This window comes from Pseudomonas sp. GL_093 (genome assembly GCF_057837605.1).
The window spans coordinates 3,433,136-3,490,806 of sequence record NZ_CM174448.1 but is presented as its reverse complement, the minus strand read 5'-3'; the positions used below and the strand labels follow the sequence as shown (position 1 = coordinate 3,490,806).

Annotated in this window: 39 protein-coding genes and 1 pseudogene (2 of these 40 running past the window's edge); 12 read left to right on the top strand and 28 right to left on the bottom strand. The window is 59.2% G+C overall.

Features of this window, described 5'->3' with window-relative positions; genetic code table 11:
* On the top strand, window positions 1-808 hold the 3' portion of the coding sequence (locus tag AC3IUE_RS16075; RefSeq protein ID WP_489268703.1) for a MalY/PatB family protein. 347 nt of this gene lie to the left of the window's left edge; only the last 808 of its 1,155 coding nucleotides appear in the window; the start codon falls outside the window, past its left edge; the stop codon is at window positions 806-808.
* A gap of 286 nt (window positions 809-1,094) precedes the next feature.
* Window positions 1,095-1,571, top strand: coding sequence for a PA2171 family ribosome-binding persister protein (locus AC3IUE_RS16070; RefSeq protein ID WP_461998423.1), 477 nt, complete (start codon window positions 1,095-1,097; stop codon window positions 1,569-1,571).
* A gap of 376 nt (window positions 1,572-1,947) precedes the next feature.
* Here the strand turns inward: AC3IUE_RS16070 and AC3IUE_RS16065 are convergent, their stop codons facing one another.
* From AC3IUE_RS16065 to AC3IUE_RS16050, 4 genes are all read right to left on the bottom strand, one after another.
* On the bottom strand, window positions 1,948-3,870 hold the full coding sequence (locus AC3IUE_RS16065; protein WP_489268700.1) for a hybrid sensor histidine kinase/response regulator: 1,923 nt from the start codon (window positions 3,868-3,870) through the stop codon (window positions 1,948-1,950).
* An 87-nt stretch (window positions 3,871-3,957) separates the two neighbouring features.
* Entirely contained in the window at window positions 3,958-4,866 is a 909-nt protein-coding gene (locus AC3IUE_RS16060; RefSeq protein WP_489268698.1) for a zeta toxin family protein, read from the bottom strand.
* Between the two features lie 127 nt (window positions 4,867-4,993).
* Complete coding sequence (locus AC3IUE_RS16055; RefSeq protein WP_489268696.1) at window positions 4,994-7,273, bottom strand: ATP-dependent DNA helicase; 2,280 nt, start codon at window positions 7,271-7,273, stop codon at window positions 4,994-4,996.
* Window positions 7,270-8,937: a VRR-NUC domain-containing protein gene (locus AC3IUE_RS16050; protein WP_489268694.1), complete on the bottom strand. Its 1,668-nt coding sequence runs from the start codon at window positions 8,935-8,937 to the stop codon at window positions 7,270-7,272. The genes AC3IUE_RS16055 and AC3IUE_RS16050 overlap by 4 nt, the downstream gene beginning before the upstream one ends.
* Before the next feature lie 208 nt (window positions 8,938-9,145).
* Here AC3IUE_RS16050 and AC3IUE_RS16045 point away from each other — a divergent pair, with 208 nt between their 5' ends.
* Window positions 9,146-9,370 carry a YgdI/YgdR family lipoprotein gene (locus AC3IUE_RS16045; protein WP_461998419.1) on the top strand — a complete coding sequence of 75 codons (225 nt, stop codon included), beginning with the start codon at window positions 9,146-9,148 and terminating at the stop codon, window positions 9,368-9,370.
* 122 nt (window positions 9,371-9,492) lie between these two features.
* Here AC3IUE_RS16045 and AC3IUE_RS16040 read toward each other — a convergent pair whose 3' ends face one another.
* The 15 genes and pseudogenes from AC3IUE_RS16040 to AC3IUE_RS15970 form a co-directional block, all read right to left on the bottom strand.
* Window positions 9,493-11,346, bottom strand: a complete 1,854-nt coding sequence (locus tag AC3IUE_RS16040; protein WP_489268692.1) for a polyurethane esterase — start codon at window positions 11,344-11,346, stop codon at window positions 9,493-9,495.
* Window positions 11,347-11,441: 95 nt separating this feature from the next.
* Entirely contained in the window at window positions 11,442-13,130 is a 1,689-nt protein-coding gene (locus AC3IUE_RS16035) for a polyurethane esterase (RefSeq protein WP_489268690.1), read from the bottom strand.
* A gap of 23 nt (window positions 13,131-13,153) precedes the next feature.
* Window positions 13,154-16,201, bottom strand: coding sequence for an autotransporter domain-containing protein (locus AC3IUE_RS16030; RefSeq protein WP_489268688.1), 3,048 nt, complete (start codon window positions 16,199-16,201; stop codon window positions 13,154-13,156).
* Window positions 16,202-16,423: 222 nt separating this feature from the next.
* Window positions 16,424-18,001, bottom strand: coding sequence for an autotransporter outer membrane beta-barrel domain-containing protein (locus AC3IUE_RS16025; protein WP_489268861.1), 1,578 nt, complete (start codon window positions 17,999-18,001; stop codon window positions 16,424-16,426).
* Between the two features lie 375 nt (window positions 18,002-18,376).
* Window positions 18,377-19,221 (bottom strand): annotated as a pseudogene (locus AC3IUE_RS16020) (S8 family peptidase); the annotation flags it as partial.
* Window positions 19,222-19,595: 374 nt separating this feature from the next.
* Entirely contained in the window at window positions 19,596-20,957 is a 1,362-nt protein-coding gene (locus tag AC3IUE_RS16015; RefSeq protein WP_489268686.1) for a TolC family outer membrane protein, read from the bottom strand.
* A gap of 2 nt (window positions 20,958-20,959) precedes the next feature.
* On the bottom strand, window positions 20,960-22,294 hold the full coding sequence (locus AC3IUE_RS16010; protein ID WP_489268684.1) for an HlyD family type I secretion periplasmic adaptor subunit: 1,335 nt from the start codon (window positions 22,292-22,294) through the stop codon (window positions 20,960-20,962).
* Window positions 22,291-24,066 carry a type I secretion system permease/ATPase gene (locus AC3IUE_RS16005; RefSeq protein ID WP_461998412.1) on the bottom strand — a complete coding sequence of 592 codons (1,776 nt, stop codon included), beginning with the start codon at window positions 24,064-24,066 and terminating at the stop codon, window positions 22,291-22,293. The genes AC3IUE_RS16010 and AC3IUE_RS16005 overlap by 4 nt, the downstream gene beginning before the upstream one ends.
* Window positions 24,067-24,253: 187 nt before the next feature.
* Window positions 24,254-24,679, bottom strand: coding sequence for an AprI/Inh family metalloprotease inhibitor (locus AC3IUE_RS16000; RefSeq protein WP_489268682.1), 426 nt, complete (start codon window positions 24,677-24,679; stop codon window positions 24,254-24,256).
* 67 nt (window positions 24,680-24,746) lie between these two features.
* Complete coding sequence (locus AC3IUE_RS15995) at window positions 24,747-26,204, bottom strand: serralysin family metalloprotease (RefSeq protein ID WP_489268680.1); 1,458 nt, start codon at window positions 26,202-26,204, stop codon at window positions 24,747-24,749.
* Between the two features lie 478 nt (window positions 26,205-26,682).
* On the bottom strand, window positions 26,683-27,141 hold the full coding sequence (locus tag AC3IUE_RS15990; protein WP_489268678.1) for an REP-associated tyrosine transposase: 459 nt from the start codon (window positions 27,139-27,141) through the stop codon (window positions 26,683-26,685).
* 92 nt (window positions 27,142-27,233) lie between these two features.
* Entirely contained in the window at window positions 27,234-28,319 is a 1,086-nt protein-coding gene (locus AC3IUE_RS15985) for a polyamine ABC transporter substrate-binding protein (protein ID WP_489268676.1), read from the bottom strand.
* Window positions 28,320-28,366: 47 nt separating this feature from the next.
* On the bottom strand, window positions 28,367-28,708 hold the full coding sequence (locus tag AC3IUE_RS15980) for a cupin domain-containing protein (RefSeq protein ID WP_056743722.1): 342 nt from the start codon (window positions 28,706-28,708) through the stop codon (window positions 28,367-28,369).
* 43 nt (window positions 28,709-28,751) lie between these two features.
* Window positions 28,752-30,155, bottom strand: coding sequence for an NAD(P)/FAD-dependent oxidoreductase (locus AC3IUE_RS15975; RefSeq protein ID WP_489268674.1), 1,404 nt, complete (start codon window positions 30,153-30,155; stop codon window positions 28,752-28,754).
* A 50-nt stretch (window positions 30,156-30,205) separates the two neighbouring features.
* Entirely contained in the window at window positions 30,206-31,021 is an 816-nt protein-coding gene (locus AC3IUE_RS15970) for a helix-turn-helix transcriptional regulator (RefSeq protein ID WP_056743726.1), read from the bottom strand.
* Between the two features lie 263 nt (window positions 31,022-31,284).
* Between AC3IUE_RS15970 and AC3IUE_RS15965 the strand changes: the two genes are divergently transcribed.
* Entirely contained in the window at window positions 31,285-31,557 is a 273-nt protein-coding gene (locus tag AC3IUE_RS15965) for a DUF1652 domain-containing protein (RefSeq protein ID WP_046048374.1), read from the top strand.
* A gap of 66 nt (window positions 31,558-31,623) precedes the next feature.
* On the opposite strand, the gene AC3IUE_RS15960 is transcribed toward AC3IUE_RS15965, so the two are convergent.
* Entirely contained in the window at window positions 31,624-34,098 is a 2,475-nt protein-coding gene (locus AC3IUE_RS15960; RefSeq protein WP_489268672.1) for a UvrD-helicase domain-containing protein, read from the bottom strand.
* Between the two features lie 268 nt (window positions 34,099-34,366).
* Here AC3IUE_RS15960 and AC3IUE_RS15955 point away from each other — a divergent pair, with 268 nt between their 5' ends.
* On the top strand, window positions 34,367-35,062 hold the full coding sequence (locus AC3IUE_RS15955; protein ID WP_056743751.1) for a pirin family protein: 696 nt from the start codon (window positions 34,367-34,369) through the stop codon (window positions 35,060-35,062).
* 61 nt (window positions 35,063-35,123) lie between these two features.
* Here the strand turns inward: AC3IUE_RS15955 and pgm are convergent, their stop codons facing one another.
* The 4 genes from pgm to AC3IUE_RS15935 form a co-directional block, all read right to left on the bottom strand.
* On the bottom strand, window positions 35,124-36,770 hold the full coding sequence (gene pgm / locus AC3IUE_RS15950; protein ID WP_056743729.1) for a phosphoglucomutase (alpha-D-glucose-1,6-bisphosphate-dependent): 1,647 nt from the start codon (window positions 36,768-36,770) through the stop codon (window positions 35,124-35,126).
* 111 nt (window positions 36,771-36,881) lie between these two features.
* Window positions 36,882-38,282: an aminotransferase-like domain-containing protein gene (locus AC3IUE_RS15945; protein ID WP_489268669.1), complete on the bottom strand. Its 1,401-nt coding sequence runs from the start codon at window positions 38,280-38,282 to the stop codon at window positions 36,882-36,884.
* 67 nt (window positions 38,283-38,349) lie between these two features.
* Entirely contained in the window at window positions 38,350-39,840 is a 1,491-nt protein-coding gene (locus tag AC3IUE_RS15940) for a hypothetical protein (RefSeq protein WP_489268667.1), read from the bottom strand.
* Window positions 39,841-40,416: 576 nt separating this feature from the next.
* Complete coding sequence (locus AC3IUE_RS15935) at window positions 40,417-41,439, bottom strand: zinc-dependent alcohol dehydrogenase family protein (protein WP_056743735.1); 1,023 nt, start codon at window positions 41,437-41,439, stop codon at window positions 40,417-40,419.
* Between the two features lie 268 nt (window positions 41,440-41,707).
* On the opposite strand from AC3IUE_RS15935, the gene AC3IUE_RS15930 reads away from it, so the two are divergent.
* The 4 genes from AC3IUE_RS15930 (at window position 41,708) to AC3IUE_RS15915 (ending at window position 48,803) form a co-directional block, all read left to right on the top strand.
* Window positions 41,708-42,625, top strand: coding sequence for a LysR family transcriptional regulator (locus AC3IUE_RS15930; protein ID WP_008156370.1), 918 nt, complete (start codon window positions 41,708-41,710; stop codon window positions 42,623-42,625).
* A 311-nt stretch (window positions 42,626-42,936) separates the two neighbouring features.
* A complete protein-coding gene (gene mexE, locus AC3IUE_RS15925) occupies window positions 42,937-44,190 on the top strand; it encodes a multidrug efflux RND transporter periplasmic adaptor subunit MexE (RefSeq protein WP_033054979.1) in 1,254 nt (417 codons plus the stop codon).
* A gap of 12 nt (window positions 44,191-44,202) precedes the next feature.
* On the top strand, window positions 44,203-47,385 hold the full coding sequence (locus AC3IUE_RS15920; RefSeq protein ID WP_489268664.1) for an efflux RND transporter permease subunit: 3,183 nt from the start codon (window positions 44,203-44,205) through the stop codon (window positions 47,383-47,385).
* Window positions 47,382-48,803: an efflux transporter outer membrane subunit gene (locus tag AC3IUE_RS15915; protein WP_489268662.1), complete on the top strand. Its 1,422-nt coding sequence runs from the start codon at window positions 47,382-47,384 to the stop codon at window positions 48,801-48,803. Before AC3IUE_RS15920 ends, AC3IUE_RS15915 begins: the two co-directional genes overlap by 4 nt.
* 201 nt (window positions 48,804-49,004) lie before the next feature.
* Here AC3IUE_RS15915 and AC3IUE_RS15910 read toward each other — a convergent pair whose 3' ends face one another.
* Genes AC3IUE_RS15910 through AC3IUE_RS15900 form a run of 3 tightly spaced genes read right to left on the bottom strand, consistent with a single transcriptional unit; the run spans window position 49,005 to window position 52,312 of the window.
* Complete coding sequence (locus tag AC3IUE_RS15910; RefSeq protein ID WP_489268660.1) at window positions 49,005-49,970, bottom strand: HlyD family secretion protein; 966 nt, start codon at window positions 49,968-49,970, stop codon at window positions 49,005-49,007.
* Window positions 49,971-49,974: 4 nt separating this feature from the next.
* Window positions 49,975-50,175 carry a DUF1656 domain-containing protein gene (locus tag AC3IUE_RS15905; RefSeq protein ID WP_046048365.1) on the bottom strand — a complete coding sequence of 67 codons (201 nt, stop codon included), beginning with the start codon at window positions 50,173-50,175 and terminating at the stop codon, window positions 49,975-49,977.
* Window positions 50,165-52,312: an FUSC family protein gene (locus AC3IUE_RS15900; protein ID WP_489268658.1), complete on the bottom strand. Its 2,148-nt coding sequence runs from the start codon at window positions 52,310-52,312 to the stop codon at window positions 50,165-50,167. The genes AC3IUE_RS15905 and AC3IUE_RS15900 overlap by 11 nt, the downstream gene beginning before the upstream one ends.
* A gap of 204 nt (window positions 52,313-52,516) precedes the next feature.
* Between AC3IUE_RS15900 and AC3IUE_RS15895 the strand changes: the two genes are divergently transcribed.
* The 3 genes from AC3IUE_RS15895 (at window position 52,517) to AC3IUE_RS15885 (ending at window position 56,858) form a co-directional block, all read left to right on the top strand.
* Window positions 52,517-53,572, top strand: coding sequence for a HEAT repeat domain-containing protein (locus AC3IUE_RS15895; protein ID WP_056743743.1), 1,056 nt, complete (start codon window positions 52,517-52,519; stop codon window positions 53,570-53,572).
* A gap of 116 nt (window positions 53,573-53,688) precedes the next feature.
* Window positions 53,689-55,191, top strand: a complete 1,503-nt coding sequence (locus AC3IUE_RS15890) for an ATPase domain-containing protein (RefSeq protein WP_489268656.1) — start codon at window positions 53,689-53,691, stop codon at window positions 55,189-55,191.
* Between the two features lie 14 nt (window positions 55,192-55,205).
* Complete coding sequence (locus AC3IUE_RS15885; RefSeq protein ID WP_489268859.1) at window positions 55,206-56,858, top strand: ATP-binding protein; 1,653 nt, start codon at window positions 55,206-55,208, stop codon at window positions 56,856-56,858.
* Window positions 56,859-57,278: 420 nt separating this feature from the next.
* Here the strand turns inward: AC3IUE_RS15885 and AC3IUE_RS15880 are convergent, their stop codons facing one another.
* Window positions 57,279-57,671, bottom strand: partial view of an IS110 family RNA-guided transposase gene (locus AC3IUE_RS15880; protein ID WP_489268654.1) — the final stretch only. 630 nt of this gene lie beyond the right edge of the window; the window shows 393 of its 1,023 coding nt (coding positions 631-1,023); the start codon falls outside the window, past its right edge; the stop codon is at window positions 57,279-57,281.

The following is a 57,671-nucleotide window of genomic DNA, read 5'->3' as shown; positions in this document are numbered from 1 at the left end:
CCCGCCGCTGCGTCATGCGCCGGGTCACTGGGGATTGAACAAGGTTGAACTCGAATTCGACGCGTTGGCGGACGGCACTTACGCCACGCCACTCGATGCCCTGAATCAGGCGCTGACCGGTGGCGGTGCGCTGCTGCTGAGCAACCCGCACAACCCGGTGGGCAAAGTCTTCCCGCGGGAAGAACTGCAAGCGGTCACCGACATCTGCCTGGAGCACGATGCTTGGATCATCTCTGACGAGATCCATGCCGAGCTGTGTTTCGACGGGCGCGTGCACATTCCGACGGCTTCCCTGAGCCCGGAAATCGCCAAGCGCACCATCACGCTGATGTCGGCGAGCAAGGCCTACAACATCGCCGGTCTGAAAACATCGTTCATGATTATTCAGGACTCGGCTTTGCGTGCAAAGGTCAACCACGCCCGCTGCGGCATGGTCGACAGCGTCAACCCGTTGGGCATGGAAGCGACGCGCGTCGCCTACAGCGAAGGCGGCCCTTGGCTGGCCGGGTTGAAGGCGTATCTGCAAAGCAATCGGGATTATCTGGTGGACGCGGTCAACACCCGACTGCCGGGTGTGACCATGAATATCCCGCAAGGCACGTATCTGGCGTGGCTCGATTGCTCGGCGCTGGGACTGGATAACCCTCAGCAGTTCTTCCTTGAGCAAGCCAAGGTCGGGTTGAGCGCGGGTCTGGATTTCGGCGATGACAGCAAACAGTTCGTGCGCCTGAATTTCGGCTGCCCACGGGCATTGCTGGAAGAAGGCATCGCGCGGATGGAGCGCAGTTTGCTCAATCGCAACGCCTGACACGCTCCAGCAACCCGAACCCATATCCTGAACTTGAAAAGCCCGGCGCAATCGCCGGGCTTTTTATTGCCTGGAACATCAATGCTCCACTGCGAACTGCATGAGTCAATTTCCAGACTCATGCAGGCTGCATGACCTCAGTTCGCCATCAATCACTTCAACTTATTGTTTTATAAACAAGTTATCGCTCCAGCAAAGCGGCACGACAAATGCTCCAGGACAATGAGCGACTTTCGGCCTTTAGACCGTTCGCGCTCACCCCCTGACTCGTTGGAGAGACTCAACCATGAACGCCATAGACTTGTTGAAAGCCGACCATGAACGCGTAAAAGGCATCCTGACCCAATTAAGCGAATCCACCGAGCGTGGTGTTAAAAAGCGCGGCGAGTTGCTGGCCAAACTGGAAATGGAGATCGCCATCCATACCCGTCTCGAAGAAGAAGTCTTGTACCCGGCGTACAAGAAAGCCGGGGGCAAGGAGCAGGACGTCATGTATTACGAAGCCAAGGAAGAACATCGCACCGTTGATTCCCTGGTGCTGCCAGACCTGAAAGTCACCGACCCGTCCACCCCGGAATTCGCCGGTCGCGTGAAAGTGGTCAAGGAACTGCTGGAACACCACATCGAAGAAGAGGAAACCGAGATGTTCCCTCAGGCCAAGAAGCTGTTGGGCAAAGCCACACTGGAAGAGCTGGGGGTGCAAATGGAAAGTTTGAAAGCCCAGTACAAGAAAGAAATGAGCGCAGCCAATCTGGCGGCTTGATGCACGGATAGGACAACAAAAAGCCCGGCATATGCCTAATGCCGATCAGTTAAGGAACAACACAATCCGTAGCAGCTGGCGAAGCCTGCGTTCGGCTGCGCAGCAGTCGTGAAGTCAGACGATGCGGTGTTTCAGGAAGACCGCGAACTCAGGTTTTACGACTGCTGCGCAGCCGAACGCAGGCTTCGCCAGCTGCTACGGATCGCGTTTTGGCTTAACTGATCGGCATTAGGCATATGCCGGGCCTTTTTGGTTGTTCGGTTCACGGGACACGTTCAGCTGGAATGACAATACACGGGGTCTGCGATGCTTGTCACGGTGCTGGCGGCGTGGTTGATCGGTTCGCAAAGCCCCAGGCGCAGGGTCTCGGGCTTAGTCATTTCATGGTCGTGGCGATGATTTCCACCAGGTTGATTTGGGTAAAGGGTTTGGACAAGCGCGGAAGTCTGGTGGCGAAACCTTCCAGGCGCTCGGCGTAACCAGTGGCAAGAATGATCGGCAGGCTCGGCTTAATGATCCGGATGGCCTGCGCCAGTTGCGCGCCATTCATCTGTGGCATGGCCATGTCGGTGATGACCAGATCAATCGCCTGTTCGCTGTCGAACATGGCCAGCGCCTGTGCACCGGACACTGCACTGATCACTCGATGCCCCAGGTCCTCGAGCAACAGGCAGGTACTGGTCAATACCAGACTGTCGTCGTCCACCACCAACACACACAGTCGGGGCACGGGCGGTGCGGCGTGCTCCTCGGCAACAGGTTTGGCGACTGAACCAGCGGCGGCGACGGGTATCCACAGTTCGGCGGTTGTACCTTTGTCCTTCAGGCTCTTGAGAACGAATCGGCCGCCCAATTGCTCGATAAAACCATGAACCATCGACAGCCCCAGGCCAGTACCTTTGCCAACGCCCTTTGTGGTGAAAAAAGGGTCCGTTGCCGATGCCAGCGTCGCGTCATCCATACCCTCACCGGTGTCGGTAACACTCAGGCAGACATAACGACCGGGCGCCAGGGAAAGCTGCTCCTTGTCCAGAACAGCATCTGTCTGGGCACTGATAACGATTTTTCCGCCATGGGGCATTGCATCGCGAGCGTTGGTCACCAGGTTCAGGACCGCCAGTTCGAGCTGATTGACGTCGGCCATGACCGGTTCAAGTTCTGCCGAAAAGCGCGTTTCGAGCACCACGGAAGGCCCGAGGGAGCTGCGCAACAGTCCGGTAATCCCATGCACCAGCTTCGGAATCTCGACAGGTTCGGACTTGAGCTCCTGGCGTCTGGCAAACGCCAGCATGCGCTGAGTCAGGGTTACGCCACGCAACGCACCTTGAGTGGCGTTGTCCACCAATCGGGTAATTCTCGAATCGTCCCCGACGCGTTTGCGGATGATCTCCAGATTGCCAAGGATGACGGTCAGCAAGTTGTTGAAGTCGTGGGCAATGCCACCACTGAGTTGACCGATGACCTGCAGCTTCTGCGCCTGAAACAGCGCTTCGCGGGTTTGCTCAAGGGCCTGCTGGGCTTGTGTGACTTCGGTGATATCACGGGTGATCTTGGCAAAGCCGAGTAACGTTCCGGTGTCGCCCCAAATCGGGTCCACCACGACATGTGCCAGGAACCGCGTACCGTCCTTGCGCACACGCCAGCCTTTGTTTTCGAATCTCCCCTCACGTACTGCAATGTCCAGGGTCCGTTGTGGTTCGCCGGCCTCGCGATCTTCCGGGGTGTAAAACATCGAAAAATGCTGGCCGATGACTTCTTCGGGCAAGTAGCCCTTGATGCGCTGAGCCCCAAGGTTCCAGTTGGTCATGCGGCCATCCGGGGTGAGCATGTAGATGGCGTAATCAGTGACGCTTTGAACCAGCAGGCGGAACTGCTGCTCGCTTTGCTTGAGGACTTCTTCGGCCATTTTGCGGTCGGTCAGGTCGCGGGTAATCTTGGCAAACCCTAGCAACTTACCCGACGGGTCGAGAATCGGATCAATGACGACGTGGCACCAGAAATGCGTGCCGTCCTTGCGAACCCGCCAGCCTTCCCCCTCGAAACGCCCCTCCCTGATCGCCGTGTCCAGCGCTCGCTGGGGCAAACCGACACGGCGATCCTCTTCGGTATAGAACCGCGAAAAATGCTGACCGAGAATCTCGGCCTCTTCATACCCCTTGAAACGCCTGGCGCCAGCGTTCCAGCTGGTGATGATGCCTTCGGGATCAATCATGTAGATCGCGTAGTCAATCACAGCATCGATCAACAGGCGAAAACGACTGTCGTCGATGGCGTTGGCTTTGGTCCGATCCTCGTTCATTGATCCCTCTTGGTATGACCGTTTTTTTGGAGTATGCGACAAACCACGCATTTGGAAAGTCGGAAAAACGGTACTCGTCGCCCAGCGTTACCGATTCACGTATTGGACAATGTAGGCGTACAGATCGTTGTAGACGAAATTCGGAACATGCCGAGCATGAGTCGTCGTCTTGAGCAGTGCCAGATGACACTCTTTGACGACTTCATCGCGATCACTCACCGCGAAGACACGGTTGTCGATGATGCTCGAATAGACGCTGTACGCAAAATCCACTTTGGATGTGGTTGTGCTGACGGAACCGTTGGCAGCTTTGGAGTAAGTATTCTGGGCAATCAAGGTTCGCTCGTTCAACACGCCGAACCCGCGTTCGTACAAACTGACTTGCGAGCCGCTGACCGCCTTTGCAGCCGTCTCGAAGGCCAGGATGATCGCAGGCGCATAACGCATGCTGGCATCCAGCGTCGATATCGTGACAAACCGTTCCATTTCCTGGTCTTCAAGGCTTTTGAACGCTCGTTTAATGCTCGACACATGAGCAAACTCTTGAGTGCAGCCCACGATGTGATTTTCGAACTGATAACCGGCGGCGGTCGCCGACGGCGGGAAGGCCGCGAAATCGAGGCTATCGAACGCACACTCCATGATGATGTTGAATTTACCGGTGAAGGCCTGTGTAAAGATCTTCGTACTGACTTCACGAACAAATGCCTCGGTATGCTCGTACGCATGCAAGCCCCCGAGCTTGATCATCTCTGCATATTGGGGGTGTTTCTTGCGGTAGTCAGGCAGGTACAGGCGAACATAGTTGTCGTAGCGTTTTGAAGGCAGCAGGTTCTTTTCCAGCAGATAGGTTTTGCCTGACCCTTGCAGCCCGGCAACGACCAGAATTTTTGGGGTTGCCTCGGCCTTGATGCCGCTGAACAGCGTTGCTTTTATCTCATTGAATGCTGCGGTGACCTGCTCAGGGGTGTATGTGTATTTCGGTGCTACTGACATATCTTGATTTCCTTATCAAAGATTCAGCTTGAAAGTGATGACTGGCTCTTTGAATAAAGACCGCATTCGCTGATTGTTCAAATGGGCCTTTCTTTCAAGATATGTCGATGTTTTTAAAGTAAAAATCCTACTCGATAGCGTGCAAAATCCTCGGAGCAATCGACCACCAACGCGGCAGTAACTGCTTGACCTTGGTGTCGCCAAACCGGTCATCGATCAACATCACCACCCCTTGATCCTGCTGGGTGCGGATCACCCTCCCCGCCGCCTGTACCACTTTCTGTACGCCGGGAAACAGGTAGGTGTAGTCATAACCGGCGCCGAAAATCACTGCCATGCGCTGTTTCAACTGCTCGTTGACCGGGTTGAGTTGAGCCAGGCCGAGGGTGGCGATAAACGCTCCGATCAGTCGCGCGCCCGGCAAGTCGATGCCTTCGCCAAAAGCCCCGCCCAACACTGCAAAACCGACGCCCTGGCTCTCGGCGGTGAACTGATCGAGAAAGTCCTGTCGCTGCCCTTCCCCCATGCCTCGGGACTGCGACCATAGGTTGATGTGTGGATGTTTCTCGGCCAGCAACTGCGCCACTTGCTGCAAATAATCAAAGCTGCTGAAAAACGCCAGGTAGTTGCCGGGACGTTGGCTGAACTGCCGGGCGATCAGCTCGACGATCGGTGCAAGGGATGACTGGCGATGGACGAACCGCGTAGAGATCTGGCTGACGATGTGCACTTGCAGCTGATCGGCGTGAAATGGCGATTCAACGTCTATCCACACCGTGTTCGCCGGCGTACCCAGCAGATCGGCATAGTAGTGGCGAGGGCTCAGGGTCGCGGAAAACAGCACGGTGCTGCGTGCAGCCGTCAAGCGTGGGCGGATGAAGCCGGCGGGCACCACGTTGCGCAGGCACAGCTGCGACAGGTTGCGTTGGCGGTCGAGGTCGCGTTTGCTGATGTCGAACAGGAACTGTTCATCGAAGAGTTCGGCCACCCGGCAAAATTGCAGCATGTCGAAATAGCAGTTCTGTAACGCGCCCTCCAGGCCTTGCGGATGATCGTTCAGGTAATCGCCGATGCTTGCGCTGCACGACGACAACGCCTGGAGCAGTTTTTCCGGGGCTTTGTCATAGGCCTGATAGGCGCCGAGTTGCAGGTTATGCAGGGCATTCCACTCACGGTTGACCCGTTGCAAAGGTTTTTTCAACGCCTCGGGCGCGGTTTTTCGTACGCCGTTGAGGGTCGATTGGTCGAGGCTGGCGCTGTACATCTGCCGGCCGCGCTCCACCAGGTTGTGTGCTTCGTCCACCAGCACCGCGACGTTCCAGTTATTAGCCTGGGCCAGCCCGAACAGCAGCGCGCTGAAATCGAAATAGTAGTTGTAATCGGCGACCACCACGTCTGCCCAGTGGGCCATTTCCTGGCTCAGGTAGTAGGGACAGACGTCGTGTTGCAGGGCGACCTCGCGCAAAGCGTTCTGGTTCAGCAGGGACAATTTGCTGGCCGCCTGGCGAGCGGCGGGCAAGCGATCATAAAACCCCCGGGCCAGCGGGCAGGATTCGCCGTGACAGGCTTTGTCCGGATGCTCGCAGGCCTTGTCCCGGGCGATCATTTCGAGCACCCGCAAGGGTGGCGCGTCGGCGCTGTCGAGGATCACCTGCGCGGCGTCCAGTGCCAGTTTGCGCCCCGGGGTTTTCGCCGTGAGGAAGAACACCTTGTCCAGTTGCTGCGGCGCCAGGGCCTTGAGCATCGGGAACAGCGTGCCGACCGTCTTGCCGATCCCCGTGGGCGCCTGGGCCATCAAGCAACGACCGGTGCTGACGGCCTTGAACACCGATTCCGCCAGATGACGCTGCCCCGGTCGAAAGTCGGCGTGGGGAAACGCCAGTTGTTGCGCCGCCCGATTACGCCCTTCGCGATGAGCCATTTCCTGTTCGGCCCAATGCAGGAACAAGGCGCAATGTTGTTCGAAGAACAGCCGCAGTTGCGCGGCGCTGAACGCTTCGACCAGGCAGGTTTCCTTTTCGCTGACGATGTCGAAATACACCAGGGCCAGATTGATCTGCGCCAGCTCCAGTTTCTGACACATCAACCAACCGTAAATCTTCGCCTGCGCCCAGTGCAGCTGACGGTGGTTGGCCGGTTGCTTGCTCAAGTCGCCGCGATAGGTTTTGACTTCTTCCAGGCAGTTTTGCGCGGGATCGTAGCCGTCGGCCCGGCCCTTTACCTTTAACGTTTGATACTGGCCTTCAAGCGCGACTTCACTCTGGTAGCCCTCGCTACGCCGGGACGCCACCGTACGGTGCCCGACAATCCCTTCCAGCGCCGTCGGTGAAGGCGTAAAACGCAGGTCGAGGTCACCCACCTTGGCGGTGAATTCACACAGCGCCCGCACCGCGATGCTGTAACTCAAGCGCCCTGCTCCGCCCATTGCACGTAGCAGACAGCAATCGGCATCTGGTGCTCATGACAGAACTCGAGCCAGCGCAATTGGTTGTCTTGCAGGCGATCACCGGGCCCTTTGACTTCGATCATCCGGTAGGTTTTGTCCTGCGGCCAAAACTGGATCAGGTCCGGCATGCCGGCGCGATTGGCCTTGATGTCCAACAGCAGTCGATTGAACCAGTGCTTGAGGTGTTCGGCCGGCAAGCAATCGAGTGCCTGATCGAGCAATTCTTCGCTCAGCACACCCCAGAACACGAAGGGCGACTGCACGCCCCACTTGCTGGCATAGCGTTCGCGAATCGTCTGGCGGTAACGCCCGTCATCGAGTTCAGCCAGGCAGCCCTGGAACAGCTCCGCGCGGCGTTCGTGAAAGTCCTCATTGAGCAGATCCACAGGCCCACGCTGGAACGGGTGGAAAAACGCCCCCGGCAACGGCGCAAAAATCGCCGGCCAGCACAGCAGACCGAACAGCGAGTTGATCAGGCTGTTTTCGACGTAATGCACCGGTGCCGAATCTTCCGCCAAATGCGCCTGAACGTAATATTCCACCGACAGCGCCGGGTCGGTTCTGGGCAGTTGCAGGTCCAGGCGCAGCATTTCCCGTGGGGACGAGCGCTTTATCACCGGTCCGCCCAACTTGCGCCGCAGCCTGGGCAGCACACGCAGCAACTGTTGCTGTTCGGCGACACTTTCCGGCGATTGCTCCACTGCGACGGCCAGGTCCATGGCCAGCTGATATTCACCGCAGCGCTCCAATACGCGAATCAACCGCAGGCGCGCGCCGGGATAGGCACACTCGCGGTAGATCGTCAGTGCGTTAGAGAAATCCGCCAGGCGCTCGCAGTGTTGACCGATCTGGAACAACAGTTTGCCGCGACGTCGTTGCAGCCAGGGATTGCTCAGCGCCAGCCCTTTGATCTGCTCGACAATGCCTTCCACGGCTTCGCCGGCCTCAAAATGCTGCTGACACTCATAAAGAAAGAGGCAGGCGTCCACGTCGTCACGGCTGCGCAGGCCTCGGGAGTCGGCACAGAACTCGACCTTTTCATAGGTAAAGATGCCCAGGTCAGCCAGTACGAACTCGGACCAGTCCTGGTAAAGATTGCCAAAAAACATCAAGCGCAGCCGGTCGCACAGGCCCATGATGGTCAGGCTGAACAATCGATCATCCAGCGACGGGCACCACTGGCCGAAACTTTGGGCCTGGGGAAACTGTTCGCTCAGTGCGGGCAGCCAATCGGTCTTTTTTCCCTTGGGTTGATCGATGGTGGCGCCAAAACACTGGAGAATTTCCGCCTTGAGCAGCACCTCGAACAGCGCTTCGATCGACAGCGGCGATTGCTCATCGATCCAGCCCAGCGCCAGCAGTGGGCCGGCGGCAATGGCGATGTCGCCGATTTCGACGTAATGCAGCTTGCTCGCCCGGAAGTGATTCCCCTTGCGCATCACCATCCTGACCAGCAGCGCCCTGGGTTCACGGGGCAACCGCTTGAACTCGCGGATGAAGTGCTGCTCTTCGACACTCAACACATCGGCATAGCGATGCTCAAGCCAATCAAGCACTTGCATGAAGTTGTTCAAGTAGTAGAACGGATCGTCGAGAGGGTTTGCAGTCACAGGAAAAAAGGCCATGGCGAGCGAGTACTGGTTATGCGTACAGATACCAGCTACGCCCTGCCCCGTGCAAACGGAAAAGGATAAGCGGCGGCGTTAATCGGTAATTTTTTGGGTGTTTCTGAACTTTCTGTCGATCCATCGCACCTAACCGCGTTAGAGGCGCAGTGACGATTGATTTCGTTCGTGGCAGTCGCGCTGTTTTTTTGAAGGTTGAGAGGTGGTTATGAATATCAAGACTCTGGGCTTCCCCCTGGCGGTAGCGGCCTTTCTGGCCCTGGCCGGTTGCTCGACGCCAACGGTTGTAACGCTGCAGAACGGCACCCAGTATTTGACCAAGGACATGCCGAAAACCAAGACCAAGGACGGCTTCTTTGAATTCGAAGATATTTCCGGGGCGAAAGTGAAGGTCAAGGCTGATGAAGTGACCACGATTCGACGGGAAGACTAAATACCGAGTCATCGTTCATCGTCGGAACGCCGCCCGGAGCCGGCTCGCTCCCACATTAGACCGAGTTCCAATGTGGGAGCGAGCCTGCTCGCGAAGAGTCCCTCACAGACGGCGCATCACCCTCAGGCGATAACAACCCCTCCACTGGACAAGCTATCCAGCCCAACCCCAACCAACGTCACCGAATCCCCGCCAAACGTCAGCACCGTGTCGTGCCCTACTGCCGTGGCATGCGCCCGATAGTCATCGTTCGGCATCACCCCCTGAACCCCGAGAAACACCAGTTTGTCGCTGGCCTGGTAACCAACCACCCGGTCCTGACCAAACGCGCCGCTAAACAGGAACGTATCGATCCCGCCCCCCGACTCCAGTAAGTCATTGCCTGCCCCGCCGACAAACACATCGTTGCCCTTGCCGCCGAGCAAATGGTCGTTGCCGTCCAGCCCCAACAACCAATCACCACCGGTGTGAGCCGTGAGCGTATCGGCCCCGGCGCCGCCCTTCACTGTTGACGCGTACTGAGTCAGGTTGCTGCCCGCCTTAAGGCCTTCGGCCGTGACGCTGTGGGTCACGTCATCCTTGAACAGCCCCCACAGAAACCCTGGCTCCTTGGTCACAATGCTACCGATGTCGCGGGTCATGCTGATGCCGCCATTGGCGTCGCGGATGTACAGGTTTCCGGCGCCGTCATTGGCGAAGTCGAAGTTTTTCACCGACTGCTGCACGTCCAGCACGTTGTTGCCCTTGCCGCCCAACAGGATGTTGTAACCACCGCCGTCGCGGAAGGTGTCGTTGCCATCGCGGCCTTCCAGGTAGTCATTGCCCTTGCCACCCTGAATCAGGTCATCGCCGTCACTGCCGATGATGAACGTGCTGCCCTTGTGGGTTTCAGCGTTGCGATTCAGATCCTGAACCCAAGTGTTGGCGCGCGCCGGGTCCGACAGGTTGGCAACGATGATCGTCGAGTCTTTGCTGGTGAGGTCGTAGAACTTCGACTCGATCACCCGGTTCATGCCGTCGCCATAGGCGGTGGGCAAGTGCGAGATCCAGGTCGGGATGTTGAGGATGGAAAACGGCAGCACATTCCACGCGGTCGAGGCGTAGTGGTCGTTGAAGCTGACGATGTTATCGGTCGCCGAGACCTTGGCGGCATCGTGCACGCCCACCGACGACAGGTTAAAGGATGAACCATCGAGGGCGCGGTACACCGGGTCGTTCTCGTAACCGACGTTCAGCACTTTATCGGTGCTGCTTTGGGTCGGCGAGGCGTAGGCGATGTAGTTGGAATCCTGGTAGAACCCGGACCACTTGTCCGTGCTCAAGTCCGCCAGGCTGTTGACCGCCAGCCCGCCGAGGCTGTGACCGCTGACCAGCACGTCCTTGCCCGACAGGCCATTGGCCCGGGCAAAGGCCGCCACGTCGCCAAGCAGGTCGCCGAAGGCTTCGCCGACGTAGTTTTTCGCATAATCCTTGGGCCCCAGCGCCGCCAGCAGATCATTGATCACATCGCCGATGGAGTCGCTGATCTGGCTTTCTCGTGGGCCGCTGGTGCCGCGAAAGGCGATACCGATTTCGCTGAGATGACCCTGCGCGTCGTACTTGCCGAGGATTTCCACCTGAGCGCTGGTGTACCCGGTTTTCTCGCCGAAGAACGTTCCACGTGCATCGACCTTGCCGTCATAGCCCAGTTGCGTGGCGGTGATGGGCGTCCAGCCGGCTTTCTGCACCGCGTCCAGCGCGGCTTTTTCCGAATCGGGGTTCCATGGGATTCCGGGAATGACGCCCTGGGAGTCGGTGCCGCCGATTAGCGCGGTCACCAGTGTCGCCGGCAAGCCAAGGCCGAAGCCGTTGTGCTGATAACCGGTGGCAAAGCCGTTATCCAGGTTGTGATAGGAATACAGCGTGATCGCCATCGCGTCGGTAAATAACGCTTTGGAATCGGCTGTACCGAAGTTTTTGTAGTCGTACACACCCATTGGTATTGCCTCTCTCTTTGTTGGAATTGTTAGAGATAGCTCACAACCAGGACGCCCGATCACGAGGCGCCCCGGAGCATTTAGTGCATGCAGCCTCAGGCAAACGTAATGCCTGAAGCCGACAGGTTATCCAGTCCCACTCCCACCAGGGTCACGGCAAAGTCGCCAATCTTCAGCACCGTGTCATGGCCCGACTGCGAAGCGTGTTGCGTGTAGTCATAACCCTGCCCCGCGCCCTGAACGCCCATGAACAGCAGTTTGTCGTTGCTCTGGTAGCCATTGACCACGTCGAAACCGAAGGCGCCGCTGAACAGAAAGGTGTTGTTGCCACCCGAGGCCTGCATCACGTCATTGCCCGCGCCACCGACAAACGTCACCTGGCTTTTGTCGCTGCGCAGCAGGTCGTCGCCGGCATTGCCGAACAACCAGTCGCCGTCGACAGTGGCCGCCAGTGTGTTGCCGTAGGCGTCACCGTTAAGCGAGTGGTTGTAGTGGGTCAGTTCGCTGCCGTTGAGCAAACCGTTGGCGGTCACGCTGTAAGTCACCTCCTTGCTCCCCCACCATGAGCCCGACTCCTGACTGACCAACGCGCCGATGTCGCGGGTCATGCTGATGCCGCCATAGGCATCCCGCACGTACAGCGTGCCGTCGCCGTCGTTGGCAACGCTGAAGTTCTGCAACGGCTTCTGCAATTCGAAGGTGTTGCTGCCCTTGCCGCCCAGCAGGAGGTTGTAGCCACCGTCATCGCGGAACCGGTCATTGCCATCGCGGCCTTCGATGAAGTCATTGCCGGCACCGCCCTTGAGCAGGTCATTGCTGTCGGTGCCGATGATGAATATGCTGCCGGTGTGAGGTTCGCCGCTACGACCGAGGTCCTCGACCCAGGTCTTGCCCCGGGACGCTTCCGCCAGGTTGGACACGATCAGCGTCGAGTCCTTGTCGGTGAGGTTGTAGAAACGCGAGTCGATCACCCGGTTCAACCCGTCGGCATACCCCAGCGAGCCGTGAGCCGACCAGTTCAGCGGGTTGAGGATGCTGAACGGCACCAGGTTCTGCGCGGTGGACGCGTACTGGTCATTGAAGTTGACGATGTTGTTGGTCGCCGAATCCTGATGACCGTCGTGCTTGCCCAGGGAGCCGCTGCTGAATGTCGTGCCGTCGAGTACCCGAAACACCGGATCGTTCTCGTAACCGATGTTCAGCACGTTGTTGCCGGTAGCGCTCTGGGTCGGCGAGGCGAAGGCAACGTAGTTGGCCTCCTTGAAGAAACCGCCCCAGTTGTCGCCGCTCAGTTCGGCGAGGCTGTTGACCCCTAATCCGCCGAGACTGTGACCGCTGACCAGAACATCCCTGGCGTTCAGGCCATGGCCGATCGCAAACGCGGCGACGTCCTTGAGCAAATTGTCGAAGGCGTTTTTCGCATAGTTCGTAGCGTAATCCACCGGGCCGACAGCCGCCAGCAGGTTGTTTTTCATGTCGCCGAAGGTGTCGCTATAACCCAGACCACCAGTGCCTCGGAAGGCAATGCCGATACCGATCAGCTTGCCCGCCGCGTCGTATTTGCCGAGTACTTCGGCTTCGGCGCTGGTGAAGCCGTCCTTCTCGCCACAGAAGGTGCCTTGTGCGCCGACCTTGCCTTGATAACCCAGCTGTGTAGCGCCAATCGGCGCCCAACCGGTCGCAGGCAGTGGCTGCCCCGTCGGGGTGTACGCGTACAACGTCAGGGCGATGGCGTCGCTGTACAACGCCTTGCCGTCAGCATTTTTGTAATCAAACAGTCCCATAGGTTTGCTTCCTTTGCGTCAAATCAGAACTGCCAGTCGAGCGTCAGACCAACACCGTGGTCTTTCTCGCGGGAGCCGAGCAGTCCGTTGTAATCCAGGCTCAATCGAACGTCCTGCGCCACCGCCAAACCGGCCCGCGCACCAATGACGGCGGCGTTACGATCCAGGGAAACGCTCTGCACGCTGAACGCGGTGTTGCCGTTGGCGAAGGCCAGATGATCTTCGGAACGGGTGTTGCTCAGGTTGTGCTGCCAGCCCAGCGTGCCGGACAGTTCCAGCTGCTGCTTGTCCGACAGGGCAATCGCTTTGCTCGCCCGCAGGCCGAGGGTCGAGAGCACGGCGTCGCGGTTGTCTTCGCCGCCCTTGAGCGCTGCGGCATCACCTTTCTCGGTGAAGCTGTCGCTGTTCAGGTGCACGTAAGCCAGGTTGGCGAACGGTTCCAGTGCCAGCGGTTGCAGGTCCAGGCGATACGCCGCTTCGGTAAACAGTTGTGCGGTTGTCGCATCGCGTTTGGATTTCTGTTTGCCGCTGACGTCGCCGAATTGCAGATCACGCTTCACGTCGATGCGATGCCAGCTGTAGGCGCCGCCGACGCTCAGACGCAGCGCATCGATTTCATGGCCCAGATAGGCGCCCAAGTGGTAGCTATCGACGGAGGCTGACGAATGCGTGCCATCGCCCATGCTCAACGAACTGTCGCTGTAACCGGTTACGAAACCCAGCCGCGTATCTTCAGTGATCAGCCCGTCGACACCGGCCAGCAAGCCGCCGATGGAGCTGTTGGAACTGGCGTTGTCATGCCCGCCATCGCTCTTGCCCCAGGCGCCGAGGACTTTGACCCAGGCGTTGCTGCGGTCATCGGTCGGTGCCGCGGCGTCAAACAGATCACGTTCACGCAGGCGTTCGCCGACGGCATCGCGCAGGTAACGGCTGTCGTTGATCAGCAGCGTGCCGATTGCCGGGTGAATCTCACCAGACAGTTGCTGGAAGGCTTGTTGCGCGACGGCGGCAGTCGGCGAAAGCAGCAAGGTTTCATAGAGCGGATTACCGGCGCCCAGTTGCTCGGCGGCCGCGGCGACGGCGCGTTGGTTCGGGGTTTGGCCGACGCTGGCGAAGGACGCTGCGTTGCGCTCTACCGCCAATTGGATGCCATTGGCCGAGTAGCCGAGTGTGCCTCCGATGAACAGATAATCCGGGAGCACGGCGCCGAAACGCCCTTCGATCCCGCCGGCCGCTTGCAGAATGTTGTACTGATGGCCGAGCAAGGATTTCACTTCGCTGGTGGTCAGCAAGGTCGGGCTGTTTTCCAGGGACAGGCTGACGGTAGCGCCGTCGATCACGGCTTTACCGCCCGCCACGATCTGATCGCTGCTGGTCGGCGATAACTCCACGGCGTAGGTCGAACCAGGCTCGAAGGTGACGTCGCCCGCCACTTGCAAGGTGCCGATGGAATTGCCTGGCGCTACGGTGCCACCGCTTTTCGCGGTCAATGCGCCGATGCGGCCATTACCGCCGAGGATCCCGCTGTCGTTGACGGTGACCGCCGAGAGCAGCGAGCCGTTGATGGCCAAGCGGCCCTGATTGACCAGGGTCGGGCCGGCGTAGGTGTTGGCGCCGGTCAGCACCAGCGTGCCGATGCCCTGTTTGGTCAGGCCACCATGGCCGGAAATGTCGTTGCGCCACGTGTCGAGGCCGCAGTGCACGTCATTGCACACGCGTTGAGTCGGTTTGCCCGCGTCGATGATCGCGCCGATCCCTGGCAAGTCCGCCACAAACTGACTGGAACCATAGGCACCCTGAATGCGGAACTCCTCGGGAATGTCCTGCTCGGTGACAAACATCGCCGGGCCATCGATGCCTTTGCGCAGGTTGATCATGCCCCAGCCGTACAGCGAATCGACACCTGGCGCACCGAGGTCGGTGGCCGTGGTGCGCAACACGCTGGCGACCTGGGCGCCGGTCATGTACGGGAAGCGTTCCATCAGCACGGCCATGGAACCGGCGACATGCGGCGCCGCCATCGACGTGCCGTTGTAGTTGGTGTAGCCGGTGGTCAGGTTGTCGGCGTTGGTACCGCTGATGATCGAGCTGTAGATCTTGCTGCCCGGTGCGGACACGCAAAAGCTGGCGGTGTAGCCGCAGCGCGATGAGAAGGTGCTGATGTTGTAGAGGTCCGGGCTGTTGAGGTCCGGGTTTTTCTGCAACGCCGCCACGGTCACCCAGTTCGGCGCGATGTCCGGGACGAAATAGCCCAGGCCTGCAATGGCATCCGGGTTGTTGAGGTTGTAGTCGTTGCCGGCCGCGAAGATCGTCACGATACCGCTGCGGGCCGCCGCGATGGCGCCATCGTAGGCTCCGCCCGGTTTGGTCCCGAGTAACGGACGGATCTCGTTGAACTGCAATTGCGCGTCCTGCACGGTGAAATGCGGGTAGGCGGGGTTGCGTCCGCCGAGGTCGAAGCGATCGGTGATGCCGATGCCCCAACTGTTGTTGATGATCCGCGCGCCGCTTGCGATCAAGGCATCCCAACCGGCCTTGTAGACCGCGCCGTCGTTGCCGCGAATGATGCCGTCTTCCGGGCCCGGATCTCCGTTGTCCGCACTGATGATCTGTGCGCCGAACGCCACGCCATGCATCGGGCCACCATCGCGACTGCCGGCAGCGATCCCGCCAACGTGGGTGCCGTGGGCACCCAGCTTGCCGTCGTAACCGATCGAGGGCGAACCGTCGTAGCGAAACGCATCGCCGGCTTTGACCGGGATGTACGGGTCGGTGTATTCGCGGATGCCGCTGGTGACCAGAGTGATCACTTTGTTCGGGCCGGAAAACTCCGGATGCGCGGCGTAGACCGGTTGATCGAAGATCCCCAGCTTCACGCCTTTACCGGTGTAACCGGCGGCGTAGGCCTCTTGTGCGTTGACCGCTCCCAGCCCCCAATCGGCATTGAATTCAGTGCTGCGCCAACTGTTGGGATCGCCCGCTCTACCGTTTTCCACGTAAGGCGCCGCTTGCGCGGTACCGAGGGTGGCCAATGCGCAGAGCATGGCAAGGTTGTTGTGCTTGTTATTCATCCAGCTACCGTCCTTAGTTGTGTTGCAAAAATCCCTGTGCCTTCAAAAGCACCTATTTCTATTTGTGAAGCACGCCCCCTGTAGCAGCTGGCGCAGCCTGCGTCCGGCTGCGAAGCAGTCGCAAAATCAGACTCTGCGGTCCGTCAGATACGCCGTGCATGCAGGGTTTACGACTGCTGCGCAGCCGAACGCAGGCTGCGCCAGCTGCTACAAGGGTTCGGGTTAAAACTGCCAATTGAGGCTGAGCCCTACGCCATGGCTTTTCTCGCGGCTGGCCAATTGGCCGGTGTAATCGAGGTTCAAGCGGATGTCCCGGCTCAGGGCCAGGCTGGCATGGGCGCCCACCAGCGCCGCATCACGCACCATTGGCGAACTCTCCACGGAAAACGCTGTGCTGCCGCCGGCAAACGCCAAGTGTTCGTCGGAATCGGTATGGCTCAGGTTGTGCTGCCAGCCGAGGCTGCCGCTCAGGTCCAGTTTCTGCTGGCCGGACAGGTTCACGGTTTTCAATGCGCGCACGCCCAATGTGCTGAGCACCGCGTCACGCGTGTCACCACTGCTTTTCAGCGCGGCGGCGTCACCTTTCTCGGTGAAACCTTCGGTGTCGAGATGCACGTAAGCCAGGTTCGCGAAAGGTTCGAGCGCCAGCGGTTGCAGGTTCAGGCGATAAGCCGCTTCACCGAACACTTGGGTGGTCCCGGCATCAACCTTGGCTTTCTGTTTGGCACTGACGTCGCCGTATTGCAGGTCACGTTTGACGTCGGCGCGATGCCAGCTGTAGGCACCGCCGGCACTCAGGCGCCAGGTACCCAACTCGCGGCCGGCATAAGCACCCAGGTGATAGCTGTCGACCTTGGCCGATGAGTGAGTGCCGGAGCCCATGCTCACCGAGCTGTCGCTATAGCCGGTGACCAGACCGATCCGGGTTTGCTCATCGAGCGCCCCGTCGACACCGGCGAGCAAGCCGCCAATCGAGGTGGTGTAACCGGCGGTGTCATGGCGCTCATCAGTCTTGCCCCAGGCGCCCAGCGCCTTGATCCAGCCATTGCTTTGAGTGCCTTGGGCGTCAATCAGCCGCTCGCCAACCGCATCACGCAGGTAGCGGCTGTCGTTGATCAGTACCGAACCCAGCGCCGGATAGATTTCCCCCGACAACTGCTGAAACGCCTGTTGGGCGGACGTCGCGGTGGGCGACAGCAGCAGGCTTTCGTAAACCGGATTGCCCGCCCCTAGCCCTTCAACGGCGGAGGCTACGGAGCGCTGATTCGGCGTTTGGCCGACGCTGGCGAAGGTTGTGTCGTTACGCTCGACACTCAGTTGAATACCGGTGGCGGCGTAATCGAGGCTGCCGCCGATGTATAGATAATTGGGCAGCACCGCGCCGAACTGACCTTGAATACCGCCGGCCGCTTGCAGGATGTTGTACTGATGACCGAGCAGGCTTTGCACTTGTTGAGTGCTGAGCAAGGTCGGGCTGTTTTCCAGTGACAGGCTGACGGTCGCGCCGCTGACCGTGGCCGTGCCGCCCGCGACGATCCGGTCGCTCTCGGTCGGCGACAGCTCCACCGCGTAGGTCGAACCCGGCGCAAACGTGACGTCGCCGCTGACCTGCAAGGTGCCAATGGAATTGCCGGGCGCAACCGTAGCGCCGCGGTTGGCGGTCAGTGCGCCGACGCGCCCCGATCCGCCCAGCGTGCCGCTGTCATTGACGGTCACTTGCGATGCCAGCGAACCGTTGACCGACAGCAGACCGCCATTCACCGTAGTCGGCCCGCGATAAGTGCTGTCGCCGGTCAGCATCAGGTGCCCGGCACCGGACTTGATCAGGCTGCCTTCGTAGACCCGAGTGGAGGCTGCAAGATCCCGGGCCGTGCCCACCGCATAGTCGGTCTGATCCTGCTGGCTGGCACCAACCGGTACACCGTTCTCCCAACCTTTGGTCAGCAGTGTCTGTTGCCAGGCACTGTGTTCCGCCGCGTCTTCGCTCTGACGCTGAATCAGCGCCTTGTCGGTGATGTCGTTGCTCCAGACATCGCTCTGCCCTGCCCCCAGATTGGCGTCGAAACGTCCGAGTAATTGCCCCGGCCCGTGCATCGCCCGTTCGAGGTTGGCCACGCCCCAGCCGACGCGGGTATTCGGAGCGTCGGTGATCGAACCGTCGAGTTGGGTGGCGGTGGTCAGCAGGGTTTCCAGCGCCTGCTGGTTGTTCATGTACGGATAGCGTTCCATCACCAGCGCCAAGGCACCGGTGGCATGCGGCGCGGACATGGAGGTGCCGGACTTGATCGCATAGCCTGCGCCGGGAATGGTGCTGTCGATCTTCGCGCCGGGGGTGGTGATGCACCAATACTTGGCGATCCCGCACTGGTTGTATTTCTGCTGGTTACTTTGATCCAGCCCCGCACCGCCAGCCAGTGGCCTTCCAGGTCCGGCTCAAAATACGGCAAGGCAGAACGCACGCTGGCGTTGGGGTAACCGCTGTTACCGGCGCTGAACACGTTGATCACGCCGCGTCTGGAAACGTCCGCCGCCTCATCGAGCCAGGTGCCTTTGTTCCAGTGCTGGGCGTAGGCGGCATGCAGATCGTCGAGGGTCCGATAGCTGACGTCCGGTGGCTGGCTGCCCCAGCTGTTGTTGATCGCTCTCACACCGGCATCCGCCAAGGCGTTATAGACCGCTTTGAAGTAGCGTGGATCAGGATTGGGGCCGAACAGGAAGCTGTCGTTCTTGTTGGTGTTGCCGACGTAGACCTGCGCGTTGTAGGCCACGCCGTGCATGCCGGTGCCATCGCGGGAAGCGCCGATGGTGCCAGCGACGTGCGTGCCGTGGGAGTCGTTGTTGGCGTTGAGAGTGCCGTCGACATTGAACTGGGCGCCGTCAACGTAACGGCCGCTGGCGGTCACCGCGTGGTAACGGTCGGTGGCGAATTCGGGATGGGCAGCATCGAAGCCTGAATCGAGCTCGCCGATTTTCACGCCTTTGCCCGTGATGCCGGCGGCATAGGCTTGATCGGCTTGCATACGGGCGAGTCCCCAGTCGCGCTGGAACTCCGCCGAGCGCCAACTGGCGGCATCACCGGGCACGCCGGCTTCCAGGTAAGCGGCTTGCACCGAGACGGGCATTGCTGACACCAGGAGTAATAGCGTGCCGACCGACATCGGCTTGATCTGTACGTCCGTGTTCATGACTTCTCGCTTTTTTGGCGTTTTTAGAATTCTGGTTACCTATAACGGGCAGCAACGCATCTCCCTGTAGCAGCTGGCGCTGCCTGCGTTCGGCTGCGTAGCAGTCGTAAACCCTGCATGCACGGCGTATCTGACGGACCGCAGAGTCTGATTTTGCGACTGCTTCGCAGCCGAACGCAGGCTTCGCCAGCTGCTACAGGTTCAACTCATTAACTCCTCGGGCCTTGGCTGAACGCCTCGTCAACCTTGGCCAAATCCTGCTCATTCAACGTCCCGGCGTAGTAATGCAACTTGGTCCAGGCCATCAAGTAGTCGTAGCGTGCCTGCGCCAGATCGCGGCGGGTGGTAAATAGTTGTTGTTCGGCGTTCAACGCATCGAGGTTGACGCGCTCACCGCCCAAAATGCTTTGCTTGGTCGAGACCACCAGCGCTTCGGCGGACGTCAGGGCCTTCTGATAAGCCCGCAATTTGTTCACACCGGACAGGCAGGCGCTGAACTGCCGACGCAGCTGGATCAGGGTTTCCCGGGTCTTGCCGTCCAGTTCGTACTCGGCCTGCTCCATGGTGCGGCTGGCCTGACGGGTCGATGCGGACACCCCACCGCCGGCGTACAGCGGCACGCTGACTTCAATCCCGATGGTGTTGGTGTCGTAGCGCTGGTTGTAGGTGTTGCCGCTTTCCGACTCGTTCTGGCGCACCGAGGCGTAGGCGCTGACTTTGGGCAGGTGTCCGGCGCGGTTGCGTTCAACCTCGTAACGCGCCACTTCCACGGCCTGACGTTGGGAGGCCAGGTTCGGGTTGTTGGCCACGGCCATCTCGTGCCAGGTGTCGTAATTGGCCGGCTGCAGGGTGAACGTCTGGAAACTCTGATCCAGCGGCGCCAAATCCCCGATGTTGATCGCCGGCACGCCAATCAGCGCGCCCAGCTCTCGTAACGACGCGTCCTGCTCATCGCGGGCTTCGATTTCCTCGGCCGTGGCCAGTTCATAGCGGGACTCGGCCTCAAGGATGTCGGTGCGTGTGCCCTCGCCCTGGCGGAACATGTGTTCGTTCTGCTGGAACTGTTGCTCGAAAGCCTTTTTCTTGGCCTGCGCGATGTCGATCTGATCCTGAGCGAACAACGCCTGGGTGTAATTCTCCAACACCCGAACCAGCAATTCCTGGCTCTTGCCGCGAAAGGCTTCGTCGGCAAACAGCGATTGCGCCACGCCTTTGCGGTACGACGCGTAAGCCTCGTAGTCGAGCAGCGGTTGTTGCAGGGTCAGGGTCGAGCCGTAACTGCTGTAGTTGCGGTCATCGGTGCGGTTCTGCCCGCGCTCATTGAGGGCGGTGGCCTTGGAGGAGTTGCGCCCCTTGTTGTAGTTGTAACCGATCCTGGGCAACAGCCCGGCGCGGCCGATGGCGCGGTTTTCAAGGCCGGCATCGCGTTCCTTGATGGCGCCGAGAAACACCGGATCATTGCGCAATGCTTGTTCGTAGACCTCGAATGGCCCCATCGCCAACACACTGTTGCAGGTCAGCAACGCCAGGGTCGCTGCGAGCATGGAAAGCTTATTCATACAGCGGAACATCCTTATTCCTCAGTCAACGCGGAACCTGCCCGGTCGAGCAGCGGCTTGAACAAATAGTTGAGGAGTGAACGTTCACCGGTGCGCACGAACATTTCCGCCGGCATGCCAGGCTTGATCACCAGACCGTTGAGTTTTTCCATGGCCTGATCGCTGACGCTGCTGCGCAGTACGTAATACGGCGCACCGGTTTTCTCGTCGATCATCTGGTCGGCGGAGATCAGGCTGACTTCGCCGGGCACCCGCGGTGTGCGGCTCTGGTTGAACGCCGTGAACAGAATGTCCACCGGCAAGTGCGTGCCAACCTTGTCGACCAGGTTGACCGGCAGGTGCCCTTCCACCTCCAGACTCGTCCCCTGAGGCACGATCTCCAGCAGGGTCTCGCCCTGACGCACCACCGCGCCCTCGGTGTGAACCCCGAGGTTGACCGCAATGCCATCGGCGGTGGCGATGATTTCGCTGTGCTGCAGATCGAACCCGGCGGAGGTCAGTTGCTCTTCCAGCGTTACGCTCTTCAATTGCGCGTCGGCCAGCTGAGTACGGACTTCTTTCTGGTATTCCTCGATGTGCTGTTGCAGTTTCAGCCGCGATTCGAGGATGCCCTGCTCCACACGGCCGCTGTCGCCGCTGTTTTCTGCCAATTGTTGCTGAACCTGCGACAGCTGACGCTGGTACTCCATCAACCGATTGCGCGGGATGTAGCCGTTATCCGCCAGGGGCTGAAGGTTGCTCAGCTGTTGTTGCAGAGAGCTGGCCTGGGCAGTCAGGTCCGTGCGGGCGCGGCGCATGCCAGCCAGTTGCGCGCTGGCGCCTTCGATGCTAGCGCGCAAGGCAGCCTGCTCGCGGGAAAACGCTTCACGGCGGCTGCTGAACAACTGCCGTTGACCTTCCAGCACCAAGGCCAGACGCGGGTCAGGATTGTTGCTCAGTTCAGCGGGGAAACTCACCTGCTTGAGGTTGTCCCGTTCACTCTGCCACCGCGCCAGACTGGCCCAGGCCATGCGGTATTGCGCTTGCAGCGATTGCACATCCGCGGCGACTTGCGTCTGGTCGAGCTGGAACAATGGCTGGCCCTGCTTCACCACTTGGCCCTCGCGCACCAGAATCTGGCTGACCACCCCACTGCTCATCGATTGCACGGCTTTGCGCTTGCCCGACACCACGACCGTGCCTTGCACGGGAATGCCTTGGTCGAGAGGCGCGAGACTGGCCCAGGTGAAGAAACTGCCGGCGCCGACGATCGCCAGAATCCAGCCCATGCGGACGAAGAAACGCGCGTCGCGCTCTGGGCGTTCTGCGATGTAGTCGTGTTCCATGGTGGCTTCGCTGATGTTGCTCATACGCCCGAATTCCTTGTCGAGGGCTGATACTGACGGCTCATGCTGAGTCCACCCGGTGCTTGCGCGGCTTTTTCCCGTTGCTGTTCGTGGGCGCCGGAAAGTGCCTTGAGCACGTCCTGGCTTGCACCGAAGGCTTGCAAACGCCCTTCGTTGAGCACCAGCAGCTTGTCGGCCTGGGCCAGTGCCGAGGAGCGATGGGTCACCAGAATCACACTGGTGCCTTGGGCTTTCATTTGCGCAATGGCGCTGGCCAATGCCGCTTCGCCCACGGTGTCGAGGTTGGAATTGGGTTCATCCAGCACCACCAGGCGCGGGTTGCCATACAACGCACGCGCCAAGGCCACACGCTGCTTCTGGCCCCCGGACAAGCCGCTACCGTCCTCGCCGAGCACGGTGTCGTAGCCTTGCGGCATGCGCAGAATCAGTTCGTGAACACCGGCCTGTTGCGCGGCCTCAACGACTTTTTGCGGGTCCGCCTCGCTGAACCGGGCGATGTTTTCGGCGATGCTGCCGCTGAACAATTCGATGTCCTGAGGCAGGTAGCCGATGTAGGGGCCGAGATCGTCGCGGTTCCAGCGATGAATGTCCGCACCGTCGAGCCGCACCGTACCGCCCAGCGTCGGCCAGACGCCAACGAGCACCCGGGCCAATGTCGATTTGCCAGAGCCGGAGGCGCCGAGCACGCCCAGCACTTCCCCGGCACCGAGGCTGAAATTGACCAGATGCAGCGTGGCGGCCCGTTGCCCCGGCGGCGCGGCGCTGACCTGTTCGAACGCGATCTGGCCTTTCGGCGCTGGCAGCGCCATGGCCTCGTCACTCGGTGGAAAGGCTTGCAGCAACGAATCAAGACGACGATAAGCGAGCTTGGCGCCGCTCCACTGCTTCCACACGGCGATCAACTGATCGATGGGGCTCAGGACGCGGCCCATCAGAATGGAGCCGGCGATCATCATCCCGGCCGTCATATCACCCTTGATCACCAGCAAGGCGCCAAGCCCCAGGACCAGCGATTGCAGGCACAGGCGCAGGGTTTTGCTCAGGGAGCTGATAACGGCACCGGTGTCGCTGGCCTGATTCTGCAGACCGAGAAAACGCGAGTGCACCTGGAACCAGCGTTTACGCAACGCCCCGAGCATACCCATGGCCTGAATGGTTTCGGCGTTGTGCAGGTGACTGGTGGCCAGTTGGCTGGATTTCTGGGAAAACCCTGCGGCTTCGCCCAAGGGCTTTTTGGTCATTGTCTCGTTGAGGCAAGCAAGGCCAATCAGCACCACCGCGCCCACGGTCGCAAACACGCCGAGCCAGACATTGAACAGGTAGATCACAAACAGATAAACCGGAAACCACGGCGCATCGAAGAAGGCAAACAGCGCAGGACCGGTGACGAATTGGCGAATTTGCGTCAGGTCCCCCAAAGCTTGCCCGGCGTTGCCCTCGCCCTTGAACAGGTTGCGCTCGAATGCGGCCTGATAGACCCGAAGGTTGAAGCGGCGCTCCAGTTGGCTGCCGATGCGGATGACGATGAAGCTGCGCACGATCTCAAGCAGACCGATGAAGGCAAAGAATCCGACGACCATCAACGACAGCATCGCCAAGGTGGTTTCATTTTGCGAAGACAGCACGCGGTCGTAGACCTGAAGCATGTAAATCGACGGGACCAGCATCAGCACGTTAATTAACGCGGTAAAACAACCGACGCTGATCAGAATGCTCTTATAGTCGCCCAGCGCTTTGAATAAGGGTGCGGTGGCCGGGCTCTTTGCCATCTTCATGGATTATTCCTGAGGTGTTATTCCTCGCCCTAGCTGGCGAAGTTTCCATTAACTGTCCGCGCAGGGGCGGATATAGGCTTTGCAGTAGCGCTTACAAACTAATAACAACTTTTCGTGGGCGGCAGAGCGCCTCGACTAGTTGTGTTGTGCTTATGTCGGCAATGACGAACGTTATAGTCGAACCGTGTTATTGCACCTGGCGCACAAGTGTTATGACCAGATCGGATTTCAATGTGGCTTTATACGATCCGTCGCGTTGGCGGCTGAGAAATAGAATCTTCGAACCTTCTTTGCCGGTGATCGCCAGCCCATCCGGCTCAGGGAACCAGCCAATCGCAGATTCGCCACCCAGCCAGGCGCTGAGACAATCGGCGCCCTCACCCAGCGTCTGTTTCGGTTGAAAGTCGATGACGCAGACGTTTGACGGTTTGTCCTGCAACGCCTGGGACTCTGGCGAGTCATCTTTGGCGATCAGGGTCGCCTGCCATTTGCCGGCCAGTTCCGAGGGGTCTGCTAATTTCAGGCTGCTCGCCATGGCTACATCTCCAAAAATCATCATGAACGTCGCCAATAGCCACGCGGTTGTTCTGTCGGTGAAGCCGTTATGGATCATAAGGCGCTTTACTCATTTCAAGGGGCAGAGAGCAGCGCGTCTGCGCCGCCCTCCTTTTCACCTCACATTACGCAGCGATGTCGGAGTAAGCCGCCTGGCCTACGGTGCTGACCAGGAAATCAGCCACGCCATGCCCGGAGAAGTCCACCGACAACAGGCTGTTGCCGCCCGAAGAGGTCAACACCGCATCGCCTGCCGCACCGGTGAACGAGTTCACGAAATGCAGGCCTGCGCCGTTGGTGATACCGGTCAGGTCGATCTTGTCCAGACCGCTGACAAAATCGAGGATCTGGTCGACAGCACCGGGTTTGGAATCGCTGCTGGCGGCGAACACAAAAGTGTCCGAACCGGCGCCACCCCAGAGTTTGTCCGCGCCGCCCGCGCCGAAGAGGATGTCGTTGCCGGCACCGCCCTTCAGTTCGTTGGACACGCTGTTGCCGATCAGCAGGTCGTTACCCGAACCGCCGATAGCGTTCTCGACGGTGACACCCTTGGCGATGGAAACGTTACCCACCAGGCCGCCAACGTCGGAGAACGAGGCCTCATTGAGGTTGATCTTCTGGTTTTGGGTAAAACCGGAGAAGTCCAGCGTGTCCTTGCCGCCCGCATCCCATACCGAAAACACAACCTTGTCCGACGACGAAGTCGCACTCAGGAAGTCGCGCCCAGCGTTGGAGTTGAAACCGTAAGTGGTGTCGCTGGTACGGGTGCTGGTGTTGGCACCGTAGAGCTTTTGGATGGCCGCGATATCGTCCATCAGCGGACCGGATGAATAGGCTTCGACGCCGCCCTTGCTGAAGTTCTGGCTGGTATTGCTTTCACTCCAGTAGCTCATGACGCTGTAACCGCGGGTGTCTTGCCCATAGGAAGCGTCGTTGTAGGTCGGAGCGCCCTCGCCGGCGTTGTAGTCGCCGGGATGGGCAAGGCCCAAGGTGTGACCGATTTCGTGAGTCAGGGTTTGCCGGCCGTAATTGTTCAGGTCCGGCGTCTTGTTTGGCGTGTAGCTGCTGTTGGTCAGGTACCAGGAAGTACCGTCGTAACCCGCGCCGGTGCCAGGCAGATAGGCGAAGGCCGCTGCGCCATCCTGACCGCCGCTGTAGTTGCCGAAGGTCATGTGACCGTCGCCGCCCGTGGCCTTATCGGTGAACGTGACATTGGCCACATCGGCCCAGGATTGCATGGCAAGCACAGCCTGGCCTTTCTGCTGAGCGCTGAACTGGCTGAACCCGGTGATCCCGTGTTTGTTCATGGTGCTCGACGACGCCGAGGTCAGGAACGTGTAGGTGAGTTCGATTTTGCCGCTGCCGTCCTTGTCCTGGTAGGCAGCGCCATCGCGCAGCAACTGGGTCGCTGCCTGGTCGACGGAGAAGGAGGGTTTGCCATTGACCATGAGGTTACCGCCCCGATCATACTGATGGCTGAAGCTATTGATCTGGTTGAACGCAGAACTGGATGCAGCCAATGCGTGCAGCGGCTGGAACGCCTGTTCGGCGGTATCAATAGCGTTGTCTTTTACTTTCGACATAAACACACTTCCTTGTTTAGCTATGGAACAGTTTTTTGTCAGACAGCGACAATCTCTGGCGAGATCGTCCTATCACTCGCCCAATGAAGGCGAAAGAAAACTGACACAATTTGAAATCAACCGTCTACATTTTTTTTGACGTCAAATTGAGTTGTTCCTGCAAGTACCCGGAAACAATGCCTGCGCTGTCTAAATATTGTTTGTTAGATGGCGGTTTGCGCAAATTGTCTGACAATTCGTTATTTAATTATTAAATAGAGGTAAGTTTGTTTTTTGTCGATGGGGTCTCACTTTGCGTGAGTTATTAATATGAGTGCCGGCGCATTGATATCAGTTGGAGATTTGTTGGGTTTTGGATTTTTACGACTGCTGCGCAGCCGAACGCAGCCTTCGGCAGCTGCTACAGGTTCCGTGTACGCCGCAATCCTTGTAGCAGCTGGCGCAGCCTGCGTTCGGCTGCGCAGCAGTCGTCAGAGACTCACAACCAACACGCATCCCACAGTGGATAATCATGAACGCGCGTCACCAGTTCTGCTCGTATTGGGTTGGTTACGACATACCGGGCAAGCGCCTTCACATCCTCCTCCCGCCGAACCGCACGATCGTGGTAACCCTTCTGCCACAACCGCCCTCGCCGCCCTAACGCCTGATTGACCGCCAAGCTACTCCGGGATTTGATTCGGCACATCAGCTCCGCCAACGTTCTATCGTGCAGTTGCACCAAACAGTGCATATGATCCGGCATCACAACCCACGTCAAAAAATCCGCCCAACCCTCCTCCTGCGCCTGACGCAACTCCTGAACGACCAACCTCCCCAGTAGCCAATCAACAAAAAACGGCTGCCGTTGGTCAACGACAGCCGTTAGCAGATAAATACGTCCGGATTCAGAGAAACGACCAACGCGTAGCTGACCCGCATTTATACAAACAGGCATTCCATTGCCTCCTGATCCATCGAAAGGAGGCCTGGAATCTACAGCGTGTCAGTCAACCCGATGGGCAGCCAATGACTACAAGATATGAACCCTCAACTCCCGGTACGAATCTTGTTCCACACCCGAGTACGGACCCGGTCGATGTTCAGCGGCATCGCCTCCAGCGCAAACAATTTCCCCATCATGTCCGGGCTCGGGTAGACCTTGGTGTCATTCTTGATCGCCGGGTCGATCAGGCTGTCGGCCTGCTCGTTACCGTTGGCGTAGTGCACGTAGTTGCTGATGCTGGCCATGACGTCCGGGCGCAACAGGTAGTTCATGAAGGCGTAGCCGGCCTTTTCGTCCGGGGCGTCTACCGGCATGGCGACCATGTCGAACCAGATGGCGGCGCCTTCCTTGGGAATCGAATAGCCGATGTCGATGCCGTTCTTGGCTTCTTTCGCGCGGTTTTCCGCTTGCAGAATGTCACCGGAGAAGCCGACCGCCACGCAGATGTCGCCGTTGGCCAGGTCGCTGGTGTACTTGGACGAGTGGAAATAGCTGACATACGGGCGGACTTTCATCAGCAGCGCTTCAGCCTTTTTGTAGTCTTCCGGGTTCTTGCTGTGATGCGGCAGGCCCAGGTAGTTCAGTGCCGCCGGCAACAGTTCGGGGCCGTTGTCGAGGATGGCCACGCCGCACTTCTGCAGCTTTTGCATGTTTTCGGGTTTGAAAATCAGATCCCAGGAGTCCACTGGCGCGTTATCGCCCAACACGGCCTTGACCTTGGCGATGTTGTAACCGATGCCGGTGCTGCCCCAGAGGTACGGGAAGCCGTGTTCGTTGCCCGGATCGTTGGTTTGCAAGGCCTTGAGCAACGCTGGGTTGAGGTTTTTCCAGTTCGGCAGTTGGCTCTTGTCGAGTTTCTTCAGCGCCACGCCTTGAATCTGCCGCGCCATGAAGTGGTTGGACGGAAACACCACGTCGTAACCGGATTTGCCAGTCATCAATTTGCCGTCGAGGGTTTCATTGCTGTCGAAGACGTCGTAACTGAACGCGATGCCGGTTTCTTTCTGGAAGTTTTTGGTCGTGTCCGGGGCGATGTATTCCGACCAGTTGTAGATCTTGACGGTCTCGGCCGCGTGGCCGAGGGTCGCGAAGAGCGCAAGGGGAGCCAGAGTCAGTGTCTTTCGGATCATGAGTCGATTCCTGATGGGTTTATTGTTGTTGGCAGGCAATCAGAGGATCAAAAAATCAAAACGTAGGTCTTGCGCACGGTTTCCTGGATATCCCAGATGCCGAGGCTGTTGGCTGGCAACATCAGTGCATCGCCGGCTTCTATGTGCAGGGTTTCACCGTCATCCGGGGTAAACGTGCAGCGCCCCTGGATGAAGTGACAGAACTCTTGGGCGACGATCTGCCGCCGCCAGCGGCCGGGCGTGCATTCCCAGACGCCGGTTTCGACGCCATCGTCGCGTTCAACGCTGGTGGTCGAGGCCACCGCCACGGGCATGCCCAGCGGCACGGCGACCGGATTCGACTCTTCCAGCTTCAGGGTTGCGGTGTTCTTGAATTGCGTGATGCTCATGGGAGTACCTGTCGATTGAGCCTATAGATGAAGAGCGCGCCGTTTACTGCATGAAACCTTCCATGAAGCCGGCAATACCAGTGGCCAGTTTGCGACGCCAGGGTGCGGTGGCCGGGTTGGCCAGGGTCTGGTCTTCATGGACGAAGCTGCGGATGATCGCGTTGTAGCCGAGCCAACGGCAGGGCTCCGGCTCCCAAGCCCTGAGCGCGTCGAGCCCGCCATGGATGACCCACGGCTGGCGAACCAGCTCGGTGTCGCGCCGCAGAATCAGGTCGGCCAGGGTCCGGCCGCCCAGGTTGCTGGCACCGACGCCCTCCCCGCCATAACCACCCGACAAGGCGATGCCACTGGCCTGATCGCACAGCATGTGCGGCTTGAAACGCCGGGACATCCCCAGATTGCCGCCCCAGGCATGGGTAATCCGCACGTTCTTGAGCTGCGGGAAGAGTTCACCAAACAGATAACGTCGCAGCTCCACTTCGCTGGTGGTCAGGTCGAAGTCGTGGCGCAACTTGGCCGCGAACTGATAACCGCCCCGCGCGCCGAACACCAACCGGTTGTCAGCCGTGCGCTGACCGTAAGTGACCTGGCGACTGTTTTCGCTGAAGGCCTGACCGCGACTCAGGCCGATTTCATCCCACGTGGCAGCGGATAACGGCTCGGTGGCCACGATCAAGCTTTGCACCGGCAGCTGATAACGCCCCAAGGGTGGCAAGGTGACCGAGTAACCTTCGACCGCCGGCACGACCCAACGGCTGCGAACCGAGGCTTGCGCCGTGCGCAGGCCACCCGATTGCCATTGGGTGACCGGGCTGTTCTCGTAAATCCTGACGCCCATTTTCTCCACCGTCCGAGCCAGGCCTCGCACCAACTTTGCCGGGTGAATGGTCGCGACGTGCGGTGCATAGATACCGCCATAAGGTTTGGCGACTCTGATCTGTTGCGCCAACTGCTCGGGGCTGAGCCAGCGGTAATCGCTTTCGGTCAATCCCTGGCTATAGAGCGTGTCGAGGTAGTGCCGAAGGCTGGCTTCCTGTTCCGGATAACGGGCAGCGCAATACAGCGCCCCGCCTTTGCGGTAATCGCAGTCGATGCCTTCACGTTCAAGGACCATCCCGACTTCATCTGGAATGCCGTGCAGCAAATCGAAAGAAGCCCGGCGCTGTTCGGGTGGCAAGTCGGCGAGCAAGCGGTCTTCGCCCAGCACATTGCCCATCAGCCAGCCACCGTTACGCCCCGAGGCGCCAAAACCGGCGGTTTGCGCTTCAACGATGGCAATGCTCAGGTCGGGCGCCAGGCGCTTGAGGTAGTACGCGGTCCAGAGCCCGGTGTATCCCGCGCCAATGATGGCGACGTCGACGTCCAGATCCTGTTCCAGCGCCGGACGCGCCAATAATGGCTCGTCGAGTTGATCCATCCACAAACTGATAGTGCGCCACGCCGACATGCAAGACTCCGCCACTCAAACTTCGATGACGTCGATCCTAGTGCGTGGACTTAGAGGCTGTCTTGCGCGCGTGCACGCAGAGAAATTTGTTTTACGTAGGCCTTGGGCGACTGGCCGGTGTGCTGACGGAAGCAGCTATAAAACGACGACAGCGAATTGAACCCGGCGGCAAACGCCAGTTCGTCGATACGCAGTGGCGGCGTGGCGTTATCCAGTGCCGCGAGCAAATGCTGCAGCCGCGCCTGGTTGACGTATCGGTAGAAGCTCTGGCCAAGCACCTGATTCAGCAGATAGGAAATCTGATTGCGGCTATACCCGCACTCCTTCGCCACCCGTTGCAGGTCGAGTTCGGGATCGAGGTAAGGTTGTTGGCGCTGAAAATACTGCTGCAAGTCTTCAGCCATGAAGCTCAGCTGGCGTGCAGACAGCCCGAGTCGACTGACCGCCGGACGTTGGCTGCTGGCGGCTTTGCTGACGGGCTGCTCATGCACCAGCGAGGCATATTCGTTGACCCGCCAGATCAGTCCGTCACATACGGTAATTGCCTCGCTGGCCCGGAACGACACCAGGCCTTCACCGCCGCGCAGGGTGATGCGGTACTGAATGAACGCCGTGTTGCCGTCCAGACGAATACGGTCCGAGTGCTCCAGGGCTTCATCGGGATCGCGGGGCATGCTGCTGCGCACGTATTCACGTAATTCGGACAGCCCCATCACACGGTTCTGGAAAAAATCGCTGTACTGAATCTCTGGGTGATAGAGCGCCATCACCCCGTCCAGGTCCCGGTGTTTCCAGCGCAAGTGATAACGCATCACCGTGTCGCCCGTGGCCTGGGTTTGCAGCGGACCATCATCATCGGCGTGCATAAAGGACTCGGCGAAAAAAAGCCGAGCTTGCCGAAATTCCGTCTCGGCTTCAATGACCAACCAGTGGTTGCCAACTGCCGAATACCGACCGTTCCCATGACCTGCATCAAAAAAACTGAACCAATCGCTAAACGGCCTGAAAAATCCACATTGTTTTCACATTTGGCTGCTACTTTTAAAGGCAGTCACAGGTTGAGCCATTGAAGGCTCTTCCCTCCTAACATGAGCTAAAGGAAGCGCTCGATGAATGAGGCGGGCTGCATATGAATAAAGGGTTCAGTAAAGTCACCTTTCCAAACGCCTGCCAGCTGATGCGCTGGCATTTTCATCCCATGGGTTTCGAGGCGAGCATGGATGCGCCGGGCAGCATGATTGCCCGTCTATTTGACCGTGCCAGTGGCGAGACCATGATCGCCATCGCCGGTATTCCTTGCGCGACGGTAATGAACGCTGCAGATGTAGAACGAATAATCGAAGCGGTGGAAGACGAGCTTGAGGCTTTCATTCCGTCCGCCGCCCTCAGGAGCTATGCCTGAAGGCTGAACTTTCAACAACAAGCCCACGTTAAGTGGGCTTTTTTGTGCGCGACGATCTTTGGCGGTTCACGCCGATGTCTTGCCCTGTCGGTGATCGGCAAAGAACGCCTTGCCCTTGCCGATCCGATCGGAAGCTTTAGGCAGGTTGGCCGCCTGGGTGTCTTGCCCATCGACATACCAGTAGCAATGACTCACTGCCCGAGTGATGCCGACGTAAGCCAGCCGCAGGATCTCGTCTTTCTGTGCGCTGTCGTACGCTTCGCTGTCGCCAGCCTTGCCCAGACCGGCCATGCGGTAGACCTGGTTCTTGTACGGTGAACTGGTCAGGTGCTGACAATCACCCAGCAGGAACACGGCGTCAGCCTGGAGTCCCTTTGCGCTGTGATACGTCAGTTGTTTGAGCCGTCGTGCTTCGTACGGCAAGCTAGAATCCACATTAACTACAGACTGAATATGCTCTTCTATCAATAGCTTATCGCTGCTTTTTCGATAAAGCATCAAGATTGAATCGCCCTTTCTGTAGTGTTCCATCAGGCGCTTGGCCATGCCTTGATCGTCGCGATCGAGAACGTTAACCGGCAACAACGCCTTTGGCTCGCCACTGGCCTTGGCCTTCTTGCCTGCGATCGCCGGCGCCGCACGAACGATGTGTTCGGCCGCATCGATGATGTGCTGATGGCTGCGGTAGTTATCGCTCAGCATCACCTTGGTCGTGCTCGGCGAAGGGAATTCCTTGTTGAATTCCATGAAGTACGTCGGTGAACTGCCCCGCCAGCCATAGATGGACTGCCAGTCATCGCCGACACAAAGCAACGACGAACGCTGTGCACCGCGCCCCACGTGCATGGCCGGGCCGCGACTGCGGATTTCCGTCAGGCTCGCGCGGATCCAGGAAACGATCTGCGGCGATACGTCCTGAAATTCGTCGATCATCAAGTGCGACATCGGCCTGAGCAGCTCATCACTCAGCAGCTTCAGGTTTTCCGGCGAATGTTCGCTGAACAAGGCGAACATCCGGTTGTAGGTCATCACCGGTGGTTTCTGATCGAGTAGGTGATCTTCCAGCGCTCGCCAGTACAGGCTCAAGGCCTCGAAGAAAAACCGGTCGGGGTCGTCCTTGGCAAAACTCATCTGGCCCACGGCAGTGGGTACATCCAGGCCGAGGTTCTCGATAAACCCCGCCGCAGCGACAAAACAGTCCAGTAACGGCGCAGAGCTGAGCTCGCCCTTGACCTTGTAATCGAAGCCCGGCCCGGCACTGGCATCGCCTCCAAGGGACGCCAACACACGCTTTGAAGACTCGTAACTATCCATCCATATCAATGGCTTACGACAGAAAGCTTGAAACAGGGTTCGCTTTACCGCCCATTCCGCGCGCACGCTCAATTTGGCATTGGGGCGGCTGACCTGCGGGTTTTCCCGGGGATCGAACCCCAACACCACCCAAGCGTCCAGGCTCGGAATATAGCCATGACAATGAAACGTTGAGCCGTTGATATCGAACGTCTGGCGCTTCGGCTCGATGCCTTTGATTGGCCAGGCACCCGCGCGAAACCACAAATCTTCGATAGCGTCGCAGAGCTCTTCATCACGCTTGGCGGCCAGTTCGGTCACGGCCATGCGCTTTTGCACGTCCGGGTGATCGCGCTCCAGCTCTTTTAGCTGCAGCGCGTGACGGGACAATGGCTTGATCAATTCGCGAAAGCGCTCATTGCACGTGTGCAGGCTGTGATAGCAAGCGTTGAGTTGCTGGCGCTGGGCGTCGTTGATGCGCAGGTCGAAAGGATTGCTGTCGACCTCCTCATCGCCGCTTTGCGCACGGTGACTGAGGTTTTCGAAGGCTTGCAGCCGCTCGAAGCCCGGCAGGCTGCGAACCATTGGCAGGATTCGCGAATGGAAGGTGCGCACCAGATCACGCGCCTCTTTGAAACTGAGCGACCGGCCCCAGAGTGCAAACAGCTCGATCAGTTTGTTGATGAAGTCTTTGCGCGATTCACGGGTAAAGGTCACTACTGTCATCGAACCCAGCTCGAACCCCAGATAATGGGTCAGCAGCAAAATACGCAACACCAACGTGGTCGACTTGCCCGCACCCGCGCCGGCAATCACCGAGGTCGAGGGTGTGTCGCTGAAGATCATTTTCCACTGCGCGGCACTGGGCTGGGCGTGCGGTGGCAGCAGTCGAGCGACATCCGTCTTCATGCGCTTCTTCAACTCAGCGCTCAACGGCAGACGCCAATCGTCGAACAGATTGTCGTCAACGTTGGGCGGCCGGTGTTCGGTCGAGCGCGAGTCGCGGATCAACAATACCTGTCGGCCTTCCTCCAACCCTTCAAGTTTGCCTTCCTTATAGCCGTAATCCACCCCGGCACTGTGCCCACTGCGAAAGCCGTCCGCCTGGCCGTGCAGCCAGGATGCACGGTGTTGTGCGCGCAGACGCGTCAGGCCGTGACCAAAGAACCGGGCGGCCAGACGCTTGAGCAGCGGCATCTCGGCCAGGGGACGAAGTTCAGGAGGAAGATCGGGGGTGTGTTGCGGCACGCGGGCTGACTCCAGGGTGTGAGGCTGTTGGGGGCTATGGTGTCTGCATTTGCCCTTCAGTTCTAGTGAAATGCTTACAGGTCATTGGCTTATGCGATGAAGTGAAGGTTGGGTGAGAATCTTTCGAGGTGAATTGATATCAGTTTATTCGATTGTATTGAGGCATTTTTTACGCTTTTTATCGATTGATGCTTGATAGATGATGCTCGCCATCAACCACCGGTTCTCAGGCGCTCTGCCCCATGACGAACCTTTTCAGGAGACGATCATGCTTGAACTCAGACCCTTCAAATCCCTGGGCGGCGCCAACCATGGCTGGTTGGATGCTCATCACCACTTTTCGTTCGCCGAATACCATGACCCAAAACGCATGAACTGGGGCAACCTGCGGGTGTGGAACGACGACGTGATTGCCTCTGGCACCGGTTTCCCGAAACATCCGCACCGAGACATGGAAATCATCACTTACGTCCGTGAAGGCGCAATCACTCACGAAGACAACCTGGGCAACAAGGGTCGCACCGAAGCGGGCGACGTTCAGGTCATGAGCGCCGGCACCGGGATCGCCCACAGTGAATACAACCTGGAAGCGACCGAAACCAGGATCTTCCAGATCTGGATCATCCCGAACGAATCCGGTTTGGCACCGTCCTGGGGCGCCAAGCCCTTTCCGAAAGGTCAGCGCGAAGGTTTCGTGACACTGGCAAGCGGCAAGGCCGGCGACGATCAAAGCCTGCGGATTCGAGCCGATGCGCGATTGGTGGCCGCGAACCTGAAGGCCGGTGAGTCCGCCGAGTATCGCCTGGACAATGGCCGTCGCGCCTATCTGGTACCGGCCACCGGCGTCATTGAAGTCAATGGCTTGCGTGCACAAGCTCGAGACGGTATTGCCGTTGCCGATGAGCAGGTGTTGCGGGTGACCGCCATCGAAGACAGTGAAATCGTTCTGGTGGACCTGGCTTAATCGTCAAACGCAGAGCAAAAAAAGGGGCGACCGTCATGGCCGCCCCTTTTTACATTCTGGATTACTTCGCAGAGATCGCGCCGTCCACCAGTGTTTGCGCTTCAGCCACCAATTGCTTGAGGTGTTCATCACTGACGAAGCTTTCAGCGTAGATCTTGTAGATGTCTTCAGTGCCCGACGGACGCGCCGCGAACCAGCCGTTCTCGGTCATGACTTTCAGGCCACCGATCGCCTGATCGTTACCTGGCGCATGGCTGAGGATGCTCTGGATCGCTTCGCCCGCCAATTGGGTCGAGGTGACCTGGTCCGGCGACAATTTGCTCAGCAGTGCCTTCTGCTCAGGGTTGGCCTTGGCATCGACGCGCACCGAGAACGGTTCGCCCAGCTCGTCGGTCAAGGCGCGATAGGCCTGACTTGGGTCGCGACCAGTGCGGGCGGTCATTTCTGCCGCCAGCAGTGCCGGGATCAAGCCGTCCTTGTCGGTGCACCAGACGCTGCCATCCTTGCGCAGGAACGAAGCACCGGCACTTTCTTCGCCGCCAAAGCCCAGAGAGCCGTCGAACAGGCCGTCAGCAAACCACTTGAAGCCGACCGGCACTTCGTACAGACGACGACCGAGACGTTTTGCAACGCGATCGATCAAGCCGCTGCTGACCACGGTTTTACCCACGGCCGCATCGGCGCGCCATTGCGGACGGTTCTGGAACAGGTAGTCGATCGTTACGGCGAGGTAGTTGTTCGGCGCGAGCAAACCACCGGACGGGGTCACGATGCCATGGCGATCGTGGTCCGGGTCGCACGCGAATGCTACGTCGAAGCGCTCTTTCAGACCGATAAGGCCCTGCATGGCGTGAGTGGACGATGGGTCCATGCGGATCTGACCATCCCAGTCGACCGTCATGAAGCGGAAGGTCGGATCGACCTGTTTGTTGACCACTTCCAGATCCAGACGGTAATGCTCGGCAATCGCCGACCAGTAGCGCACCCCGGCTCCGCCCAGCGGATCGACACCCAGACGCAGCTTGGCATCACGGATGGCATCGAAGTCGATCACGTTGATCAGGTCGGCGACGTAGGTATTGAGGTAATCGTGACGATGGGTCGTGCTGGCCTTCAGCGCCTGCTCGTAGCTGATGCGCTTGACGCCAGCGAGCTTGTTGCTCAGCAGTTCGTTGGCCTTGGCTTCGATCCACTTGGTGATGTGGGTATCGGCCGGGCCACCGTTGGTAGGGTTGTATTTGTAGCCACCGCTCTGCGGCGGATTGTGCGACGGCGTGATGACGATGCCGTCCGCCAGGCCCGACGTACGCCCGCGGTTGTAGCAAAGAATGGCGTGGGAAATGGCCGGTGTCGGGGTGTATTCGTCACCTTCGGCGATCATTACTGTCACGCCGTTGGCGGCCAGCACTTCAAGGGCGCTGGCGCCGGCCGGGGTGGACAGCGCGTGGGTGTCGATGCCGACGAACAGCGGGCCGTTGATGCCTTGGGCTTCGCGGTACAGGCAGATCGCCTGGCTGATCGCCAGAACGTGCCATTCGTTGAAACTCAAGTCGAACGAGCTGCCTCGGTGCCCGGACGTGCCAAAAGCTACGCGCTGGGTCGAAATGGCGGCATCGGGCTGGCCGGTGTAATAGGCCGTCACCAGTCGCGGGATGTCGACCAACAGTTCTACCGGTGCCGGTTTGCCCGCAAAAGGACTGAGTGTCATGCAAAACCTCTGAAGTCGAGTGGTTCAGGAATAGGAACGCAGTTTACTGGCAGTTTGACCGCAACGCGATGGGATCGATCCACGAGTGCCAAGGAGGGTGTGCAGCCCCGCTCAATCGATCGACTCAAGACGTAATGCATCCCCTAACAAGCCCATTGCCGCGGCAAGGTCGTGGTCACCGCCGAAGGTGTGACTCAGGCGCAAGTGTTGCGCGTGCAAGCCCTGCAGACTGAACAGCTCTCCCGGTGCGATTACCACCTGGTGCTTGAGCAGGCGCTGAAACACTCGACGTACATCGACCTGGCGCAACGAACGAACCCAGATGGTTGCACCGCCCTGGGGTTCGACAAAGTGCAAGGCATCGCCCAGACGCTCCTGCAACAGCTGCGTCATCTGCACCTTGCGGTCCTTGAGCATGCGCCGTAATACCTGAAGGTGCTGATCGACACGTCCGTTGCCGTACAAGCGCGCGATGGCTTTCTGGCGAATCGGTGACAAGCGGAACGAACGCAGCAGAAAGTACCGTTGCAGTTCAGCACTGAAATGCCGCGACAGCAGATAGCCGTATGGCGCCTCCGGTCCGATGATTTTCTCGAACGTGGAAAACACGATCAGCCGATCGGGGTCCAGCAAGTCGCGAAACCGCTGGCCGGCCGGTTCGAATCCGAGCTCGCCGTAGCAATCGTTTTCCAACACCCAACTGCCATGTCGCTCCAGCAACTGCGCGACGACTTGTCGGTTGTCGTCGGGTGCCAGGCTGCCTCGCGGCATGTTCAGCCCGGATGAAACCATCACCAGCCGCACCGGCTCGGTCTCCAGCAGCTCCTTGAGCCATTCGACGTCCAGGCCACCGCTGGATTGCACCGCCAGCTCGATCACTCGCACCTGTGCAGCCTGGAGCAACCGCAGAATCGCCCAGTCGCACGGCGACTCGACCAACACCGTGGCGTCCTTGAGATTCAACACAGCGATCAGTATTTCCAGCACGCCACGCAGGTCGGCGCCAATATAGACATCGTCGGCATGCCAGCAGCGCAGCGGCGAGGAGGTGTAGCGCGCTGCCAGGGCAATGCGCAACTCCAGCTCGCCGCAAGGTTGCGATGTCGGTTGCGGCTGACGCGGATACTGGCGCAGCAGTTCTCGTTCCAGCAGTAACAACGGACTGTCGAGGGGTTGCAACAACGCCGGTTCATCGGCGCTCAAGACCAGCATTCCGGGACGTCTGGCGTTGACATAAACGGTTTCGAGCAAGTCGTTGCCACTGCTGAGCGTGCTGATGGAGGACACCGGTAACGCGTAATAGCCGGACTTGGCCACCGAATAAACGCGCCCCTCCTTCTCCAGCAGCGAATAAGCGTACTGAATGGTCGAGATCGACACGCTCAGACGCTCCGCCAACTGTCGCAACGAAGGCAGGCGGACTCGCGTGTCACTGACCGGTTCGTTGATCAGGTTAGTCAGATATCGGTACACCGCCTGATACGCGAAGTCAGTTTCTCGTGGCCCTTTCATGGGCGAGGGCCGAATGCCGTGTGAACGTCATCATGCATCGTCAAGAAATCTGTCAAGCCACGCACTTTCAGCGCCCCGCTGACCATTCATCCGCCACCGCCGTGTCGTCGTCATAGTCGGATGCTTCGGCTTGCAAACCCGCGCCGCCGAGAACCGGGGCGCCTGCCCTACCCTCATCCGCAAACACCGGACCCATGCGGTAAAGCTTGCCGATCAAGCTGACAGGCAACCCGCTGACGTCGGTCATCCATTGCAGAACCTGCTCCGGCACCGGATTGCCCTGCATTGCCCGGTGCAAATCAGGCATCGCCACGAGCATGCCGGGGTGGCACTGGCGCAGAAAACGCTCAAGCGCCGCGCCATTCTCGACGAAAGGTGAAAAGAGCAGGCACACCAGTTGAGCCTCGCTCAGGCCAAGGTTTTTTTGAGCCTCGGCCGCTGCCAGCACGCGCTGCTCGGCCAACGTCGCCGGATTGCCGAACGCCTCCACCGCTTGTTCGCACAACCGCTCCGCCAGTTGTTTGCGCCGCATCATCACCAAGGCCCGTTGCAGGTATTCGGCGACACCCGTCTCGTAGCCGCGGTCGTGCACGAAGCACGATTGCAAACCCCGCATGTGTGCAGAGATAGAAAGGCTGACGTACTCGTTGTCGCTGAGCTGAGCCGCCAGTTCGTCAGGTTGAAAACCGAGAAACTCTGTGAGTAGCGGCCAACGCTCTTCCAGGTTGCTGACCAGCATGTCGTGAATGTCGATGTACGTGGTGCGACGACAGGCCTCAAATCGTTCGGCCGGACGCCACGCAACCTGGTCATGCTCAGCATAAAAAGCGCGGTAGCAGTCGCAACCCAGTTCATCGAGCAGCGCGAAAAGCCCCTCGTAGCCGGTTTCGTGGTGGTTTGAGGTCTTGAGCCCGGCCTTGGCGGCAGCACGTTTCAACCCGTCGAGAAACTGCTTCTGCTGACGAGGTGAGTCGCTGCTGATCAATGCATCGACACCGCTGTCCCAGCGAGCTATTTGCCCATAGAACTCGCCGGTGGCCAGATACCCGTCGTCCCACAGATCAAGCGGCCCGTTCCAGGCGCGACGATGGCCAACCATCAAGAGATTGAGCCGATTCGACTCACGGCCGCCTTCGGAAATCGGCGTCAGGTGGTTGAACGGCAGGACTTCCCGGTTATCAACCATCAACACTTCGACCCGAGGATCGTCGTAGAGGAACAAGGCGCTGTAGCTGCGATGGATGTTTTCCAGGGCCGCAGGGCTTGCGTCGTTCAAACGCAAGGATGCCACTCGCAACTGGAATGTCGCGGGTGCCCGGCCGGCGATACTCAGTTGTGCCGCGCGCAGCAGCGCCAGGGTGTAGCAACTGTCGCGGGACCCGGACTGAATCGCCAAGACCTTGTAGTCGCCAATACGCTCCATGCCCCCGGCGGCCACCACCAATCGCTGAATCATCAGCTGCAATGCCGTGCGTTCGGCGCGCGAGAAGAAACTCAGCAATCGCTGCAGCACTTGCTGATAGACATAGTTCATCGCTTGGTCATGGATATTGGTCATCTTTATTTACCTGATGCTTGTAAGTTCGATATCGCGCCAACAACGACACGCATTGCGCAATGGGTTGCTTGCCACGATTGAAGTACTGGACGCTATTGCCAAATGCTAGCACTTAAGCTTTTAGTAATTATTTGAAATAACTAGAAGTCTCCCCTGCTCCCGCCAGAGGCAGGTGGTCGCCAACCCCCGTAGAGCCGGCCTCTTGCGACTGCGAGCGACATCCTAGGAAATGTCCGACAGCGTCCCACAGACAATTAGCACAAGAAATAGAGAAAGAAGTCACCCATGTTTTTTTGGCAACTGTGCAACGACGAACTATTGGTCGGATATGTATTAACAGTGTGTATTGAAAAGTATCAACCTGATACCCAGCCATGACTCATTCCTTGAGATGAAAGTAATCATTCAATTATCAAGGCTTATATGATGATTAGAAGATACAGATTGAGAGCAAAAACCAGTTCAGTTGCTGAACTGACCCATTGATGGGGCAATGGGACGTCTCATTTTGGCAGGTGCTGAAAACAGAAGAGTCCGTGGGCACGGACTCTTGCAGAGGGGGCTTATTTGAAGGGCTTATGCAGGTTCAACCTGGAGGGCGACCCGTTCGCGGCATGGGCATTCGTCCATGTAGCGGTGTGCTTCGACAAACTCGGCAAACGGGAAGACTCGAGTCTTGAGCGGCAGCAGCACGCGGTCGGCGGTCATCTGGTTGATGTCGCGCAAGGCGCGTTGCAGCGCGACCTGGTCCTGGATGATGCCCAGTTCAGGCTTGCCGGTGAAGTTGCCGATGCAGTGCACAAAGAACTGAATGTTCTTCTGGAACGCTGCGCAGGCCGGGAACGGCGTCTGGTTGCCACCTTGCAGGCCGTAAAGCACCAGGCTGCCGCGAGGTGCAAGCACATCGCCAAGCAACGACATCTGTGGACCGCCGAGACCGTCGAACACAACGTCCACGCCACGGTTGTCGGTGATCTTGTTGATCTGCATCAGCAGATCCTGTTCTTCGGTGACGATGACTTTCTCGGCACCCAGGGACAGCAGGTTCTCACGCTCTTCCGCTGTCTTGGTCGCGGCAATGACCCGGATACCCAGCGCCTTGCCCAGTTGTACAAAGGACGGACCGGCACAGTGACTGGCGTCGGTCACCAGGGCGAATTGACCGGGTTTGACCCGTGCCAGATCGACATAAGCGAAGTAAGCGATCAGCAGCGGCGTGTAATGCACACTAGCTTCGATCGGGCTGAGCACGTCCGGGTAACGGGTAAGTGCCGAGCGCGGCAGAACGATCTGTTCGCCGTAGACCGGATAATCGTTGGGGCTTTCAGCCGGGAAGCTGGCGACCTTGTCGCCGACTGCCAGATCATCGACGCCCTCGCCGACCGCCGTCACGACACCGGACATTTCATGGCCAAGGCCTGAAGGCAGACGAGCGTGGGACGAGGCCAGGTTCTGGCGCCAGAGAATGTCGTACCAGCTGATGCCAATCGCCTCGACGCGCACCTGCACTTCACCCGGAGCAGGAAGTGCTGCCGCATGCTCTTCGCATTTGAGCACCTCGGCTGGACCAAACTTGTGAAAACGGATCGTGCGGGACATCGCAAACCTCGTCAAAGTAACCTCTAATGCCATGAACTCTATCCGGGCTTTCTACCCAAGACTATCAGTGGCTATTAATAGTCGACATGCCTGTCATTGATTCCGCAGCGCCGGCGACATCGTCAAATGCCGTGAAAACCGAAGCATCCTTTTCAGGAAAACTGAATTACTCGGTGCAGAGTAGCAGCCTTTCCCCTTAATATTCACGCCGGCCATTGTTCTCATATGGCCGCTCTCGTCAAGCTTGATGACTCTGCCAGGACTCCAGATGAATCGTAATGACCTGCGTCGTGTCGACCTGAACCTGTTGATCGTTTTCGAAACATTGATGCACGAACGCAGCGTGACCCGCGCTGCGGAGAAATTGTTCCTCGGCCAGCCGGCCATCAGTGCGGCCCTCTCGCGCCTGCGCGGGCTGTTCGATGATCCGTTGTTCGTGCGTACCGGCCGCAGCATGGAACCGTCTGCCCGGGCGGTAGAAATCTTCGCCCTGCTCTCGCCTGCACTGGATTCGATTTCCACTGCGGTCAGTCGTGCGGCGGAATTCGACCCGGCGACCAGCACCGCGGTGTTTCGCATCGGTCTGTCAGACGATGTCGAGTTCGCGTTGCTGCCGATGCTGCTCAAGCGCCTGCGCGCCGAATCACCGGGGATCGTGCTGGTGGTGCGTCGGGCCAACTACATCCTGATGCCGAGCCTGCTGGCCTCGGGCGAAATTTCCATCGGCGTCAGCTACACCGCCGACCTGCCGGCCAACGCCAAGCGCAAAGTACTGCGTCGCAGCATGCCGAAGCTGTTGCGGGCCGACACGGTGCCGGGGCCGTTGAGCCTGGATGATTTCTGTGCACGGCCTCATGCGCTGGTGTCGTTCGCGGGCGACCTGAGCGGCTTTATAGATGAAGAACTGGAAAAGCTCGGGCGCAAACGACATGTGGTGCTCGCGGTGCCGCAGTTCAACGGACTCAGCACACTCATCAGCGGGACCGATATCGTCGCGACCGTGCCCGATTACACGGCTGAAGCGTTGACGGCGGCCGGTGGTGTGCGGGCTGAAGACCCGCCGTTGCCGGTGCGCAGTTTTGAATTGCACATGGCCTGGCGTGGGTCGCAGGATAATGATCCGGGCGAGCGTTGGTTAAGGTCGCGGATTCAGATGTTTTTTGGTGATCCGGATAGCCTTGCTTGATCCTGATTTAGCATGCGGGCTTCTGGCCCTATCGCGAGCAAGCTCGCTCCCACATTGGAATGCATTACCCTGTGGGAGCGAGCTTGCTCGCGATAGGCCGCAACGCGGTCTCAAGCTGAACCTTTGCATTCTCCGCAACACTGAATTGTCATCAATCCAATTGATAGCCGCCTAACGAAAGGTGCACGCTAGAGAGCTTGCATCGGACTTATATCATTCCGAATGATAGTTACCTTTGCCTCATTCGATTCGTGCGATACAACCTCGCCGAGCATCATCCGTCCATTCTCAATACATTGGCGGATGCATCCATGGAACAATCACTCAAACATTTACGCTTCCCGTTGGCCCTGTTGGCCGTACTGGTGATGAGCGCCTGCGGCAAGACTCCGGACACGGCCGCCACTATGCCCGCAGCCAAGGTCAGCGTGGCCAAGGTACTGGAACAACCGGTCAATGAATGGGACGAATTCACCGGGCGTCTCGAAGCGCCGGAAACCGTAGAAATTCGTCCACGGGTCTCTGGCCAGATCGATGAAGTGGCCTTCACTGAAGGCGCTTTGGTCAAGAAAGGCGATCTGTTGTTCCAGATCGACCCGCGTCCATTCCAGGCCGAGGTTCGCCGCCTTGAAGCCCTGGTTGCCCAATCCCGCGCCAACGCCACCCGCAGCGAAAACGAATCCCAGCGCGGCGAACGTCTGCGCACCAGCAACGCGATCTCCGCCGAGCTGGCCGACTCGCGCACCAGCGCGGCTCAAGAAGCCCGCGCCGCCGTCGGAGCCCTCCAGGCACAACTGGACCTGGCCAAACTGAACCTGAGCTTCACCCGTGTCACCGCGCCGATCAGTGGTCGCGTCAGCCGTGCGGAGATCACCGCCGGCAACCTGGTGACCGCCGATACCACCGCGCTGACCAGTGTGGTGTCCACCGACAAGGTCTACGCCTACTTCGACGCTGACGAGCGTGTGTTCCTCAAATACACCCAGCTCGCTCGCCAGGGCAAACGCGGTGCTACCACGCCGGTTTACCTCGGCCTCTCCAACGAAGACGGCAACCCGCACCAGGGCGTGATGAACTTCGTCGACAACCAGGTCAACCCGAAAACCGGCACCATCCGCGGTCGTGCCGTGTTCGACAACAGCGACGGCGCCTACACCCCAGGCCTGTATGCACGCTTGAAACTGGTCGGCAGCGGCACCTACTCCGCCGTGCTGATCAACGACGAAGCGGTCGGTACCGATCTGGGTAAAAAGTTCGTGCTGGTGATGGATGCCGACAACAAAACGGTTTACCGCTCGGTCGAGCTCGGTCCGAAGATCGAAGGTTTGCGCATCGTGCGCAGCGGCCTGAGCAAGGACGACACCGTCATCGTCAAGGGTCTGCAACGGGTTCGCCCTGGTTCGCCGGTCACGCCAGAAGTGATCCCGATGGCCAGTGAACAAACCCTCGCGGCACTCGCACAACAACGACAAGCGCTGGAAGCCAGCAACCTGCCCCAAGTCGCACCTGCCAAGGTCGCGCCGGGTTCGGTTGTGAAACTGGCTGCTGCGACACCACGCGGTTAAGGGATCACTACGATGAATTTTTCCCAATTCTTCATTTCACGGCCGATCTTTGCAGCGGTACTGTCACTGCTGATCCTGATCGCCGGCGCCATCTCGCTGTTCCAGTTGCCGATCAGTGAATACCCGGAAGTGGTTCCGCCGACCGTTGTGGTCCGCGCCAACTTCCCGGGTGCCAACCCAAAAGTCATCGGTGAAACCGTGGCTGCTCCACTGGAGCAAGCCATCACCGGCGTCGAGAACATGCTGTACATGTCCTCGCAGTCCACCGCTGACGGCAAGATCACGCTGACCATTACCTTTGCGCTGGGCACTGACCTGGACAACGCACAGGTGCAGGTGCAGAACCGTGTGACCCGGACCGAGCCGAAACTTCCAGAAGAAGTGACGCGCATCGGTATCACCGTGGACAAGGCTTCGCCCGACCTGACCATGGTTGTGCACTTGACCTCGCCGGACAAACGCTACGACATGCTCTACCTGTCCAACTACGCCTTGCTCAACATCAAGGATGAGCTGGCGCGTCTGGGCGGTGTCGGTGACGTGCAGCTGTTCGGCATGGGCGATTACTCGCTGCGGGTCTGGCTCGATCCGAACAAAACCGCTTCGCGTAACCTGACCGCCACTGACGTCGTGACCGCGATTCGTGAACAGAACCGTCAGGTGGCTGCCGGTGCACTGGGTGCGCCACCCGCGCCGAATGCCACCGCCTTCCAGTTGTCAGTCAACACCCAAGGTCGTCTGGTTTCTGAAGAAGAGTTCGAGAACATCATCATTCGCTCCGGCGAAAACGGTGAAATCACTCGCCTGAAAGACATCGCTCGCATTGAGTTGGGTTCCAGCCAATACGCTTTGCGTTCGCTGCTGAACAACCAGCCGGCGGTGGCGATCCCGATCTTCCAGCGCCCTGGTTCCAACGCGATCCAGATCTCCAACGAAGTGCGCGACAAGATGGCGGAGCTGAAGAAGAGCTTCCCGGAAGGCATGGACTTCAGCATCGTCTATGACCCGACGATCTTCGTTCGCGGCTCCATCGAGGCGGTAGTTCACACCCTCTTCGAAGCACTGATCCTCGTTGTTCTGGTGGTGATCCTGTTCCTGCAAACCTGGCGCGCCTCGATCATTCCGTTGGTGGCGGTGCCGGTTTCGCTGATCGGTACGTTTGCCGTGATGCACCTGTTCGGCTTCTCGCTGAACGCCCTGTCATTGTTCGGATTGGTACTGGCCATCGGTATCGTGGTGGACGACGCCATCGTGGTGGTGGAGAACGTCGAGCGAAACATTGGACTGGGATTGACGCCGGTCGAAGCAACCAAACGCGCGATGCGTGAAGTGACCGGCCCGATCATCGCGACGGCACTGGTGTTGTGTGCGGTGTTTATCCCGGCCGCGTTCATCTCCGGCTTGACCGGGCAGTTCTATAAACAGTTTGCCTTGACCATCGCGATCTCGACTGTGATCTCGGCGTTCAACTCGCTGACCCTGTCGCCTGCACTGGCTGCGGTGTTGCTCAAAAGCCACGACGCGCCGAAAGACCGTTTCTCCAAGGTCCTCGACAAGATCTTTGGTGGCTGGCTGTTCCGTCCGTTCAACCGCTTCTTCGACAAGGCCAGCCATGGTTATGTCGGCACTGTAGGCCGGGTTATTCGTAGCAGCGGCATTGCCCTGCTGTTGTACGCAGGCCTGATGGTGTTGACCTTCTTCGGTTTCTCCAGCACTCCGACCGGTTTCGTACCCGGCCAGGACAAGCAATACCTGGTGGCCTTCGCGCAACTGCCGGACGCCTCGAGCCTGGACCGTACCGAAGACGTGATCAAACGCATGTCCGACCTGGCCCTGAAACAGCCTGGCGTGGAAAGTGCGGTGGCCTTCCCTGGCCTGTCGATCAACGGTTTCACCAACAGCCCTAACGCCGGCATCGTGTTTGTGACGCTCAAACCGTTCGACGAGCGTAAAGACCCGAGCATGTCCGCCGGTGCGATTGCCGGTGCGTTGAACGGCCAGTACGCCGGGATTCAAGAAGCCTACATGGCGATCTTCCCGCCGCCGCCGGTACAAGGCCTGGGCACCATCGGTGGTTTCCGCCTGCAGATCGAAGACCGGGGCAACCTGGGCTATGACGAGCTGTACAAAGAAACCATGAACATCATCACCAAGAGCCATAACGTGCCGGAACTGGCCGCTCTGTTCACTAGCTACACCGTGAACGTGCCGCAAGTCGATGCGGCTATCGACCGGGAAAAAGCCAAGACCCACGGCGTGGCCGTCAGCGACATCTTCGACACCCTGCAGATCTACCTGGGTTCGCTGTATGCCAACGACTTCAACCGCTTCGGCCGTACCTACCAGGTCAACGTTCAGGCTGAACAGCAGTTCCGTCTCGAACCGGACCAGATCGGTCAGCTGAAAGTGCGTAACAACAAAGGCGAGATGATCCCGCTGGCGACCTTCATCAAAGTCAGCGACACCTCGGGCCCGGACCGTGTGATGCACTACAACGGCTTCATCACCGCGGAAATCAACGGTGCGGCAGCCCCCGGCTACAGCTCCGGCCAGGCCGAAAAAGCCATCGAGAAACTGCTCAAGGAAGAACTTCCGAACGGCATGACCTATGAATGGACCGACCTGACCTACCAGCAGATTCTGTCCGGTAACACCGCGCTGTTCGTGTTCCCGCTCTGCGTACTGCTGGCGTTCCTGGTACTCGCAGCTCAATACGAAAGCTGGAGCCTGCCACTGGCGGTGATCCTGATCGTACCGATGACTTTGCTGTCGGCCATCACCGGTGTGATTGCTTCCGGAGGCGACAACAACATCTTCACCCAGATCGGCTTGATCGTACTGGTGGGGCTTGCCTGTAAGAACGCGATCCTGATCGTCGAGTTCGCCAAGGACAAACAGCAGGACGAAGGCCTCAGCCCGCTCGCCGCGGTACTGGAAGCTTGCCGTCTGCGTCTGCGCCCGATCCTGATGACTTCCTTCGCGTTCATCATGGGTGTTGTGCCTCTGGTGTTCTCCAGCGGTGCCGGTGCCGAAATGCGTCATGCCATGGGCGTGGCGGTGTTCTCCGGGATGCTCGGGGTGACCTTCTTCGGTCTGTTGCTGACGCCAGTGTTCTACGTATTGATTCGTAACTTTGTGGAGCGCGGTGAAAAGCGCAAAGCGGCCAAGGCCCTGAAACTGGAGGCGCAACAATGAGCCTGAAAGCCTTCCTGCCGAGTCTTCTGGTGCTGGCCCTGAGTGCCTGTGCAGTCGGCCCGGACTACAAGACCCCAGCCACTGAGCCGGCCAACATCACGACCGCCACCGATGGCAGCGCCGGTCAGAAGAACTTCGACCGCTCGCGCTTCGAAGGCATCTGGTGGCAGCAGTTCGAAGATCCGACCCTCAACCAGTTGGTGACTCAATCGCTGCAAGGCAACCGTGATTTGCGCGTAGCCTTCGCTCGCTGGAAAGCGGCGCGGGCAATTCGCGATGACGTCAGCAATGACGCCATGCCGACCATCACCAGTCGCGCCAGCAGTGACCTGGGCAAGGGTCAGATTCCCGGCCAGACCACCAAACGGGTCAATAGCGAACGCTACGACCTGGGCCTGGACATGGCGTGGGAGATCGACCTGTTTGGCCGTATCCAGCGCAACCTGGAATCTGCCGACGCCGAACAGCAAGCGCTCGAAGCCGATCTGTACCAACTGCAAGTCTCGATGATTGCCGAACTGGTGGATGCCTACGGTCAACTGCGCGGTGCGCAGCTGCGGGAAAAGATCGCCCTGGCCAACCTGAACAACCAGCAGGAGTCGCGCAAGATCACCGTCAGCCTGCGTGATGCCGGTGTCGGCGATCAGCTCGATGTGGAGCGTGCCGATGCACGCCTGGCGTCCGTCGAAGCCAGCGTGCCGCAATTGCAGGCTGAACAGGTTCGGGAGAAAAACCGCATCGCCACTCTGTTGGGTGAGCGGCCGGACAAGCTGACCGTCGACCTGAGTCCCAAAGACTTGCCGGCGATCGCCAAGGCCCTGCCGATCGGTGATCCGGGTGAACTGCTGCAACGTCGCCCGGACATTCTCAGCGCCGAGCGCAAACTGGCTTCCGCCACTGCCCGTATCGGCGTGGCCAAGGCTGATTTGTTCCCACGGGTCAGTCTCAGCGGCTTCCTTGGCTTCACCGCCGGGCGCGGTTCGCAAATCGGTTCCTCGGCGGCTAACGCCTGGGCGCTGGGCCCGAGCATTACCTGGGCTGCGTTCGACCTTGGCAGCGTGCGCGCCCGTTTACGGGGCGCCGATGCTGATGCCGAAGGCGCCCTGGCGACCTACGAGCAGCAAGTCCTGTTGGCGTTGGAAGAATCGGAAAACGCCTTTAGCGACTACGGCAAACGTCAACAACGCTTGATCTCGCTGATTCGTCAGAGCGAATCCAGTCGTGCGGCGGCCGACCTCGCCGAAATTCGCTACCGCGAAGGCACGGCGGACTTCCTCGTCCTGCTCGACGCCCAGCGTGAGCGCCTGGCGGCTGAAGACACTCAGGCCCAGGCCGAAGTCGAACTGTATCGCGGCATTGTCGCGATTTACAAAGCCCTGGGCGGTGGCTGGCAACCAGAGACGGTCGCCAGCAAGTAAAGTTTTAACGAGCTCCTTTGGTTGGTCGCAACCAACCAATTCCTTTGCCCTGCGCCTCATTCGGTCGCGGGGCTTTTTTTTGCCGATCCCGATTCAACACATATCCCTGTGGGAGCGAGCTTGCTCGCGATGGCGGCGTGTCAGTCGACATCAATGTTGAATGTCAGTCCGTCATCGCGAGCAAGCTCGGCTCCCACAAAGTTAGTGTGTTGTGTTGCTATCGCGGGTTTCCATGATGGTTACGGTGGCCGTGGTCCCGGCACGCAGTCGGTTTTTGGCCGCGTAATCGGCGTCGATCTGTATCCGCACCGGCACCCGCTGCGCCAGTTTGACCCAGGTGTAACTGGGGTTGATGTTGGCCAGCAGGCGACCGCCGGGCAGGTTCTCCCGGTCGGAAATGGCGAAGGCAATGCTTTGCACAGTGCCGCCAAAAGTTTCGCCGCTCATCAATTCGATCCTGACCCGGTCGCCCTCCTCGATTCGCGGCAACTTTGTTTCTTCAAAATAGCCACTGACATAAAACGAATCGCTGTCCACCAGCGCCAACAGCGCGCCACCGGCCGCGGCATAGTCACCCTGACGGGTCAGCAGGTTGGTGACGTAACCACTGACGGGCGCTTCGACCCGCGTGCGCTGCAAATCCAGTTCGGCTTGGGTCAATGCGGCGATGGCCAATTGCACGTTGGCCTGGGCCAAACCGAGGTTGGCCTGGTTGCGCAACAACTCGGCCTGCGCCACCGCCACTTCCGTGCTGGATTTCTCCCATTCTTCGCCAGAAATCGCAAACCGCTGCTTGAGCGTGCGACGTCGGCGCTCTTCACTCTGACGCTGGCGGAGCAACGCTTCACTGGCGACAATCGTTGCCTCGGACTGGCCAAGGGTGGCTTTTGCCACTTCCACCGAACGCTTGGCATGCTCAACCGCCAGGACATAGCGCGCCGGATCGATTTCCAGCAGCAACTGGCCTTTCTCCACATGCTGGTTGTCCTGCACGCCCAGGCCAACGATGCGCCCCGAGACATCGGCGGACAAAGTCACCACATCGGCACGCACCCGCGCATCGCGGGTCCAGGGGGCGCGGGTGTAATGTTCCCAGGCAAACCAGCCGAGAACAAAGGCCAGCAACACCACCGCCACCGTCGCAAGTCGGGCAAGGATCTTCTTCAAAGCATCAAGCTCCCATGACCAGAATCAGCGTTGCGCAAACGCAGGCGTACAACGCGCCTTCGAACAAGGCTTCATGCCAGACGAACCGCAACACGCCAATGCGGCGCAAGATCCAGTCCAGCACCAGGTAAATCGGTAGCGCCAGCAGTAACGCCTGGGCAATCGGCGGCAAGTAGACGCCACCCAATTCAAAATCAATGGGCAAGGGTCGGCACTCCTTCCGTTTCTGCGGGTTGAAAGTATTTGCGATGTCGCTCCAGAAACGACACCACGATCAACAACGCCACGCGCATCCTGAAGACCGACCACAGGTGTTCATGAACGTCTAAATGGAGGTTGTCCATTTCGTCGCCCAAGACACGCAGATTTCCGAGCAGCTGTTCAAGGTCAATCCCGGGCCGCCCAGCGATCAATCGTCCGGTCTCACGGACAGCAGCGAGCAAACGGTTTTGCTGTTCAGTACTGAGCAACGTGTTGCTTCGCCCCTGTTGTCTGAGCTGGTTCAACGCCACACCCAGTGCCATGCACCCGAGGCTGACTTCGAACAGCTCGCTGGATTGCTTGTCGTTGGTGGCCGGCAACAGTCCCAACATCATGGTCAGGCGATCGACCATGCGGCTTTCAAACGCAAATTGCTGCTCATCGGTGGCCGGCGTCTTCAGCAAAGCGTAGACCTGCTCACAGTTTTCATTGAACAGCCGGCGTATTCGCAAAACGGGCCTGAACGGGAAGATCAAGGCATAGACACTGAGCGCCAGCGCGGCTGCGCAGATATAAGAACCGGCAAACTCGAACCACTGAATGGCACTGTTTTGGCCGATTTCTGTGTTTTGCGGGCCCAACAACAGCATTGTCGTTAGTCCAAGACCAATGCCTGTGCCCGTGGTTGGCGGACTGGACAACCCCACCGCGACGGCATACAGCAATGGGGTTAACAACAAGGCGAGTAACTCGAAGTCACTGATCATCGGTATCAGCAGGAACAGATACAGCGCTGATACCCCCAAGGCCAGACCCAGCCCTCTGGCAAAGCTTTGGCTGGCCAGCAACGGCCGGGGAAAAGTCGCCATCAGCGAACAGAGAATTCCCGCCACGATCATCCCGCCACGCGCCCCGTCCCAACCGGTCTCGATCCAGATCAGGCCGGCCACCAGCAACGCGGTAAATGCGCGGATCGCGTTCATCGCCGCCAGCGTGAAGTCCAGGTGCAGCGGATTGTCCTGGCCGCGAAACATGCTACTGGCCGCACGCCCGTCCTGGATTGCGTCGCTCAGTTCGAGAATCTGACCGAGCTGCTCCAGCATCCGCGCCTGTTCCCAGCGCAGTGCCCAGGCCAGTGAACGCAAGGTGGCTGGCATCGTCTCGGTGAGTTGTTCGGCCTTGTAGGCCTGATCATCAAAACGCTGTTGCAGCGCCGTAAAATGGTGCCGCGCTTCGGTCGATAACGAGCGACCTTGCAGGGCCAATTCATCGAGAAAGACCAGCTCTTCGGCGCGTAATCGCTGTATCTCCTCCGGCAAGGCACCTTTCCAGCGCTCGGCAAGCAGCTCCCGCTGGTGACGCAAAGCCGTCAGCCGCGACGTCAACAACACCAGCTGATTACCCAGCAACTGCACCAACTCATTGGCGCTGCGCAACCGGGGCGCATCGAAATACAAATGCCGCCTTACGCCTTCCAGGGCGCTGATTGCGCCAAGCAGTTGCATCTGGCGACGATGGAAGTCAGCCTCGCTTTCTTCGGTTCGGATGACGGCAGCAGCGTGGGTCGCGAGCAGCTTGATGACCTGATCGATCTTGGCGAAGTAATCTCGGGCCACCGCTTCCGGTCGCGCGGTGAGCAGGCTGACCACGCACACGCAAGCCACCGCCAATAGCGTCTCGGTCACGCGGGTGACGGCGAGAAGGAACGTACCGTCCTGATCGGGTACCGCCAGCAGTGCCACGACCACCGCCGTGTACCCGCTCAAAACAAATGCCTGGGAACTGGTGTAGCGCAACAAGGTGCCGCCGGCGGTACACAGCGCCAGCCACAAGGCCAGGGTGAGGATGAAAGGCAGGGGCGCCTGGGGAAAGATCGCCATGATCAACACCGCCACGACCGCCCCGAGTGTGGTGCCGATGACCTGGCCGAAACTCCGGGCCAAGGCCATGCCGCCCAATGGCTGGCTGACGATGACCACCGCCATGATCGACCACTTGGGCTGCTCAAGGTCGAACAGGAACGCCAGATACAACGTCAGCAGCCCGGCCGCGATGGTCCGCAGGGCGAACAACGCCACGCCGGGCCCGGGGTTGAGTATCGCTTTGAAGTACTGAAGCAGCGGTTGCATGGGAGCGCTCATCGAGTCATCTCCAGCAAGCGTAGTCACTGCCAACGCGCCTCGACGGGTTTCAATGTCGACGCAACCTGTAGGCAAAATCATTGAAAAGCCAGACTGCCTTGAATCGACTGACTTACGTAATGAACTGAGTCTGGGTTTGACTCACAGCCTTGCCTGACCGAAGCTGGCACCTTTGCAACAGCTTGCCAGCTCCCGGATTCCTGCATGCCCCAGTCCCGCCGCTATCTGATCATCAGCCTCTGCGTCCTGTTTGCCATCGGCCTTGCCTGGTTTTCCCTGCGCAGCACAACCCCCGCCGTGCCGGAGGCGATCAAGCGTGGCTACACCGAGGCGCTGAATCAGGCGCGCGCGGGCCAACCGGGCGCCGCGCGGGTCCTCTACCAGCAACTGGGCCGCCCCGACATATCGCCCAAACGCCGCGTCTGGTTACATGCCGAACTGCCCAACTACCCCAGCTCCGTGGCCTTGAAACTGGCGGATGCGGACTTGCAACATGAGTCGCCGGACGTGCGCATTGCAGCGATCAAAAGCATCAGCGGTCTGGTACCCAGCGGTCAGCGCAGCCTGCTGCTGGGCCCGTTACTCGATGACAGCGAACAGCGTGTCCGCTATGCCGCCGTGAACGCTTTGCTGGGGCTATCGCCGGACGATCTCGGTTTGTACTTCGGGCCGCTGGAACAAGCCATCGATGCCTGGGAACAGGACCTGAAGAGTCAGCCGGAAAGCGCCGACAACCAATATCAACTGGCTCGACTGCATCTGCACAATGCCGAATTGAAAGAGGCGCAGCAGGCACTGCAGAACACATTGCGTCTTGCGCCCGGCAACCTGCCCGCGCTGGTGATGCAAATCGACGTGCTGGATCGCCTGGGCCAAAACGATGCTGCCCGGCAACTGTTGGCCAAGCAGCTGAAGGCTCAGCCCGACTCGGCCTACCTGCAACATGCCTTGGGACTCTGGCTGTTGCATCACGGGCAAAGTGAATTCGCCCTGCTCGGCCTTTCCAAAGCCGTGGAACTGGAACCGGACAACAAGGATTACCGCTACGACCTGGCCACCACGCTTCACGATGAACAGGAGCTGGAAGCGGCGCAGAAACAGTTGCAGGAGATCGTCCAGCGGCACCCGGCCGACCGGAAAGCCCGGGTATTGTTGATCAATTACTGGAAAGAAAGCGGCCAGCTTCAGAACGTGCAGATTCTGCTGGCGCAACTTGAACAACTCAATCCCGACGACCCGGCCTTGCAGCAAGGGCTTTAACAACAGCAAAAATTTCGTTGAACTCGTCGTCTCGGCCAAGGGTCAAGAGAACAGGCAGTCCATTCAGGCACTTACGGCCTGCTGCCTCGCTTCCCCTAGTCATGAGAGGGCATTTTTTGTCTACATCAAACGAGTTGATCAGTGCAAAAGCCGCCACTGGCATTGAAGGTCTGGATGACATCCTGGCCGGTGGTTTGTCCCGCGGGCATGTGTTTTTACTGGAGGGTGAACCCGGTACCGGCAAAACCACCGTCGCTTTGCATTTCCTGTTGGCCGGCGCTCGTGCCGGCGAGCGCTCGTTGTACATCACGTTGTCGGAAACCGAGCGGGAGCTGCGACAGGGTGCGTTGTCCCACGGCTGGGAGCTGGATGAGAACATCCATATCTTCGAGCTGACGCCCCCGGAAAGTCTGCTCAATGCCGAGCATCAGCAGAGCTTGTTGTATTCCTCGGACCTTGAACTGGGCGAAGCCACCAAGCAGATTTTCGAAGTGGTCGAACGGGTCAAGCCGACCCGTGTGGTGCTCGACAGTCTTTCCGAAATCCGCCTGCTGGCCCAAAGCTCATTGCGCTACCGTCGCCAGATCCTCGCGATCAAACACTACTTCGTGCGCTATGACGCCACGGTGGTGTTGCTGGACGACCTGACCACCGAATCCCTCGACAAAACCGTGCACAGTGTGGCCCACGGCGTCATTCGCCTTGAGGAACTGACCCCCAACTATGGCGCCGAGCGGCGGCGGATCCGTGTGGTGAAGTACCGTGGACAGAAGTACCGAGGCGGGTTTCACGACTTCACCATCATGGGCGATGGCGTGCATGTTTTTCCGCGTCTGGTGGCCGCCGAGCATCGCGGTCGCTATGTCCGCCAGCAATTGTCCAGCGGCATCAAGGAAATGGATGCGCTGCTCGGCGGCGGGATCGAGACCGGTTCCAGCACATTGATCCTCGGCCCGGCCGGTACCGGCAAATCGCTGATCTCGATGATCTTCGCCGCTGCCGCCGTGGCCCGTGGCGAAAAAGCTGCGCTGTTCATTTTCGATGAAGAGCTCGGGTTGCTGTTCGAGCGCATGAAGAACATCGGCATCGACCTCCAGGCGCTGCAAGACACCGGCAACCTGCTGATCGAGCAAGTGGACGCGGCCGAGTTGTCCCCCGGAGAGTTTTCCTACCGGGTTCGTCGCTGTGTCGATGAGGGCAATATCAAGACCGTGGTAATCGACAGCATCAATGGCTATCAGGCGGCGATGCCCGAGGAAAACGCCCTGGTACTGCACATGCACGAGTTGCTGCTGTACCTCAATCGCCAGGGTGCCGCGACCTTCATGACCGTCGCCCAGCATGGGCTGGTCGGTGACATGCAAGCTCCCGTGGACATTACCTATCTGGCCGACACGGTCATCCTGCTGCGTTACTTCGAGGCACTGGGCAAGGTTCGCCGGGCGATCTCGATCATCAAGAAACGCACCGGCAGCCATGAATCGACCATTCGTGAATACCGCATCAGCGCTCAGGGCATGACCATTGGTGAACCGCTGGATGCCTTTCAGGGGGTATTGCGCGGTGTCCCGACCTATCTGGGTGCCAGCAAACCCTTGCTTGAGGAAGGAAACCCGTGATTGCCCAGGAAGCGATGTCCGAGCGCGCGATCATTCTCGCGCCGCTGGGTCGCGACAGCCAGATTGCGCTGATGATGCTCAATGAAGCGGGTTACGACGGGGTGATTACTCGGGACCTGGTGGCGTTGTGCCGCGAACTGGAGCAAGGGGCAGGATTGTTGCTGATTTCTTCCGAGGCTTTGTTGGGCGGTGATCTTGAACCGCTGCTCGGCCTGATCGAGCAACAACCGGCCTGGTCGGACCTCCCGATTGTATTGATGACCTACCATGGCGGCCCGGAACAAAACCCGGCGTCGCGCTACGGCCCACAGTTGGGGAACGTGACCTTTCTTGAGCGCCCTTTTCACCCGGTTACGTTGATCAGCCTGGTGACCACCGCGTTGCGCGGACGTCGACGACAGTACGAAGCCAGGGACCGGCTGATCGACCTGAGTCAAAGCGAACTGCGGTTGCAAAACACCCTCGAAACCCTCGAACAGCAGGTCGAGGAACGCACCGCCCAGCTGCGACACAATGAAGAAGCCCTGCGCCAATCGCAGAAGATGGAAGCGGTCGGCCAGCTCACCGGCGGCATTGCCCACGACTTCAACAACATGCTGACCGGCATCATCGGCAGCCTGGAACTGCTGCGCCGACGTCTGGCCCGTGGGCGCACCGACGATCTGGACAGTCTTATCGACCTGGGCGTGACCTCAGCCAACCGCGCGGCAGGCCTGACCCACCGTCTGCTGGCGTTCTCCCGGCGTCAGTCGCTGGACTCCAAACCCGTGGAGATGAACACCCTGGTGGTGTCCATGGGCGAGCTGCTTCAGCGCAGTATCAACGAAACCATTCAGCTGGACATGCAGCTGAACGAGCAACTCTGGGTGGCCGAGGCCGATCCCAATCAACTGGAAAGCGCCCTGCTCAATCTGGTGATCAATGCTCGGGATGCGATGCCCGATGGCGGCAAACTGGTGGTGAAAACCAGCAATCGGTATCTGGACATTGGCTTCACCGAGACGCAGAGCAACCTTCAACCGGGTGATTACGTGGTGCTGAGTGTCACGGACACCGGGTGTGGCATGCCGCAAAGCACCATCAACCGGGCCTTTGATCCGTTCTTTACCACCAAGCCAATCGGCCAGGGCACAGGCCTTGGATTGTCGATGATTTATGGTTTCAGCAAACAATCGCGCGGCCACGTCGCCATTCACAGTGAAGTGGGAGAAGGCACCACGGTGAGTCTGTTTCTCCCGCGATTCGGCGGTGACCTGCCTCAGGACAGCCCGGTGGACATCCAGCACGCTCCGTTCGCACAGAATGGCGAAACGGTACTGATCGTCGAGGACGATCCGGCGGTGCGGGTGTTGGTCAGTACGGTGTTGAGTGATCTGGGCTACGCCTTCGTCGAAGCTGGCAATGCCGACAGCGCGGTGCCGATTCTAGATTCCGGGCAGCGTATCGATCTGTTGATCAGCGACGTTGGATTGCCCGGCATGAATGGCCGGCAACTGGCGGAAATCGGCCGGCAATACCGGCCAGACCTCAAGGTGTTGTTCATCACCGGCTATGCCGAACACGCGGCGGTGCGCGGTGGGTTCCTTGACCCAGGCATGCAGATGATCACCAAGCCATTCACCTTCGACCTGCTGACGGCGAAGGTGCGAGAGATGATCCGGATCTGACGCGCCCCCTGCAGGAGCGTAATGCTGTGCACTTAAGGTCGGGGTTTCCAGGTACACACATGCGTAGCTAGGGGGCGGTGGATCAAGGGTCGACCTGTTTTTTTGTGTGCATATCCGTTTCTGCGGTCACGGCGGCTATCGGTTTCGCTTTTACAGCGAGTCACTTGGAATGTATGGTCAGCCCATCTCCTGCAACCTCATTGGCTGTTTTCGGTAAAGCTGGCTTGCGCTAATGTATCCGGGCTCATTGTGAGCGTTGCGGTAACAACACTCGGCCCTCGATGAGTAGCCGCTCCCGACTGTCCTAAAAAAGCCCTCAGCCTTTAAAGCTGATTTCCATGCCAGGTTCTCAGTCGGGCCATTTGCCGTTTACTGTCATCAGTCAGTGACATCGCAAAAGCCGGTGATAAAGCTGTAGTTTCAAGCGTTCGGATGTGGGTTGTACTGGCCACCCTTGGCCAGTACCGCCCACACAATTCTCGCCAGTTTGTTCGCCAACGCACACGCGACGACATTGGAGTGCCGACGCGTCAGCAACTCACGGACCCAAGACCCTAGCGCATCCTCTCGTTTGTCGATACGCAGCATGATGGATCGCGCGCCTTGTACCAGTAATCGACGTATGTGCTTGTCGCCGCGCTTGCTGATCCCCAGTAACACCGTCTTTCCACCCGTTGAATACTGCTTCGGCACCAACCCTAACGAAGCGGCAAAATCGCGCCCACTGCGATAGTTCGAGGCATCACCCGCGTCCGCCAGTAATGCGCTGGCGGTAATGGGGCCGATGCCAGGAATGCTCTGCAAACGGCCGCC

Excerpts from the sequence above, each read along its gene's own strand:
- AC3IUE_RS16070 (WP_461998423.1), top strand. The coding sequence starts at position 1,095 with ATGAACGCCATAGACTTGTTGAAAGCCGACCATGAACGCGTAAAAGGC.
- AC3IUE_RS16065 (WP_489268700.1), bottom strand. The coding sequence starts at position 3,870 with ATGAACGAGGATCGGACCAAAGCCAACGCCATCGACGACAGTCGTTTT.
- AC3IUE_RS16060 (WP_489268698.1), bottom strand. The coding sequence starts at position 4,866 with ATGTCAGTAGCACCGAAATACACATACACCCCTGAGCAGGTCACCGCA.
- AC3IUE_RS16050 (WP_489268694.1), bottom strand. The coding sequence starts at position 8,937 with ATGGCCTTTTTTCCTGTGACTGCAAACCCTCTCGACGATCCGTTCTAC.
- AC3IUE_RS16045 (WP_461998419.1), top strand. The coding sequence starts at position 9,146 with ATGAATATCAAGACTCTGGGCTTCCCCCTGGCGGTAGCGGCCTTTCTG.
- AC3IUE_RS16040 (WP_489268692.1), bottom strand. The coding sequence starts at position 11,346 with ATGGGTGTGTACGACTACAAAAACTTCGGTACAGCCGATTCCAAAGCG.
- AC3IUE_RS16035 (WP_489268690.1), bottom strand. The coding sequence starts at position 13,130 with ATGGGACTGTTTGATTACAAAAATGCTGACGGCAAGGCGTTGTACAGC.
- AC3IUE_RS16030 (WP_489268688.1), bottom strand. The coding sequence starts at position 16,201 with ATGAATAACAAGCACAACAACCTTGCCATGCTCTGCGCATTGGCCACC.
- AC3IUE_RS16025 (WP_489268861.1), bottom strand. The coding sequence starts at position 18,001 with ATGCTGACCGGCGACAGCACTTATCGCGGGCCGACTACGGTGAATGGC.
- AC3IUE_RS16015 (WP_489268686.1), bottom strand. The coding sequence starts at position 20,957 with ATGTTCCGCTGTATGAATAAGCTTTCCATGCTCGCAGCGACCCTGGCG.
- AC3IUE_RS16010 (WP_489268684.1), bottom strand. The coding sequence starts at position 22,294 with ATGAGCAACATCAGCGAAGCCACCATGGAACACGACTACATCGCAGAA.
- AC3IUE_RS16005 (WP_461998412.1), bottom strand. The coding sequence starts at position 24,066 with ATGAAGATGGCAAAGAGCCCGGCCACCGCACCCTTATTCAAAGCGCTG.
- AC3IUE_RS16000 (WP_489268682.1), bottom strand. The coding sequence starts at position 24,679 with ATGATCCATAACGGCTTCACCGACAGAACAACCGCGTGGCTATTGGCG.
- AC3IUE_RS15995 (WP_489268680.1), bottom strand. The coding sequence starts at position 26,204 with ATGTCGAAAGTAAAAGACAACGCTATTGATACCGCCGAACAGGCGTTC.
- AC3IUE_RS15990 (WP_489268678.1), bottom strand. The coding sequence starts at position 27,141 with ATGCCTGTTTGTATAAATGCGGGTCAGCTACGCGTTGGTCGTTTCTCT.
- AC3IUE_RS15985 (WP_489268676.1), bottom strand. The coding sequence starts at position 28,319 with ATGATCCGAAAGACACTGACTCTGGCTCCCCTTGCGCTCTTCGCGACC.
- AC3IUE_RS15980 (WP_056743722.1), bottom strand. The coding sequence starts at position 28,708 with ATGAGCATCACGCAATTCAAGAACACCGCAACCCTGAAGCTGGAAGAG.
- AC3IUE_RS15975 (WP_489268674.1), bottom strand. The coding sequence starts at position 30,155 with ATGTCGGCGTGGCGCACTATCAGTTTGTGGATGGATCAACTCGACGAG.
- AC3IUE_RS15970 (WP_056743726.1), bottom strand. The coding sequence starts at position 31,021 with ATGCACGCCGATGATGATGGTCCGCTGCAAACCCAGGCCACGGGCGAC.
- AC3IUE_RS15965 (WP_046048374.1), top strand. The coding sequence starts at position 31,285 with ATGAATAAAGGGTTCAGTAAAGTCACCTTTCCAAACGCCTGCCAGCTG.
- AC3IUE_RS15955 (WP_056743751.1), top strand. The coding sequence starts at position 34,367 with ATGCTTGAACTCAGACCCTTCAAATCCCTGGGCGGCGCCAACCATGGC.
- pgm (WP_056743729.1), bottom strand. The coding sequence starts at position 36,770 with ATGACACTCAGTCCTTTTGCGGGCAAACCGGCACCGGTAGAACTGTTG.
- AC3IUE_RS15945 (WP_489268669.1), bottom strand. The coding sequence starts at position 38,282 with ATGAAAGGGCCACGAGAAACTGACTTCGCGTATCAGGCGGTGTACCGA.
- AC3IUE_RS15940 (WP_489268667.1), bottom strand. The coding sequence starts at position 39,840 with ATGACCAATATCCATGACCAAGCGATGAACTATGTCTATCAGCAAGTG.
- AC3IUE_RS15935 (WP_056743735.1), bottom strand. The coding sequence starts at position 41,439 with ATGTCCCGCACGATCCGTTTTCACAAGTTTGGTCCAGCCGAGGTGCTC.
- AC3IUE_RS15930 (WP_008156370.1), top strand. The coding sequence starts at position 41,708 with ATGAATCGTAATGACCTGCGTCGTGTCGACCTGAACCTGTTGATCGTT.
- mexE (WP_033054979.1), top strand. The coding sequence starts at position 42,937 with ATGGAACAATCACTCAAACATTTACGCTTCCCGTTGGCCCTGTTGGCC.
- AC3IUE_RS15920 (WP_489268664.1), top strand. The coding sequence starts at position 44,203 with ATGAATTTTTCCCAATTCTTCATTTCACGGCCGATCTTTGCAGCGGTA.
- AC3IUE_RS15915 (WP_489268662.1), top strand. The coding sequence starts at position 47,382 with ATGAGCCTGAAAGCCTTCCTGCCGAGTCTTCTGGTGCTGGCCCTGAGT.
- AC3IUE_RS15900 (WP_489268658.1), bottom strand. The coding sequence starts at position 52,312 with ATGAGCGCTCCCATGCAACCGCTGCTTCAGTACTTCAAAGCGATACTC.
- AC3IUE_RS15895 (WP_056743743.1), top strand. The coding sequence starts at position 52,517 with ATGCCCCAGTCCCGCCGCTATCTGATCATCAGCCTCTGCGTCCTGTTT.
- AC3IUE_RS15885 (WP_489268859.1), top strand. The coding sequence starts at position 55,206 with ATGTCCGAGCGCGCGATCATTCTCGCGCCGCTGGGTCGCGACAGCCAG.